We start from the raw sequence: 57,671 nt of genomic DNA on the forward strand, positions 1-57,671 counted from the left end.
TACAGTTCATCACATCCTGTGAGAACATCTGCATGACCTGCATCGTGCAGGCCCCTGACTACGCACATCGCTGTGCGATTTGTTTAAAACTGAATTAACAGGTACGTTTTGTCTTGTTTAGTTTTCAAAGATCATTTCCGCCTCTTGTTGAAGCGACTTTATTAATATAACATTTTGGATTTCTTTTGTCAAATGTTTTTATTTTATTTCTCCGCCGCTGTGAGCTTGTTTTTTCATAAGCGCATCAGCGACGTTTAATAATATATCATGGTCAGGAATCAGAGTCAACATCTTTTTCGAAAGAATATCCTCGGTGATAGACAGCCTGCCCTTTCGTTTCTATCTGGCAGACGTTGATAAGCCCTTTGTCTGTCAGGTAATCAAGCACAACGCCAAGGTCTTGGGTAAAATGCTTTAAATCCGGATGATGAAGAAGCTCACCGAATTGCCAAATATCTTTTTCTTTCATCACTTCGAAAAGATGAGCCGAACCAATCTCAGCTTTGGAATTGATCAGAAAATCATTTGCTAAGAATAATAATTCGAGTCTTTTTTCCAAGCTCTCGTGACTATCAATCAGCTCCGAATATAACTTATACACTTGAGGCTCTATTTGGCGCACTTGGCTCCATACCGTGGTTTCCGGATGAAATCCCCTGTCGATTACTTCAATGCGCGCTAAATGATGCAGCGCGTGAACAATCGCATTGTAGGCATCTAAAAATTGATTGGCTTCAAAAAAAGCTTTTCCTTCTATATATCTTCTTATTAATTTGCCGTATTCGAGTCCGATCTTCAGTTTGCGTTCAGCAAACGGAAATGTATTCAGCCTGTCACTCAGTCCAACTATGTATTCGTTACGGTCAAATAAAACTCTACCATTTACAACCCAATCTATGATTCTTCTATTGGTGCCGAGCAAAATCCATTCTTGAATCTGAGAATCTGTTACCACATGTAAAGAAGCTGTTTTTTGATCAAGTTCATAATGCTTTATAAAAACAGGCTCGTCAGCCTCCTTTACAATCACCAGCAAAGCAGCATCAAAGTTGTCTGTTAAAGAAGATGTTTTGTTTCTTCTCTCAATTATAATGACAGCCAATGTATTGGGATGACTAGCTCTTTCTTGGTAAATTGGACGGAGAAGATTATCCATCACTATTCCTCCAATGCAATTGTTCAAAATTTTTTATTCTCTATATTGATTCAATTCTATGATGAAAACGAAATTCCTTTTTTCTAAACATATTGAACTATTATAAACAATTTCGTAAAAAGTCTCCATATGTAAATTCAAGTTCAATCGAAAACATGAAGAAAATCCCATCAGGTTTGTGCTATAGTTACATCAAAGGGGGATGGACATGGCGAAATACTCCAGCAAAATTAATAAAATCAGAACATTCGCATTAAGTTTGGTTTTCGTTGGGTTTATCATTATGTACATCGGGATTTTTTTCAAAGAGTCAGTTTTGCTATCCAGCTTGTTTATGATACTTGGGCTTTTATCCATCGGTCTCAGCACGATTGTTTACTTTTGGATTGGAATGCTTTCGACCAAAGCGGTTCGTGTCATATGCCCGGCCTGTGAAAAGGAGACAAAGATTTTAGGGAGAGTAGATATGTGTATGCATTGCAGGGAGCCGCTGACTTTAGATAAAGGCTTAGAAGGAAAAGAATTTGATGAGTCTTATAATAAAAAGAAAATGTCAAAATAAAATAAGCTGACCGTTTCGACGGCCAGCTTATTTTTAATGGTTTTCTTTTTTCGAACACTCTTGGCAGACACCGTAAATTTCTAAACGGTGGTGGCTTACTTTGAAGCCCGTGACATGGGCAGCGAGCTGCTCCACTTCGTCAAGGCCCGGATAATGGAAGTCCACAATTTTACCGCAGTTTTCACATATCGCGTGATAGTGATCGGATGTGACAAAATCGAACCTGCTGGAAGCATCGCCGTATGTCAGCTCTTTTACCAAACCGGATTCCCGAAACACACGCAAATTGTTATATACCGTCGCTACGCTCATGTTAGGAAATTTCCCTTCCAGAGCTTTATATATATCGTCCGCTGTTGGATGAGCCATAGAGTTAACGAGATATTCCAGAATCGCATGACGTTGAGGAGTGATGCGAACTCCGGTTTCCTTCAACGTTTCTAAGGCTTCTTTTAGTTCATGTGCAGCCATCCGTCATGCACCTCTCTTCTAAAAAAAATTCTTACATTGTAATGTTTATAATTAGTGTAACTCTTTCTACGATAATTTGTCAATTGATATCAAGGCAAAAGTAATCATATCATTTGAGGATCATAAAAAAATTATTTTTCCGACATATCTTTGAGAGTTTGAAGCGCTTCGGCTACATGGTCTTTTACTTTTACCTTTCTCCATTCTTTTACGAGCCTGCCTTCTTTATCAATTAAAAAAGTGGAGCGCTCAATTTCCATATATTCTTTTCCGAAGTTCTTCTTCAGTTTCCAAACGTCAAACGCTTCCGCCAGCTTATGCTCGTCATCAACAAGAAGCAGAAAAGGAAGGTTATGCTTCTCTTTAAATTTTCCGTGTTTTTCCTGGCTGTCCGGGCTGACACCGATAATGACGGCATCAAGTTCTGCAAAGCTTTCGTGACTGTCCCGAAAATCGCATGCTTCAGTTGTGCATCCCGGTGTCATGTCTTTTGGATAAAAATAAAGCACAATATGTTTTCCTTTATAATCCGATAATTTCACTGTTTTTCCATGGTCGCCTTTCAACTCAAGGTCGGGCGCTTTTTGTCCGATTTCAATAGTCATTACATTACCTCCGATGTTTTTTTAATAAGCGTATCCAATTCTTGTCCAGATTACAACCATCGTTCCTTTCATCTTAAGCCTGATTCCATTGTTCTTGTATGGAAGCATGCTACAATAGAAAGGAGGCATGGAGATATAGGAGGTTTTTATTCTTGCATACAAAATCAATTGAACTTCACAACGAAGCATTAGAGCACATTGTCGGCGGTGTAAACAGCCCGTCTAGATCATATAAAGCAGTCGGCGGCGGTTCTCCCGTCGCAATGGAAAAAGCAAACGGCGCTTATTTTTGGGATCTGGACGGCAACAAATACATCGATTATTTGGCGGCGTACGGTCCGATCATTACCGGACATGCCCACCCGCACATTACAGAAGCGATTAAAAAAGCGGCAGAGAACGGTGTATTATATGGAACACCGACGAAACACGAGGTTACATTTGCAAAGATGCTCAAAGAAGCCATTCCCGCTATGGACAAAGTAAGATTCGTCAATTCGGGGACAGAAGCTGTTATGACGACGATCCGTGTGGCTCGCGCATATACAGGACGGACAAAAATCATTAAATTTGCAGGCTGTTATCACGGACATTCAGATCTTGTGCTTGTCGCTGCTGGTTCCGGGCCATCTACTCTCGGAACACCAGACTCAGCCGGTGTACCAAAAAGCATTGCAAATGAAGTCATCACAGTTCCATTTAATGATATCGAAAGCTATAAAGCGGCACTTGATAAATGGGGCAATGAAATCGCGGCGGTTCTCGTTGAACCGATTGTCGGCAACTTCGGAATTGTTGAGCCCAAAGAGGGCTTCTTAGAAAAAGTGAATGAACTGACACATGATGCAGGCGCCCTCGTTATTTACGATGAAGTCATTACGGCTTTTCGCTTTATGTATGGCGGCGCGCAGGATCTTCTGCAAGTGAAACCAGATTTAACAGCACTCGGAAAAATTATCGGCGGCGGACTTCCGATTGGCGCCTATGGCGGTAAAAAAGAAATTATGGAGCAGGTAGCTCCACTCGGACCGGCTTATCAGGCTGGAACAATGGCCGGGAACCCCGCTTCTATCCTAGCAGGCATCGCTTGTCTGGAAGTGCTCAAAGAGGAAGGCGTGTATGAAAAGCTCGATCATCTTGGCGCTATGCTTGAGGAAGGCATTTTACAACACGCGGAAACACACGGCATCACGATTACTGTCAACCGCTTAAAAGGTGCGCTCACGGTTTATTTCTCTGATGAGAAAGTCGAAAATTACGAGCAGGCTGAACGCAGTGATGGCGAAACATTTGCTACATTTTTCAAGCTGATGCTGGAACGCGGAGTTAATTTAGCTCCTTCTAAATATGAAGCCTGGTTTATTACTACCGCACATACAGAGCAGGATATTAAAGACACGCTTGCAGCAGTGGAGGATGCTTTTAAACATCTTAAGAACTAGAATCAGTCATCAAGGACAGGAGCATTATGCTCCTGTTTTTTTACGAATTCAAATTTCGTGTAAGATTTTGGTCCTTTTCTAGAAAAATAGCTTGAATATTTGGATTGATCCCTGTATATTACTTAATTGTTTAGCAAATAAACTAACCGGGAATTTTAAGGATTAGCCATTTGCTACGAATGTCATACAATTTACTATAGAAAGGAATGCACGCACAAACCAATGAAACTTGGTGCCCGCATTTTCAAAACAGGGATTGCGATTACACTTGCCCTTTATTTGGCTTCGTGGATCGGGCTTCCCGCGCCGATTTTTGCTGGGATTGCAGCGATATTTGCGATCCAACCGTCGATTTACCGCTCTTTTCTTATTATTATTGATCAGGTTCAAGCAAATATTATCGGAGCAGTGATTGCCACATTATTCGGCCTTATTTTCGGACCCAGCCCAATTATGATCGGGCTGACAGCTGTTATTGTCATTACAATCATGCTGAAGCTTAAAATTGAACACACTATTTCGATTGCTCTTGTAACAGTCATTGCGATTTTGGAATCTGCCGGTGACGACTTTTTGATGTTCGCACTGATCAGAACAAGCACAGTTATCTTAGGGGTGCTTTCTTCCTTTATCGTCAATCTTGTGTTTTTGCCTCCTAAGTACGAAACAAAGCTGATTCATAATACCGTCGAAAACACTGAAGAAATTTTGAAGTGGATCAGACTGTCTATGCGACAGTCAACAGAGCATTCGATTTTAAAAGAGGATATTGAAAAACTGAAAGAAAAAATGATCAAGCTTGATCAGACATATCTGCTATATAAAGAAGAAAGAAGCTATTTTAAGAAAACGACTTATGTGAAATCTAGAAAGCTTGTCCTGTTCAGGCAGGCTATTATCACAGCAAACCGGGCGCTTGATACATTGAAGAAGCTGCATCGTCTGGAAAACGACATCTATCATATGCCGGAAGAGTTTCAAGAAACACTGACTGAAGAGCTTGATTACCTGCTGTACTGGCATGAGCTGATTTTGATGCGGTTTGTCGGCAAAATTAAGCCGCATGATGACACAGATGGAGAAGGCATTCAATATAAACAGCTTTTAACAAAATCATTTTTAAAAAATCAGCAAAATACGGATGATGAGCTTATTGATTACAACATGCTTAATATTATGGCAAGTGCTGTAGAATATCGCGAGCAGCTTGAACATTTGGAAACACTCATCACGAGTTTTCAAACGTATCATCCGAAAGACTGTGAAATAGAAACAGAAGAGTAACCCGGCTATCAAGCCGGGTTTTTATATACAAAAAAATCTTATATCCTTTGTTAAAAGGATATAAGATTGAGGTTCAGCTCAAGTTTTGAATGGTAAATAAGTGCTTGTACTGGCTGTCATAGTCCATGAGTTCATCATGGCTTCCGATTTCGATGATTGTGCCGTTTTCCATAACGACAATCTTATCCGCATGTGTGATCGTCGATAGACGGTGGGCGACAACAAAAGTTGTTCTGTCCTTCGCCAGTTTGTCCATTGCTTCTTGAATGTAATGCTCACTTTCCAGGTCAAGAGCTGATGTCGCTTCATCTAAAATAAGGAGCGGCGGATTTTTCAGAAAGACCCGCGCGATTGAGATCCGCTGCTTTTGTCCGCCTGACAGCTTAACGCCTCTTTCTCCCACCCGGGTCTCATACCCTTCAGGAAAATTCATGATGAATTCATGGGCATTGGCAGCTTTGGCGGCTTCAATAATTTCGTCAAGAGTGGCATCAGGTTTGCCGATTGCGATATTTTCCCGAATCGTTTCGCTGAATAAAAAGGTATCCTGAAGCACCATGCCAACCTGGTTGCGAAGGCTTCTCGCTTCATAATCGCGAATATCAGTCCCGTCAATCATCAGTCTGCCGCTTGTGACATCATAAAATCTCGGGATCAGACTGACGAGTGTTGATTTGCCTCCTCCGCTCATGCCGACAAGGGCTACGGTTTCTCCTTTATTTACTTTTAAAGAGACATTATGAAGAATGTTGTCTTTTTCTTTTTCATATTGAAATGATACGTTTTGAAATTCCACTTCTCCGCGGATTTGGTCAGCTTTAATAGCATTTGGTTTATCAGTGAGTTCATATGGCTCGTCAATAAATTCAAACACCCTGTCCATTGATGCGATGGACTGTGTCAATGTTGTAGAAGAATTAATCAGCCTTCTCACAGGATTGTACATTCGGTCAATATATCCGACAAAAGCGACCATTGTTCCGACTGTCAGCGGTCCATTAATGACAAAATAGCCTGCGCATGCAATCACGATGAGCGGCGCCAAATCTGTAATGGTATTGACGACTGCAAAGGTTTTGGCATTCCAATTCGTGTGGCTGATGGCTTTATCTAAGAAATGGCTGTTTTTCTCATTAAAATTAGCTTGTTCATGATCCTCTATTGCAAAGCTTCTGATGACCGGCATGCCTTGAATGCGCTCGTGTAAATGCCCCTGCACTTGAGCAAGCGCCTGCGAGCGCTCCCTTGTCAGCTTTCTTAAACGGCCGTAAAAATACTTCACTGATATGCCGTATAATGGGAATAAAACGATTGAGATCAGTGTCAATTTAATGTCCAGTGTCAGCATGATAGAGATCACAATCAAAATCGTCAGCATATCAAGCCATATATTCATCAAACCTGTGATAACAAAATCTTTTGTTTGTTCCACATCATTGATCACTCGGGAAATAATTTCCCCTGTTCTTGTATTCGCATAAAAACGAAGACTTAGTTTCTGTATATGGCTGAACAGCTTGGCTCTTATATCGTAGAGCACCTTGCTGGCTGTCCACTGGGCAAAATATTGGCGATAATATTCAACAGGCGGGCGCAAAATTAAAAATAAGGCGAACATAATCGCCATAATGGTGAACAATGACGTTGTTTTGCCGCTGGCCGTTCCGCCTCCTTGGATAATATCGTCAACGACGTACTTAAGAAGCAATGGGAGAGCAAGCGGAATGGAGAATTTTACAATTCCGATTAATACTGTAATGAAAATTTGCTTCCTATAAGGTTTGACGAATTGCATATATCGTTTCATAACCCCCACGTTGAATCCCCCTCTCTTTCTCATGATGTAAGTGTGCGCCCATGTGAAAAACCTGTTGTACCCCGCAACAGGTTTTTACGTAACTATTATTTTGTATAGTGTAAATACCGTTCATACCACATATCGACAAACTCTGGCGCAAACGGTCCCTGACGCTGGTGAATCCAGTGAAGCAGCGTGTTTAAGTAGTCTCTTAAAATACTGTCGATTTCTTTCGGGTAGTTCATGGCTTTCCGATGATCGTCATATTCGTCTTCATCGAGAATATTGTACGTCATATCAGGAAAAACCTTAACATCTAAGTCATAATCAATATATTTAATTGCTTCGTCATCATAGGCAAACGGAGAACTGATATTGCAATAGTAATGAACCCCGTCTTCCCTCAACATCCCAATGACATTAAACCATTGTCTTGCATGAAAATAACAGATTGCGGGCTCTCTTGTTATCCATGTCCGGCCGTCTGATTCAGTTACCATCGTCCGGTCATTGGCTCCGATGACACACATTTCTGTACTTTTTAAAATTGTTGTTTCATTCCAAATTCTATGAATCAGCCCGTTATGCTTATAGCTGTGAATCTGAATGGTTTCTCCTTCCTTGGGATAGCCCATATTTCTCCCCTACTTTCTATAAAGCCCTACAAGGTAGTATGTCCAAATTTGCTTACCGACAACGTCTTTTACCTATTATAACGTTACAAATTAAAAAATGAAAATAAAAGAGCCATTCCGGCCGGGGAATGGCACATTCCTGTTCTACACAAAGGAAGATGGCTTTTCTGAGTTGCGATATGAACGAATTACCTGCTCTGTCTGCTTTTGAAACATATCCTGTATATCAGCAAGATGTTTCCGTTTTACCGCAATCTCAGCCTGAATTCCCCGCAGCCTTGCGTCCTTTTCCAAATGCCGAAGTTCTGCTTCAATTTGTTTGCAGCGGTCGAGCTCTGATTGGAGCTCGAGAAGCTTGTCCATCGTCTTCATTTGTTCACATACCAGCTTTTCAAATTCCGTCATCGGTTCCTCCTTCAGCCTGGTGAAAGTATAAACGTTCCTCCTTTAATCATTCGATTCCAACCAGGTAAACCCTTTGACACATTCTGTAGACCTTTCACAAGTTTTGTCGTTTTACAAACGAAAAAAGCACTTCATCTGAAGATGAAGTGCTTTTTTTGTTTCAGTGATTAGCTGTTTTGTTGTTTGTTTTGTTCAGCAGATTGGTTTTGCTGTCTAACCTGCTGAGCGTTCGTTTCGCTAGCGAATTCAGTGCCGAATTGACCTTGTTGGCCGGCAGCTGATTGCTGGTTTTGTTTTCTGACTTGCTGAGCGTTTGTTTCACTAGCAAATTCAGTGCCGAATTGACCTTGACCAGCAGCTGATTGTTGATTTTGTTTTTTGACTTGTTGTGCGTTTGTTTTGCTGAAATTATTTGAGTTAGCCATTGTTATCACCTCCACGGTCATTAGAATGTGCAGGTGATCGTACGGCTATTCCTCTTTTTTAAAATTTTTAAACGAGCAGTGAGCGTCCTCCGTCAACGATAATTGTCTGTCCGCGGATCATGTCAGCCTTGGAAGACACTAAAAATTCAACAGTATCAACCATGTCTTTAATTTCAACCATACGTCCCGCCGGCGTGTTTTGACGTGCATCCTCAAGCAGATCCTCTCTGTTCGGGAAGTGTTTGAGAGCATCTGTATCAATCGCTCCGCCTGATACGGCATTGACGATAATTTGTTTTGGTGAAAGCTCAACCGCAAGATAACGGGTTAAAGCTTCTAATGCCGCTTTTGATACGCCCACTGTCGTATAGTTTTCAAGATAGCGGATCGAACCTAGTGAACTGATACTGACAATATGCCCGCCTCCGTTCTTTTCCATTAGCTTGGCCGCTTCTTGAGCACAGAAAAGCAAAGCTTTCGCGTTAATGTTCATGGTCCAGTCCCAATGTGTTTCTTCTAGTTCCATGACAGGTCTCAGAACGCCTGAAGCCGCATTATTGACAAACACATCAAGTCTGCCGAATGTTTCATCAATTTGCTGAAACATTTCTTTGATTTTTGCCGGCTGGCCTACATTTGCTTTCACGACAAGCACTTTGACACCCAGCTTTTCGATTTCTTCCGCTGTTTCCAAAGCTGCTTTTTTGCTGCGGGCATAGTTAATGACAATGTTATAGCCGTTCTCAGCTAGTCTCATCGCGGCTGCTTTTCCGACACCGCGGCTGCTTCCTGTTATGAGTGCACATTTATTTTGTTCCATTTTTTCCTCATCTCCTTGTAGCGTATAGTTCTTTTATTTCCACAAACAATAATGGCAAGAACTGAAAAAGGGGGTCTTCTGTTATGTATGTCGGACGTGATATGAGCGAATTAAACATGGTTTCCAAAGAAGATTGGAAGAACAGTGAGCTCGCCTATTTTCATCATGCCTTTCAGCAAATTATGCCTTATTTGAACGAAGAAGGCCAATCAAAATATCGGGAATTAACGCAAGAAATTGAAGCGCGCGGCGGAATGAAGCGCAATGAAGCCGACTACACCCATGGCACGCGCGTTTCCTACGATTAAACATGTTTACGGAGCAGCCGAGTCCGCGGCTGCTTCCACTGCCATTTTCCAGATTTTTTGATGTGATACTGGGAACGCAAACTGTTCAAGCTCTTCTTTCGATACTTTTTTCAGCTCTTTGGCATCTGACACTTGTTTTACTTTACCGAAAAATACAGAAATATTCCATACAAGGTGGGTGAAAACGTGTTCGACAATACCTTGCAGATCACTGATATCAGCTTTTATCCCATGTTCATTTTCTAAAAATGCAGTGAGCTGTTCACGCTCGGTTTTGATTCCTTTTTGTGTTTCAAGATTAGGGAATTCCCATAGGTTGGCCAGCAAACCTTTTGACGGCCGCTTGTGTATATACACTTGTCCGTCTTCATCCGTCAGTACGATCGCGGCCATTGTTTTGACCCCGGGTTTTTTCTTTTTGCTTTTTACCGGAAGCTCCTGTTCAGTGCCTTCTTCAAATGCTGAGCAGTGTTGCTGAACCGGGCATAGAAGGCATGACGGCGATTTTGGCGTACAAATCAAGGCTCCTAGCTCCATTAGACCTTGATTGAATTCAGATGGTTTTTCTTTGGAAATGAATGCACGGATCGCGTCTTCAAAGACCGTTCTTGTTTTTGGTTTGGCAATATCATCCCAAATAGAAAGAATTCTGGACATGACACGCATCACATTTCCGTCAACCGCAGGAATAGGTTTATTGTAGGCGATACTGAGCACCGCTCCCTTTGTATAAGGGCCGACGCCTTTTAAGCCGCCAAACGCTTTCTCTTCTGAAGGGACAACGCCGCCATACTCCTGTTTCACTTCTTTTACAGCGCTTTGCAGATTTCTGACTCGTGAATAATAGCCGAGACCCTCCCATGCTTTCAGCACCTTTTCTTCATCAGCATCAGCGAGTGTTTCCACTGTCGGAAATTGCTCCACAAACCGCAGAAAGTATGGGATCACCGTCTCTACTCTCGTTTGCTGCAGCATGACTTCAGATACCCACACTTTATATGGATCTTGATCCTCTCTCCACGGCAAAACGCGCTGTTCCCGTTCGAACCATGAGATGAGATCATCGCGAAATTGCTGTATGTCTTTTTGTTTTAATTTGTCTTCAAGTACGTTCATATGTGTTTCTCTCCAGTCTTTCGCGCCCCGCTTTTCTTTAGACTGTTTTTTGTTGTACACTAAGGGCACAGTACGATAATATGTTACATTAAATAGAAGTAAAGAAAAAGCAGAAATATATGAGAACGATTGAATCGATTTGAAAATGGGGTATATGAAAACGGGGAATATCTTACAAAAGTGAATGTGCAGGACAATCCTGCAAGGAGGTCACCTATGGATACAGGCACACATGTCGTGATGGGCATTGCACTTGGCGGTATCGCTACACTGGACCCTGTTACCGGATCAAATCCCGCAATGGCTCACGCTGTTATGATCGCAACGATTGCAGGCTCTCAGGCTCCAGATATTGATACTGTGTTAAAGCTTAAAAACAATGCTGTTTATATAAGAAATCACAGAGGATTTACCCATTCCATTCCCGCCGTTTTGTTTTGGTCTGTCATTATTCCGGCGATTTTGCATGTGTTTTATCCGGAGGCCAATTTTCTGCACCTGTGGCTGTGGACGCTGCTGGCGGTCGTACTGCATGTCTTTGTTGATATTTTCAATGCGTACGGAACACAAGCGGTACGTCCATTTTCGAAAAAATGGGTTGCGCTCGGTCTGATTAATACGTTTGATCCGTTTATTTTTATCAGCCACCTGGCTGCTATCGCTGTTTGGTATGCAGGCGGCAATCCCGGCATTACGTTTCTCAGCTTATACATCATATTGGCAGGCTATTATTTAGTACGCCTGATTATGCAGCTGAGAATTAAACGGAAGCTTCGTGAGATGATTCATGATGAGATTGAAAATATTATTATTTCACCGACGATGAAATTCAGGCAATGGCGGATCGCCGTAACGACAGCCCATGCTTTTTATGTGGGAAGAAGCATGGAAGGGCACGTCGTAATTCTGGATACATTTAATCGGGTGCCTGTTCCTGAAACCGACGTGATGCATGCGGCAAAGCAGGATGATAACATTGCGGCGTTTCTGTCATTTTCTCCAGTTTACCGGTGGGAAGTCGATACGTTTAAAGATCATTACGAGGTAAGGTTTATAGACCTGCGTTATCGGAGCAAAGGCCATTACCCATTTGTCGCTATCGTTCATATCGGCCATGATCTCACGATTCGGTCGTCTTATACAGGATGGATATTTAGCGAAGAAAAGCTTCAGAAAAAATTAAAGCTCGGCTCTGTTTAGAGCCGGGCTTTAATTGTTGTCAAAATCCTAAAACTTTTCATTTTAGGATTTTGACATCCCTGCGCGTTGATGTTCGCGAATGATAACATTCGCTCCGCTCCAATGCTCATCCCTCCTAGACTTCAAGGGTTTTCAATCCCGCTGAGATAAACCTGACAACGAATGCGAGGGTTTGTCGACACGCTGAGCCAGGCTCTATTTAGAGCCTGGCTTTTTTCGTCTAATATATATAATAGCAATCAGCAGACTGACGAGAGTGAGCATCATTGATATTTTAAAATATGGCGGATAGTAAACCAGCTCAATGTGATTGTCTCCCTTTTGCGCCTTGAAACCTAGAAAAGCATAATCCACTTTTTCGAGCGTCTGTGGTTTCCCGTTAATCTTCAGCTCCCAGCCTTTTTCATAAGGAATCGGAAGCATGATGTACTGGTCTTTTGACAGATGATATGCAAATGTCAGCTTATTTTTATCCCATTTCAGATTGTCTGCTTTGTCTGTGTTGTTTTGCAGCACTGCGCTTTTCAGTGTGCTGTAGTTTTCTTCATAGAGTGCTATGTTTTTCAGCTCATACGCCCCTTTTGGAAGCTTGATTGAGATATGGTCTGATTTAGGCACTCTGACTGTGATATCGTTTACTCCTGTTTTATAAATTGATTGGTTCGATTTCCTCGTTGTGACATAATCATTGACCTTTAGTGTAAATCCTTTGTCTTTTGCTTTGCTTTTCAAATAAAAGCTGACATAGTAGTCTCCCGGAGCGGATGAAGCCTCTTCCGGAGTGATGATCAGTTCTCCTCCGTTTACTCCAGTTACAGTGAGCAGTCCGTTTTGATACTGAGCATGTTTTGCGGTGATATTCGACTTGCGAATCAAATTGGCCAGTTTTGGCACCTGCTCCGTTTTTTCTGACGGATTTGCTAACACAATTCCTTTCAGCATGGCCTGTTCTTTCGCAAGAGCGGGTCGTTTGTCCAGCTCGCTTTCGCTGTATAAGACATCAGCTGTTTTGACAAAAGGAAGCATGTATTGATTTTCATAAATGACATAACGCTCTGATTCCGCATGCTTTTTGAAGCCATACGGGACGTTGGCTTCATTTGTTTTTTCCGTCATGTAATATTTGCCGTAAAGCAGGCTGTATAAATTCGCCCTGTCTCCGAATGACGCATAACGGCTGACGCTTTCTCTCCCCATGTCGATGCTCAAATCATTCCAATAGAAGGTCAGCAGATGTTTGTTCAAAATGCTTGAATAGGCGCTGACTCCATTAAACCCGTAAATGATTGGCGTATTATTAAAGACACCATTCATCCAGTCAATTCTCATGAGCGGATCATCATCTTCCTTCTGTAAGCGCCTGATGAGCTCAGAAGCTTCTTGCCCTTTGTATTCCTCACCCGTGAGATATGCTTTTGTCACACTATCCAAACCGCCTCCTTCTGAGAGCGCGTATTTTTGATAGATGTTGGCGATAAACAGTGAAGAAAGAATAACTACACCGTATACAGCTGCTTTCGCCCATTTTTTCGTGAAGCCCGCAGCAAACAACGCTGCGATTGTCAGGAATAAGAGCAATAGAATGCTTTTATTCGCAGTCTCCCATATATCCAGTTCATACCTGTGGATATGATACATGTAAAGAAGCAGAACAACAGCTATGGCCGGGAGCAATTCTTTCCATTTCAATTTAGACAGCTGTGACAGGCCCGCTGCGGCTGCCCCCGCAATGGTAAATGCCAGAACATATTCAAACCGGTTTTGCGGGGCGGAAAAGCCGTTAAACACACTTGCCGCATACGGGCTGAAGTGAAAAAGAATAAATAACAGGCTCACCCCGGCAAAGAGTCGAAACACACGGTTTTTGTAAAAAGAAACAATAAACAAAAACAGCAGAAAGGCTGCCGGCAAAATGATAATCCGGCTCGAAAATAAGATATTATCATCGAAATTGAGCCACTCGATTTTCTGGCTGTACGGGGGACGCAGGTTGTTTAAATAACCATATACCACCGGCACAAATGCCGCCGTACTGATACCAAAGGAAATAAGGCCTGAAACCAAAAACATTCTGAATTGGATCCATCTTTTCTCTTCATGCTTTTCCAGTATGATCAGCCATCTGAATAGCACGTAGATTCCGATGAATATAAGGTTTATGTATGCAAAGTAAAAATTATTGATTAACGTTAGCGCGCACGCAATGATAAACCATGCCGGACGACGCTCTCTCATGATTTTTTCTGCTCCGAGCACAAGCAGCGGGAGCCAAATCATCGTATCGGTAAAGAATTCCCAATATGCTTCGTGGCGGAAATAAATGATCGAGACACCGTATAACACAGCCCCCGTAAACGAAGCCGCTCTATGTTTGAGAAGGTAGTGGAAAACAGATGCAGCTGTAAAGATGATCAAACTCAGTTTAAAAATACTGACAAAAACAGCTGACTCCGCCCAAAAAAGCGTATCCGCTTCTCCGATCAGCTGGATCGCTTGAAGAAGCCAGACGCCGGCGGATACAACAAGAAACAAAAAGGAAGCAGAAAAATAATAGCCGAGCTGACTGAATGTGCCGCCGCCGAGTCCGAATGAATATTGATAGAAAAAATTCAAGTGTGTGTATTGGTCAAATAATAATTTTTTAAATACAATCATTTGTGCAAGCCCGTCACCCGGGCCTGTCATATACCTGCCGTCTGCCCATTCTTTCACAAAAAAAGCGTGTGCCAGAATGGAAACAAGCAGACTGGCCGCATAAATCATGACATATTTTCTTTTCATATAAATTCTCCAGTCTTGCTTTTAGATAGTGGACATACAAAAAAGCACTGGCAATAGCGCTTACATATTCAGTGCATTTTTGTCAGACGCCGCATGCTTTTCAATTCTTTCGTTTCAGGCAGGTCTTTGTTCGTGATATTCGCTTCTTTAATCAAATAATGCGGGCGTTTTTTTGTTTCATAATAGATTCGGCCGATGTATTCGCCTATGATGCCGAGACTTAGCAGCTGTACTCCGCCGAGAAATAATACTGCTGAGATAATGGTGAAATAGCCAGGCACAGAAATGCCGTTTGTCAAAATTTTAACGAATGTGGCAATGATATAAATGACGGAAAGCAGCAAAATGAAAATGCCGGTATAAAAGCATATTCTCAGCGGCTTATGGTTAAATGAAACGACGCCGTCCATTCCATAGTTAAACAGACTGCTGAACGACCATTTGGATGTGCCGTTTTTTCGTTCGACATTTTCATAAAACACAATTTTTTGATCGAATCCAATCCAGCAAAATAAACCTTTGGAGAAGCGGTTGCCTTCGCTCAGTTTCAAAAGAGCGTCCACTGCTTGTCGGCTTAACAGCCGGAAGTCTCCGACACCGTCACGCAGATCCACCTCCACTGCTTTATTAATGAACTTGTAATACAGAGATGAGAGGAGTGAGCGGACAGGGTTGTCTCCTTTTCGATTTCTTTGGGCAATGACTTGATCATAGCCTTCTTCATAGCCTTTGATAAATTCTTTCAGCAAATAGGTTGGATGCTGCAGATCAGCGTCCATTACGATGACCGCCTCGCCTTGAACATGCTCAAAGCCGGCCAGAATTGCGGCTTCTTTGCCGAAGTTTCGAGAGAAGGATATGTATTTCACCTTGCTGCATACGGCTGCCAAATCTTTGATCTGCTGAAGCGTGTCATCAACACTTCCGTCGTTTATGAAGAAAATTTCATAGTCATAAGGAATGGTCTTAAATTCCTTTTGCAAAGATTCATGAATGAGTTTGACATTATCTCCTTCATTGTAAGACGGAATGATAATCGAGATTAATCCTTGCTTCATTAAGGCACCTTCTTCTTTTTATTCTATTTAAGTTTTGCCTTAGGGGGGTGCAGACAAATCTTCAATAAGGCTATTCCTTTTTTAAAAGTCGTTTAAACCTGCTTTTTGTTACATTTTATGGTGTCATTTTTAATGTTATTTTGTCATGTTTAAAACAGACTATGAAAAAAACGCACAGAAAAAGTCTGCCATTATGACAGACGAGCGGAGAGACATTCTGACTTATTATTTTTTTAGATAATCCAGAATAAGCTGATTGACGATGTCAGGTTTTTCGTGATTAATCCAATGGGATGCTTCATCAACAAAAATGAGATGTCCATTCGGGCAGTGTTTTTCCGTCTCTTTCGCAAGCTTTCTGCTTAAAAAGCGATCTTCCATTCCCCAGATCAACCGGTAAGGTACTGTTTCACAACTGGTTTTCTCTGCAAGGCTTCCTTTTCTGAGGGCTCTGTACCAGTTCAGCATAGCTGTCAGTGCACCAGGTTGTTTCCATGCTTCTTTGTATTTGCTGACATCCTCAGACGTAAACATCTCAGGGCGTGTCGATAACCCAATCGCTTTATCTAATGCTTCGTAATCATTGTCCTTTAGTGATGCCTCCGGTTTGTCGGACAGCTGAAAGAAGGCGATATACGAGCTTTTCAGCCATTGCGGCGGATACATCGGCGTGACGGTTTTCATAACGTGCGGATGCGGGATATTGATGGCGATCAGCTTTTCAAGATATTCTTGACGGGTGGACGCCAAATGCCATGCGACTGCCCCTCCCCAGTCATGCCCAATGACAATTGCTTTTTCATCTGTGAATTGTGTTATCAGTCCGATGATATCATCTCTTAACGTATCAATCCGGTACGAATCAATTCCCTCTGGTTTGTCACTGAGATTGTAGCCGCGCTGATCGGGCACGATAACTCGGTACCCCGCATCGGCAAGCGGTTTGATTTGGTTTTTCCAGCCGTACCAAAATTCTGGAAACCCATGGAGCAGAACAAGCAACTGCCCGTCCTCCGGTCCTGCGGTTGCAACGTGAAGCGTAATTCCGTTTGTTTTGACAAATTGGCATTTAACTCCGTCCACTTCTATCTCCTCCTTGACTGCGCGTCATATTTTTCAGCCTTTTTTCCGTAAGCACACATGTCATGACACAGGCGGAAAGCAGCAAAATCAGCTGAAGAATGATCAAGTTCGATTTCAACAGCAAACCCATCCCCGCAATCAAAAAGCCTGACAGGATCAGCAATGATGCGCTGTAACGGTTCGCTTCATCCCATAAACGTTGATCTGACATTGAGCGTCTCGTTCTGAATCCGTACACACTGTTGATGGTTTTGGGCGGAAACAGTTTAATCAGTATCCCCGCGATGATCATGCAGCCTCCGCTGACTAAACCAGCCATATCATCATCTCCTTTCTCATTGTTACGTGCAGAAAGAAGAAATGTTTCATACAAAGGCAAAAAGACAAGCTCTCTGCCTGCCTTATTTATCGTATTTGTAAGTCCTTTGTCTGAATATAGCCCTGATGCCTGCCATCATCAACAAACGCCCATTTGAAATCAAATCCGCCGTTTTCACTGAATCCCCAACCAAGCAATGTCACCTCTGTTCCGGTTGAAAGCTGTTTGGCTTTTCCATTTTCGGGTGTCGGTGAGTAGAAGGCTGTCTGATTCGCTGTTTTTGCTTGTCTTGCGGTTTTCATTAAGAAGTGTGTTGAAATATATGCTTTTTTCCCTTTGAACTGAATTTGAGCCCAATCGGCATTTGCGAAACCATTAACTGTAACTTTTTGTTCTGATGATAATGTGCCAAGAATTTTACCTTTATGATTTGGCTCAGTCCTGACATTCAGCTTTCCTGTTTTTATCATGTAAGAATCGGATGAAGGCATGCTGGCAGATATGTCGTGAAGCGGCGCAGCTTTTGCTGCGGGAGCGGAATAAAGTGCTGTCATACTAAGTCCTGCGGCAGCTGTTAAAGCGAGCATTACTTGTTTCTTTTTCATATAAAGCTCCTCCTCGCATTTGACAAGATATATGTGGTATTCCCTGATTAAACGGCGAGTGAAACACGTTTTGTTCATTTTTTCTAGCTGTTAAGGTAATTTTAAGGAAATAAAAAAACCTGCCGGATGATAGACGGCAGGTTTTTTCAATGCAAAAGGCCTCTGCTTTGGTTTAAGTAATCATTTACATCCTCACGGGAACTTTGGAAAAGGTGGAGCTGGCCGCCATAGTTTTCGATCCATTGTGTGACGATTTTTTCTGTCATTTTTTCACCTTGATAGGTGTGTCCGGCTTTTGCATAGGTCGCTTCGAAATCGCTCCATAACAATTCCACCCATGTTTTTGCCTGTATATAGCTGATCATATCGTTCTTTTCCAGAAGCAGATTTGTCAGTTTCTCAATGTACGTATCCATGTGTGCAGTTCTCCTTTCTTCAGGAAAAAAATAACGCTTTAAAACGTGGGGTTCTCCATATAATAACCTTACGTCTTCATGTGAAAAGACGCAACTTTTTGATCTCGAACCTAGGAGGAACTGATATGGTCCGGAATAAAGAAAAAGGATTTCCATACGAAAACGAAAATAAATTTCAGGGTGAACCGAGAGCAAAAGACGACTATGCTTCAAAGCGCGCTGACGGATCGATCAATCAGCATCCTCAAGAAAAAATGAGAGCCTCAGGCAAACGATAAAGAAAGCCGCTGCAGTGATTCATATAAAAAGAGGCTGAAATTCAGCCTCTTTTTTCCTGCAATACTGAGATTGGCAGCGCTTCTTCTTGCTGGGGGGACGAGGTTCTGTATCCCCATGCGAAAACGCCGTTTATATAACTGATGGTAAACTCGTCTTGAGAGTCTTCCACACGATATGTTTCCCCCGGTGAAAATTTTTCCGGGTTCAGCAAATATGCTTTTGCCATCGTAATTTTCCGTTCGAGCACTGCCAGTTCGTTTATGATTCCATGCTGTTCGGCTTTTCTTGCTTTTTCAGAAAGTGAGGCGATTTCGGTATTGAGTTCGTGCGGTGTCATTTGACTGTATCGTTTCTCCATTTTTTCAGCTACTCCTCTTCCTGCAGAAATTGCTCGATTAAATCGAGTGAGAATCCTTTGCGGAATAAAAATTGTTTGACCTTCATGGCGCTTTCATAGGAGCCGTCATAGCGGTATTTTCTTATCGCTTTTTCCGCATGCAGGCGCAGCGCTTCTTTTTCTGTGTCTTCATCATTTTCGTATTCAATCTGCTCTAGCGCCGCACTGATGACATCAAAAGAGAAGCCCTTGCGCTGAAGCTGCATCTGTGCGCGCTGTTTGAGCTCTTTCGTCGAAAGTTTTTTATCCTTTTTGAGAAGCTTTTCAACATGTTTGACCGCTTCCCTTGTCTGATCTTCAAAGGAAAAGGAGCTCAGCGCTTCCTTAATTGTATCGTCGTCGATCCCTTTCGCTCTCAGCTCTCTGAATAATACGTCAGGGCCTTTTCCGTTCGTTTTTTTGTGGGTGCTGACGTAGGCCGCGGCAAACTCCGCGTCGTTTAAGTACTTGTAGTCGTTGAGCTTATGAATCACTTCCGCAATGACGGGGGCAGAGGTTTCTTTTTTCTTTAAGTGGTCCTCCACCTCTTTCGTTGATCTCATTCGGTAGGATAAAAATTCAATTGCACGGTTGAAGCCTTTTTTCACTTCATCACCGTATTGAATCTCAATGATTTCAAGGTCATCGAGCTCTTTTCCCTTTGTGAGCTCAAATTTCACGAGCACGTCCGCATCCACACTGAAGGCGTATTTATCATCGAGAAAGATATTAAAACGTTCCGTATTCTTTTTTTGTGTTGATATTTTTGTAATAAATGGCATTTTAATCTCCCTTCTCAGGCCTGACACGCGTTTTCTTTTATGATAATGAGGTAAAGTATACTAATTAGAACGATGAGGAGAGATGTTCATGAATATTGCAATGACGGGCGGAACCGGTTTTCTCGGCCGGCATCTGACAGGCGTTTTTATCCGCCAAGGTCACCATGTTTATATTTTATCAAGAAACGCAAGGGAAACTGAACAAAAAAATATCACATATGTCCAATGGCTGACAGAAGGAGCCGCACCTGAGCAAGAACTTCCTCATATTGATGTCTGGGTAAACCTTGCTGGAAAATCGATTTTTGGCCGCTGGACAGAAAAAACGAAGCAGCTCATTCTCTCCAGCCGTATCAATGCGACTCGTGAAGTACAGCGGCTCATTCATAAACAGAAGGACAAACCGAAGGCGCTAATCCAGGCTAGTGCTGTCGGTATTTACGGCACAAGTCTTGAAAAAACCTTCACAGAGGATTCCCCAACGTCAGATGAGGATTTTCTCAGCCATACGGCGCATATGTGGGAAAAGGAAGGACAAAAAATTGAGGCGATGGGCATCCGGACGGTTTATGCGAGATTTGGTGTGATGCTTGGAGAAAAAGGCGCTCTCCCGCTCATGGTTCTTCCCTATAGATTGCTGGGCGGCGGCACGATCGGAACGGGCAGACAGTGGCTGTCATGGATTCATGTCGAAGACGCCGCCCAGATGATCCGGTATGCGATGGAAAACACCGGCATCTCAGGCCCTATGAATGTCACCGCGCCAAACCCGGTGGAAATGAAGCAATTCGGGAAAACGATTGCGCAGGTGAAGCATCGTCCCCACTGGCTTCCCGTTCCAGAGTTCATTTTGTCGAAAGCATTGGGTGAAATGAGTCTTCTCATTGTGAAAGGGCAGCGCGCGCTCCCCAAAAAAGCGCTGACTTCTGGTTTTCGTTTCACCTATTCAGATCTTACATTCGCACTCTCACAGCTGATAACAGACGGAAAGGCTGTATAAAAACGGAAGGAAACGTCAACCTTAAGAATAACATGGTTGAAGGAGGTCCTTTCTATGGAAAAGAAGAGGGAGAAGCATCAGCAAGGCGCTAATTTAAAGAAAATGCAGGAAGTTCTTTATTCAGGCGAATTTAAAAAAGCGGAAAAAGCTGCTAAACGAAAATAGGAATACATAGCCCCCTAAAGCCAAATACTATATTTGTTTGATATCACTTTTTAGGGGGAATTTGATATGGGCAGAAATCATATCCACAAAAACCGTGATAAAAACAAACAAAAGCTTCCTCAAGTTCCCGATGCATTAAAAAGGGAAACTGACGGCGTTTACGAGGAATATTCAAGCGAACTTGCCGATGCGGATGACCGTAAAGCGCAAGAGCGTGCGAAAGCAGCCGACAATAGAGCGAAAAAGAGAACCCGTTAACGAAAAACCCCTTGTCTCGGTTTGAGACAGGGGGTTTTTTTACAACTCGGTAAACCGCTCACGGATCGGTGTGCGTTTTTTCACTTCCGGCGCTTCATCAGGATAGCCCGTTTGTATAATGGCGGCAAATCGTTCATTATCCTGTAAATCAAAGGCCTGCTGGACTTCTTTGTCGTAAAGGATTTTTCCGCTTTTCCAAACCATGCCGATTCCTTTTTCCCAGGCAAGAAGCTGAAGGTTTTGGATCAATGAGCTGGTAGCCGCAAAATCATCATCTCTCGCTCTTTCGTTTTCATCTTGCCGGAACACGACGAGCAGGAATCCCGGTACGCGTCCGAGTGTGTTTTTGAAATTTTGCAGTTTTTCCTCTGTCATATCAGGTTTGGATTTCTTAGAGAATGCTGCAAATGTATTGATGAGATTTGCTTTTCCTGTCTCACTGGAAACGTAAATAAATCTCCATGGCTCTGTCACTCTGTGATTTGGCGCATATTTTGCCGTTTCAAGCATGTCAAGAATAACCGCTGAGGGCACTGGCTCTTGTTTAAATTTTCGAATTGATCTTCTGCTGCGTATGATGTCACGCAGTTCTGAATGTTGATCTATCTGTTCGGTTTGAGGCATACCGTCTCACCTCCTGCACAATTGAAAATGATTATCATTCATAATAATAACGGAAAGTGCCTCTTGTTGTAAACCATCATCGGTATTAAATTTACAGAATGCGGGTTCCTAAGTGTACAGCCGTTTCTGTGAAGTGATCCCTTCTTCTTTCCCATTTTCCGCCCTTGTTCAAGGATATTTTTTCAGCAATGTTCTCTATAGGCAGGAAAGAGTCCATTCCTGATATGGATGCCGATGTACTGTTTTATTTCACTTAAAACCTATTCCATAAAGACGAAAAAAAAGACTCCATCTGATTAGAAGGAGTCTTTTTTGCTTTTTCCGATCAGCCGCGTGACAAGGAACATGGTGACAGAAAGAGATCTGTTTTTCCGGTAGGCCAAGTATTTGCCGCGCCATTCCGGTTTGTATTTTTCTTTAAAGGCTCTTAGGCCGCTGAAGCTGTACATGTACCTGACATTATTAAAAATGACAGCGGCAAATCTTTCTGACCAGAAGGAGGTAAAGGCGGTGCCGACATTTGCCAATGGCGCCATTCCCATGTTAAACGACGTGCAGCCTTCCTCCTTCGCCCATAAAAACATACGGATGAATAATGCGTCCATAATGCCGTTCGGGGCGTCATCACGGTAGCGCATCAGATCAACCGATATCTCTCCTTCCTGATACATCGGCATGACATTTGCAAACGCAACGATCTCTCCTTCGGCATTTTTCATATAGGCGATCGGTGCTTTCTGTAAATAGGACGAATCAAAAAATCCGAGTGAAAATCCCTTCTCCTTTTTCGAGCCGAGCCATTCATCTGAGATTTGTTTCAGCTCCTCCAAAAACACATCAGAAAATGGGGGATGATCCACATGGAAGGTATACTCCTCCCGCTCAAATCGGTTATTGATGGCCCGAAGACCGGCTTTTTTCTTCCCGGTCAAGGTAAATGTATTCAAATCTACATAGGCTTCCTCGCCCAGCTTAAAGAAGTTATAGCCAAAATCGTGATACAGCGCCATGTCCTCTCGTTCAATTTGATAGAATAAAACGCTGAATCCCTTTTGATGCGCTTCGTTCAGAAATTCTTCCAGCACGAGCGGGAACGATTGTCGTTCACCGGATGGATCACCGAGCACAACCAGCCTTCTGGCGATTTTTCCAAACAGGAGAAGTGCATTCCCATCACTTGAAAAATAAAACCGCTTATCTCCAAGATAGCCGAGGTGGCTCAGCGCATTTCCGCCTTTTTCATTTAAAAACGAAGCAAAGCGTTCGGAATCAGCTTCTTCCCCGATCGGTTCTGTCTTCCTATGATACACCACTGTAAATATGAAGAAGAACAGCGGCACAATGATAATCGCCATGATCGTCGCATACGTGATATGAGAATCGCTGTGGACGAAATATTCATGGCGCATCACTTTCTTCATCCGATCCCAAATGAAGCCCGCGATCAGGTTGTAGTTAAAAAGGGCTACGGTAAACAGCGCCACAGCGAATATCATTTGCCCAAGCGTATAGGATGCCTGTTCCCGCTGGAATTGTTTTTTCAAAAGCACGAGCAATACGATAATCATCGGCAGTACAAATATCGCACTGATGTTGAGTCCTTTTAAAAAGCTGAACACAAAGCCGCCGACAAGTGCTGTAATTGCCATCTTATAGGAACGTTTTGTCCGTTTATAAAGCTCGATTGGCAAAATCAGCAGAATAAGTGCTGAGCTTAAAGACAGTCCGTTGAACAGCAAAAGGGCCGGGCGCGGAATGTGCGGAATAACCGTCAGCCTATCAATCGGCAGGGATACTGAAGCCAGAACGATCAGCCCGGCAACAAACACAATAAGCGAAAGTGAGCCTTGCAAAATTTTCACTAATACCGCCCGCTGGACAACAAGCAGAACGTTTGTCGTCTCAATTGCCGGTGCGATGCGCGGATTCGTTTCGAGCCGTTTCATTGTGTTTTCGGTCAGGTCACCCGCAGCAAAAAACAGTCCCAAAACAAATGGAATAAACGAATAGGCAAGCCTGTACAAAACAATAGAAGTAACAATGGCCTCCTGATGATAACCAAGCTGCTCCATCCCGAGCAAAAACAAAAGGTCAAACGATCCGAAACCGCCTGGCACAAGGCTGATCATCCCTCCGATCGCCGCAATGACGAAGACGCCGAATACATATCTGATATCAGCATGAATGCCCATAGCGAATAAAGCAAAATAGATGACGAATCCGGCCATAAGCCATTCGGCAACAGAAGCACCGATATAAGCGAAAATCGGATTTTTCACTTTGTCCGTATTTTCTTCATTTCCGTCTTTGCGGCCTTTTATTTTGGCCACCGCTAAAGATACCGGCAAAATCAGCGCGAAGCCGATAACGACAGCCCACAGCCACGGCTTCTCATGGATCACTTCATCCACTGGCAGCACCCGCGCAGCGACGAAAATACTGAAAACAGATAACCCGAGCAGCATAGAGGATGTAAGCCAGGCGATTCCTTTGACGAGGGTCTTTTGATCTTTCGTATGCTCTTTATAAAACATCATTCTTAGCCCGACTCCGGCTAATCCGCCGAATCCCAGAACGTTGTTAAATGAGTTGGCGATCCAAGAAACCCTGAATACCTTTCCGTTTGTGATCGACAGCCGCAGGGAGTATTTCAGAACGTAATCATACAGCGACATGGCTGAAACAGCCAGCAGGCCGATCAATACAAGGATGAATAAGTCTGTTCGTTCCAGCCCATTTATGACCATAAGCGTGCGTTTGAATGACAGATTTGTCAGTTCTTGTTTCGATTGATAAATAACAAATAATAAAACAGCAATAGGAAAAACAATTTTTAAAATAGATAAAGCATTTTTTTTAATCAGCAATGGTCTCTCCAATCATATTCTAGTTCGTTTTTCTTCCCCTAATAATCTCCAACTTATTATACACTACCATTATTTTTCGGACAAAGTCGGGCATGTGGTTTCTGCTCACTTTCTTTCAAGAGTGAAAATCGAGTAATATGGTAAGAGGAGTGAAAGATGAGGGTGATGAAATGGAATATAATCTGCATGATACCACTGTATTAAACGAAAACATTCTTTCTTCGGAGGAACGGGAAATATGGGTGCTCTATATGAAAGTCTTAACCTCTGCCGGGCTCGGTGATGTGTCTGAGTGGATGAAACTGGATATGAGCATGCCGCAAATGAAAGTGCTGATGCTATTAAACAACCATGGAACACTAAAGGTCAGCGACATTGCAGAAAAAATGGGAGCTTCTCTGTCTAATACAACAGGGCTGCTTGACCGTCTTGAGAAATCAGGATTTGTCAAACGCTCACATTCTGAAGAGGATCGCCGCTCAGTGGTTGTTCAATTGACGGAGAATGCTAAAAAAATTTTTCGGGGTCTTTACGAAAAAGGGCATTTGAAATTGAAGCGTTCCTTGGAGCTGCTGTCTCCTGAAGAAAAGCAAGCTGTTTCCTCAGGGCTATCTATTCTTTCTCAAGCATTGGAGAAAGCAAAAAAGGAATAAGTGTTTAAGTCTGTCATCCGTAAACTGCGGAAACAGGCTTTTTTTATTTGACATTTAATTCACTTAAAATGAATAATATATTCATAATGAATTAAAGAAAAGAGGTTTGATGAATATGTCTGAGGCATTCACAGAGCAAAAAAGCCAAAAGTGGGCGATCAGTCTGTTTACAATCGGTGTGTTTATGGCTGCGCTGGATAACGGTATTATTTCGGCGGCTTTAACAACGATAAACGAGTCGTTTGCCGTTTCTCCTTCATGGGGATCGTGGGGCATTACCCTTTATACGCTCGGTCTTAGCGTCAGTGTGCCGATCGTCGGAAAGCTCTCAGACCGCTACGGCAGAAAGAAACTTTTTCTCATTGAGGTTTGCCTGTTCGGGCTTGGTTCTTTGCTTGTTGCTTTGAGTCAAAACTTCCCGCTCTTTCTGATCTCACGGCTGATTCAGGCACTTGGAGGCGGCGGGATCTTCATTATCGGCAGCTCGCACATTCTCGCTACCTTTCCAAAGGAAAAGCAGGGAAAAGCGCTTGGGCTGCTTGGCGCGATGAACGGGATGGCGGCAGTGCTCGGACCGAATATAGGAAGCTTTCTGCTTGATTGGACCGGGTCTTGGCATTGGCTGTTTTTGATTAATTTGCCGATTGCCTTGCTGTTGGTCGTTTTCGGTGCATATTTTATGGCGGAAACAACAGCGCCTGAGGCTAAACGCCTTGATACAGCCGGGATCTTCCTTCTGTCCCTGTCGATTTTAGCTGTGATGTACGGAATGACAAATCTTGACGGTGCAAACCTTTTAAACAGCTTGGGGAATCCGGAGGTTTATGGATGTATTGTGTTGGGCATCATCTGCTTTGCAGCGCTTATCTCGTTTGAAAAAAGGGTTGAAATGCGCGGGGGCGATCCGATTTTGGCGTATTCTTTGCTGCGGAACCACATGTTTCAGCGTACGCTTGTCATCGGTTTGTTATCCGGAGGGCTCTTGGCTGCGGTTATTTTTATCCCGTCATATGTTGAGCAGTATTTGGGTGTCCCTGCCGCAAAATCAGGTTATTGGATGACTCCGCTTGCACTAGCTTCTGGAATCGGAGCTTGGCTTGGCGGAGTGCTTACCGACAAAAAAGGACCGGTGACAACTGTTGTTCTTTCTGGAATCATTTCGTGTGCGGGATTTGCGTTATTTCCGCTCTGGGTAACGGAGAAATGGGAGTTTGTGATCGCAAGTATGGCGGCCGGGATCGGGTTTGGCTTTCTGTTAGGCGCTCCGCTGAACGTCCTTGTATCAGAGGCGGCTAAAACGAATAAAGGAACAGCGCTTGGCACACTTTCATTAGTAAGGCAAATTGGACTGACATTGGCGCCTACGCTTTATGCCGGGTTTATCACAGCCGGGTTTGACCAAGTCGGCGCTGAAATCAAAAGCCGCTTATCAGAAAGCGGACATTCAGAAAAGGCGATGCAAATGATTCCGGAGATCGGCAGCTCTGATGTTTCTTCATTACAAGAACAAATTGAACACATTCCCGTGCCTGAAGTCAAAACAGCGATCAGCGACGCCATTCATGCGAGTGTCGCTAGCGGCTACGATCATTTATATGCGGCGGCGGCTGTGATCTCATTGCTGGTGATTGCGGCGATCAGTCTGCCGGCTTTCCGCCGGAAAAAGCCTTAAGACCACCCCATCCGTTTGGTAAGCTCCGTAATATGGGCGATATGGTGATGTGAGTGCCAGACATACAGCCCGAGCGCGTTCTCCAAGGTCATGATCTCCTTTGTATCGGGATGATAAAAACCGCGTTGAAATTGCTGGTCCGTCAGAGTGCGGAGAAGAGCCGTCCATCTCCCGTGAAGCGCCTGCAAAAGCGCGAGTGAACCGCTCGGATCCGCTGTTTTCGGGTCCTTTAGCTCTGACCACGCCTTTTCATCATACGGACGGATGGCCGGCGTCTCTTCCGTCAAACACAATTTAAATCGAATATAGCTGTTCATATGACTGTCAGCCAAGTGATGGACAACTTGCCGAACGGTCCATCCCCCGTCTCGATACGGTGTATCAAGCTGGCTGTCCGTCATGCCTTCTACGGCTTGCTTCAGCTTGGCCGGCACTTCTTCGAGCGCTTGAATCCATTTTACTTTTTGCTCCTTTGATACGGATTCCCTTGGTTTGTATTCCCCTATCGGGTAGCTTAGATTGGATGTTGTCATGTCTGTTCTCCCTTCTGATTCTTCTTCTCCTTTATTTTACATAAAAAAGATTGTATCTTGCGATTATTTCTCATACAATAAAAACGACACAGTTGTCGTTTTTATTGTACAGGAGGATGAATCATGGAAAAATCATTGTTTCGCAAAGAGCTGATGACACTGTTGGCCTCACAAACTATTTCTTCACTTGGAGACTGGCTTCACATTTTGGCCGTGCTGACATTGTCCGCTTTTCAGCTCCACGCTTCATCGTTAGATATGTCATTTTTGATGATGTCATTTGCTATGCCTGTCATTATACTCGGTCCGGTATCGGGGGTGTTAGCCGACCGCTTTGACAGAAAAACAATCATGTTTCTATCGGAAATCGGGCGGGCCCTCACCGTTGTCAGCTGCGTTTATGTCAGTGAGCTTTGGCAGCTTTACGTATTGCTAAGCCTCCAGAGCAGTTTTTCTTCCCTTTTTTCACCCGCTAAAAACGGAAAGCTTAAGGAATTGGCCCCGGAAGCTCACATTCAGCAGGCCGTCTCCGTCAGCAGCATGATTGATAACAGCGCAAAAGTCTTCGGCCCCGCCCTCGGCGGCATGCTGATCGCCGCTGTCTCTATCCATTCTGTTTTCTATATCAACGCCGGGGCCTTTCTTCTTTCCGCTGTCATTTTGTTTTTCCTCCCGAGAGATGCTTTTTTACAAAAAACCCTTACACCTCAAGAAAAAACGCCGGCACTCGCTTCGATGAAAGAAGGCTTTCAGTTATTGAAACGGATGCCGCTTCTTTTAACAGGCTTGCTCACTGCTTGTGTTGTTCTCTTTGTATTGCAGATTGGTGATTCGCAGGCAATCATTCTCATCCGTTCCTTTTCTGGCGCTCCTCCCGAGCTTGCTGGCTGGTGCATGGCCGTAAGCGGGGCCGGTATGCTCCTTACGGCGGCAATGATCGGCAAACGGAGTATCACTTCTTATTTGCTTTATTTCTCAGCTGGGGCCTTTCTGCTTGGAATATCGACTGGAAGTACGCCATTTCTGAGCGGCATGGGAATCGCCGGCATCGCTCTTTTTATTTTCGCTTTTTTCATCATGGGAGCGGCTTTCGGCCTCGTCCATATACCTTTTCAAATCCTCGTGCAGACAACGGTGCCTGTCAATTACAGCGGCAGGGTGTTTGGCGCCATTCAAAGCGCGACGACCCTCGCCTCCATCCTCGGCATGGCGGGCGGGGGTGTGCTGGCGGAATGGATCGGTGTATCACTTGCTTTTCTTGTCTGCGGCTGCTTGCTGATCATGGTTGGGTTGATTACACTTGTAGGTAAGAAAGTTGCAGAAAGCGGGCGATATCTTGTCACCGAAAGTAACAAAGGAGCACAAAGATAAACGGCAGGCAGAGATTTTAGAGGCTGCCAAAACCGTTTTTAAACGAAAAGGATTCGAATTAACGACAATGAAAGACGTCGTGGAAGAGTCAGGCTTCAGCCGAGGCGGTGTCTATCTTTATTTTTCAAGCACTGAGGAGATGTTTCGCCGCATTATTGAAGCCGGGCTTGATGAAGGGCTCCAAAAGCTTGATGACTCTGCGGAACATCGAAGTGTTTGGGACACCATTTCAAGCTATTTGGATGAACTTGCTGAAGGTCTTAGTGATGCAGCAGATACGCTGGCACCGGTTCAATTTGAATATTTAGTGACAGCTTGGCGGAATGAAGAACGGCGGCTGTACTTGGAGAAAAGGTACGATCTTTTTATAGAAAGGTTTTCAAAGCTATTGCAAAAAGGAATCGAGCAAGGGGAATTTCAGCCTCTGCAGCCTCTCGCGACGATTGCGAAGTTTTTCCTAAATATGAATGACGGCATCATTCAAAGCGCCCTTTATTTTGATGAAGAAAAAGCTGATGTATCTGGACTTGCTGAATCTGCAAAACTGTATTTAAAAACGGTGCTGCAAACGGATAGGAAATAAAACAAACGGCAGGAGCCTCTCTCCTGCCGCTTCTTTTCACCCTGCTTGATCCCGCACTTCTGCTGTTGCTTTCTTCTGTTTTGGCTGATAAATCTTTCCCACAAATAAATAACCGTATTTGAATTTATTCAGTGCCCACGAGGTCAGGATCGGGCCGGCTGTGCACACGGCGAACAACAGGAGAACTGCCGGTACGGCGGGGATGTCGGGCACATTTAAAAGCAACACGTAGCCTATAATCATAAAATAAGCATGAAGCAGATAAATTGAAAAAGAATAGTTGCTGATAAACATCATGATTTTCGGCACATGTTTTATTTTAGAAAACACGTGAAAGCACAGGAAAATCATGCTTGTCGAATACAGCATGATATCAGGCCGTTTCGAGCTGATCATGCCGATTTCCCCGACATAAGAAACAGTGACAACAAGCGCCGCAGATGCCAGCGCAGTCCCGTATATCCCCCACCGGTATTGATTTAACAGTGCTAAAAAACGCTTATATTCTTTTCCGCAATAATAGGCCAGACAGAAGTAAAAAAGCCAGCCTGCGAACGGCACCCAGAAGAACGGAAACGCTCCGCCCTCTTCAGAAGCAGGAGCCGGACTGGCTGCTGAGTAATAGCTTAAATAAGCGGCTGTCAACACAAATGAGATGGACAGAACCCATTTTGGCGATGCTTTTTTCAAATACTCATGAAACAGCATATGCAGAATGTAAAATTGAAAGATGACGAGAATGAAGTATCCAACAAAGTTGCCTAACAATACGTTCGCCAAAAATTTTTGCACAATCGCGAGAAAGGTGACCTCTCCCCCCATCGCACTGGTCATCAGCAAAGCATCGATGGCTGCGATAAATAAAAAAGGAATGAAAATCACTTTTCCCCGCTTCTTTAAAAAACCGTCCGGCACTCCGTCAGGATAAGAACGGGCCAGCAAAAATTCAGAGATGAAAATGAAAGCGGGCGTGCTGAACATGAGGAGTGTGCGAAAAGAATCTACGGTGTGAGAGATATTTGCGAGAGCTTCTGCCTGAAGCATCAGAACCATTGAAATGATATGGAGCAAAACGACACTTAAGCACGAAATACAGCGGATCATAAAAATTTCTTTAATTTGCATCACAGCGCTCCTTTTATTTCAAATTTTTAGAAATCAATGGTTGTACCTTAACATGTCTGTTCGGTTTGAAAAAGTGGCGGATGTCTTAAATTGGCGGATGTCTTATAGACTATCGAGAACAACTGAATACTGTGCAGACAAGAACTTTTGGGCTATGCAGAGGATGTGATCATAAATCCTTTATTCAAGTTCACCTTTCCTCTTATACATAAATCATCAATCTGAGTGCGGGACATAAAGTAGTCAGGTTGTGTTCCCTTCCTCCCTTTTCTATAATAAGGGGAATAGGCAGTTAGGATTACGAAACAGCCATAGACACGGAGGATCGCATGAGAGTATTAAAATACGCCATATTAGGGCTTTTGCGCAAAGGCGAATTGAGCGGATACGATATTACGAGTTATTTTAAAGAGGAGCTCGGCCAATTTTGGAGCGCCAAGCACAGCCAGATTTACCCCGAGCTCAAAAAGCTCACGGATGAAGGATTTATCACGTTCCGAACAACGATTCAAGGCACGAAGCTGGAGAAAAAGATGTACACCCTGACAGACAGCGGAAAGCAGGAGCTGCATGACTGGCTGATCCGACACCAGCCGATACCGGAGACTGTGAAGGATGAATTTATGCTGAAGGCTTATTTCATTTCTTGTCTATCGCAGCAGGAGGCTTCCGACTTGTTCACAGATCAGCTGCTGAAACGCAAGGCAAAGCTGTCTGATCTGCAGGGAAGCTATGACAAGCTGATGGCTTCAGCAGAACCAATGTCATTTTCTTCACCAGACTTCGGCCACTATCTCGTGCTGACGAAAGCGCTGGAGCGGGAGAAAAATTACGTTTCCTGGCTGGAGTCGATTTTGTCCATGATTAACAAAGGTTGACTGTGGGCGGAGATTTACCCGCATGCAAAAAGCATCTGCCTCAGGGGGCAGATGCTTTTTTAGGCTCGGAGCGCTTTCAGCCCCGCTGCGAAAGTAATTGCCGTAAAAGCAAGCAAAATGCCGCAGATGCCGAGAATATCTATAACATGTGCACCGTTAGCGATAATCTCAGTCAGCCCACTCATCGCCCACTTTTGCGGAAGAAGTTCCGCGACGGACTGCATCCATTTCGGTTCAATATCTATCGGCCAATACATTCCGCTTACCATACATGTTGCGATGACGAGTAAATTGCCGAACGCAAGCTGCTGTTCCGGCGTTCTGACATTGGCGGCTATCACCAATCCGATACCCACAACGGTCAGCAGAAAAAATGAGACTAACACAATAACCGCCGCCGTATTTCCCCAGTTGATGCCAAACAGCCAATGGGACGCGAGCAGTAAAATACCAAATTGAATCCAGCCTATGATAAAGAAGGACAGCACATATCCAGCACCGATTTCTGCTCGGCTTACAGAAGCTGTAAGCAATCTGTGCCAGACGCCGTTTTTTCTCGCTTCTAAAATGGTTCCCGCTGCTCCCATCATAGTCAGCATGACAAATAGAATCGAAAAACCTGCTGCTCTGGAGGCTGTATCGCTTACGTTCGCACTTTCTTCTTTATCGCTTAGTGTCTTACGTTTCACGGGTGGTGCTGCCTCTTTAGGATCTTTGGCGAAAACCAATTTATAAGCCGCCTTCCAATTCTCCCCGGCTGCTTGAGCTGCCGTTTTCGCTGCGGTAACTTGAATATTGAGTTTTGCCAATGTGCTTTCTGCATATTGTTTGGCCATCGGCGCTTCCGACAAGTCTGGACCGTGCCGGAAGACCAGCTTAGGATGTTTTCCCTTTTCGAGCTGTGTTTGGAACGAATGGGAAATTGTGATGATCCCGGCAATCTTCTTTTGTTCCAGCTTTTCTGATGCTTTGCTTTCAGACATGGTTTCAAATGTATACATATCATCATGTGTCTTCAACTGCCGAATATAATGTTGCGACAGAATCGTGTCATCCTGATCAATGACTGCAAACTGCAGCTTGTCATCATTGCTGCCTAACATCCCTCCAAATACAAAGGTCAGCAAAAGCGGGGCGGCGAACATCATCAAATAATTCTGCCGCTTTTTGAAAATGAGAGAAAGCTCAATGCCGCAAATGGCTAAGATTTTTTTCACTTCGTGTGTACCTCCTTATCTTGTTGTATGAAGCCGTCTGATACCAAGCACGAGTGAACAAAGGCTGATCGCTGCAAAAAGAAGCACAGGCTTTTGAATATCAGCCCAGCCTCCTCCTTCCATTAAAGAAAGAAAGCCGTCAAGCGCCCATCGATTCGGTACGACCTTGGATATAGACTGCAAGAAGTCCGGAAATTGGTACAGCGGCAGCATAGACCCGCCAAGAACCGCAAGCACTTGAACGCCGAAGCCGCCGATCGCATCCGCCGATTTCATATCGCTAATGCAGGACGCAAGCAGCATTGAAATGCCCGATACAGCGGCAGCGTACGAAAGCCCTAGTACACTTACAAACATCAGATTACCGCCCCAGTCCACACCAAATACATTGATCGTGACAATCAGAAATATGATAAATTGTATGATCGCAAATATATAGGTCCCGAGGCATTTTCCGAAAAGAATGACGAATTTTTGCGCAGGCGTCATCAGCATTCTGGCAAGTGTTTCCGTCTCCTTTTCCTGTAAAAATGATTTCGCTCCGACTGTCATATGAAACAGCATAAACATGCAAAGCATTGCAGCCGAATAGTATTGAAAGCTGGTAACAGCCTTGCTGCCGACTGATTTTTCCGCAATTGTCAGCTTGTTACCCGTTTCCTTTTCAAGCGTCTTTACTAGGTTGTTTGCAAAGTGTGCAGGATCAATCTTTCCTTGTTGGACAGCTGACGTTTTGCTGATGTAGTCCATTGAAGCGGACGCAGCATCTTTTACCGCCTTATATTGGTCTATGAAAGATGCGGCTGCTGTTTCGATGATGGAGCTTTTTATGGTTTGATCTGGATCGGCATAAACAAATGCTGACGTTTTGCCGGCTTCCCAATGTTTCGGAATGACGATGCCGACATCGATTTTCTTTTCATCGAGCAGTTTCTTCATCTCATCTTCGCTGCTGGCTTGTGTCATGTTTACCGGCTTCATTTTATTGAGGACGTCTGTTTTAAACATGTTCGCTGCATCTGATCGGTCTGATTGGACATACCCGACTTTGATGCCGTCAATCCGGCTGCCTCCGTCAACAATTGATCCGAGTGCCGCACCTAAAATACAGGTCAGGATCAGCGGCATTAAAATAAGCATCATAAACCCTTTTCTGTCCGTGATTCTGATGTTGACATCTTTCCATGCAATCCATAAGCTTTTTTTCATTACCGTCCCTCCTAATCCCGCAACGTGCGGCCGGTCAGATTCAGAAACAGACGCTCCAGGTTTGGTTCCTGCACCTGAAGAGACAGCAGGTTGATTTGATGGGCGGTTGCTTCCGCAAGCAAACTTGTGACAACTTTTTCATGATGGGCCGCAGAAATGTTAATTTTGAGTCCTGTTTCATGTACGGTTACATCATTTACATGAGCCAGGGAACGGATCGCAAAAAGAAACGCTTCATTGACCCTGCTAACTGTGACCTGAATGATGGTATCGCCTCCAAGACGGCTGCATAAATCGCCTTTTGTGCCGATCGCAATCATTTCTCCCATATCCATAATCCCGATTCGGTCGCATAAATACTCAACCTCTTCCATGTAATGACTCGTATAGATCACTGTCATACCTGTTTCATTGAGCTGCTTCACCGTCTCTAAAATATGATTTCTTGATTGCGGATCAATGCCGACAGTCGGTTCATCCATGATCAACAGCTCAGGCTTGTGCATTAATGCCGCACCGATGTTGATTCTCCGTTTCATACCGCCTGAGAATGTTTCAATTTTATCTTTGGCCCGCTCACTCAGGCCGACATATTCAAGGACTTCTGCCGACCTCTTTTTGGCCTCGCTATGGGTAAGTCCGTACATTTTTCCCCAAAATATTAGATTCTCTCGTGCCGTCAGTGTTGGATATAAAGCAATTTCCTGCGGGACGACACCGATTTTTTGTTTCGCTTTAGCTGTTTCTTTTCCGATAACATACCCGCCTACTGTGATGTGCCCGCTGTCATGAGGCGCGAGGCCGGAAATCATCGAGATGGTTGTGGACTTTCCCGCACCGTTTGGCCCGAGAAGCCCGAACGACTCCCCCTTTTGCAGAGAAAAAGAAATGCCTTTCACGATTGTTTTTTTCCCATATGCCTTTTTGATGTTTTCTGCTTTAAGCACGCCGTTCCACTCCTTTTTTGAATCATTGCTATTGTAGAAAAAAGAAAAGCATTCGGCATGTAGCGCCAGATAGAATGTAAGGCATGAAAAAAAGACCTTTTACAGGCCTTTTCAAAGTAACAAATATGCTCGACGACATATGTCAAAAGATAGATACACCATATCTGACTGAATAGATGGCGGCTTGGGTTCTGTCTCTGACAGACAGTTTGCTGATAATGTTGGACACGTGATTTTTCACTGTGCCTTCTGTAATGAACAGCTTTTCGGCAATTTCTTTGTTGTTCAGCCCGTACCCCAGTTCAGCCAAAACTTCGATTTCACGCTCGGTCAAATCGAGCAGCTCCTTCGGTTTTTCTATCTCGTTTATTCCTTTCAGCTGTTTTTCACGCTTCCACTCATTCAGCATTTGAGCAGTCAGGTCCGGAGGGAGCACCATTCCGCCAGATTGAACCGTCATCACTGCTTTTACAATCGTATCGGCTGACATGTCCTTCAGCAGGTATCCGCTCGCTCCTTCTTCAAGCGCTTCCGCAATCAGCTCTGAATCCTTGAAGGTTGTCAGCATTAAAACCTTTACGCCGGGCAAAGAACTTGTAATCAATTTTGTTCCTTCAACTCCGTTGGAAACAGGCATTCTGATGTCCATTAACACGATATCCGGCTCAAGTTCTTTCGCCTTTTCGAAGGCCTCCTGCCCGTTTCGCGCTGTAGCGATCACGTCAAGCTCTTCTCTGAGCTGAAGCAGTGACGCCAGCCCTTCTCTGACGATATCCTGATCGTCGGTAATGATGATCTTAATCATGATAAACTCTCCTTTTGCTGCACAGGCCCGAAGCTCCATTTTTTATTAGCCATTGAAAATTCAGCGATGACAGTAAACCCTTGATCCCGTTCGCTCTCAAAGCGGATCATTCCGCCATGCTCCGCTGCCCGTTTTTTCATATTCAAGAGGCCAAACCCGAGTGCCGCCTCAGGATTTCCTTTTCCATCATCCTTAATGACAAGGCTGATGCCGTCCGTTGTACAGGCAAGCCGTATCGAACAGGCGGTGGCGCCGCCGTGCCGTTTGGCATTGGTCAGTCCTTCCTGCACCGTTCTGACCAAAGTCGGATGAAGAGACAGCGGGATTATCGCAGGATCGCCGCTGACCGTAAATTCTGTTGTGACTCCTGCATTTTTGTAAAAGTCCTCTGTCAACTGTTTTAGCGATTCGATGACCGAAGGATCGTTTTCCGTTTGCAGGGTCCGCACTGATAAGCGGACATCGTCAAGCGCTTCACGGGCAAGCGTTTCACATATTCCGACTGTCTCCTCCGCTTGTTGGCTGTCTCTTTTTTGCCATTCACGCAAAAGCTGCAGCTGGACGAGAAGGGCCGTCATTTTGTGCCCGACTATATCATGGATTTCCCTTGCCATTCTGTTCCTCTCATGAATGGCGGTCAGCTCTTCAACCTGCTTCGCATATAAATGCAGCTCCTCGTGTGCAGCAGACAGCGCCAGGTGGGATTCCGTCAATTCCTGAAACTGCTGTTTTGCCGTATCCTGCGCCTCTAGCAGCTTGCGGATTAATTTGCCGACGACACCGCAGAAGACAACGAATGTCATGCTGGTCAAATGATCGATGACAAATTCAGTGCCGAACATCATATATGTACGGATGAGGACGATCAAAAACAAAATCAAGCATAGACATAAAACAGACCGAGCAGTTTTCTTTTGAAATCCTCGCAGAAAAAAGGCGACTGCAACCGGACAGAGCATGATAATGAACAAGCCTGTGCCGGGAAAGATGAATCCGAACGAAAAGCCGACCGCAATATCAATCAGACAAAACCAGAAGGCATTTGTCTCTTTTGTCAGTAAAACATGATTGGCTGCATACACGGCAGCACCTGCTGCAATACATGCATATTCAAACCAGTTATCCTCTTTCACAATGGACAAATACATTAAACAGCTCACCATCAAGGTAAACATTCTCGTAAAAAACAGAGCCTTCACGCTCATCACTCCCGTTACCCAATTCCCTTCTTATCATACCTGCCTCAAGACATTTTTGACAGACGTTTCCGGAAAATAAAAATCCCCCTGCCAAATTTGCGGCAAAGGGATTACAGTCAAATCACAAATACAATATCGACTCCGGAAACAGGGTCTTGCACCCGGAAGCTGGTTTCCATTTCTACAATTATATATCCGGCCTGTTTGACCCGGTCTGCGACTTGATCGAGTTCGTCTTGATGAGGCAGGACAACCGTGTAATAGTCTAATCCGCTGGCATTTGTCGGTTTAGGCGGCGCGTTTCTTCCCGCCCAAATGTTTAATCCGATATGATGATGATAGCCCCCGGCTGACACGAAGAGAGCGGACATGCCCGCATAGTTTCCGACAATGTCAAAGCCCAGCACATCTGTATAAAACGCTCTCGCTTCTTTCAAATCACTGACATGCAAATGAATGTGTCCGATGATGGTGTCGTTCGGAAGCGCGGTTTTCCGCTCATCTCCTGCCTCTTCCAGAACCCCCTCAATATCAACAGATGTTGTCGTCATGACGTAGTTTCCTTCACGATCACGCTGCCACGTGCTCCGAGGGCGGTCAGCGTATATTTCAATGCCGTTTCCATCCGGATCAGACAGATAGAGTGCTTCGCTCACAGTATGATCGCCATGCCCGATGGCAATGCCGTGTTCAATCAAGCGGGCAAGCGCGATCCCAAGTTCCTTCCTGTTCGGAAGAAGAATCGCAAAGTGATAAAGGCCTGTCACAGATCGTTCAGGCAAGACGACAGCGCTTGGATTTTCTTCAAGAATAAGCAGTGCGCGTTTCCCGTCAGCTGTTAATTCAGCTTGGCGATCCGTCTTTTTTAAGACTTTGAAGCCAATGGCGTTACAGTAGAACTGAAGGGAACGCTCCAAACTGCGAATTGTCAGTTTGACATAGCCAATGTTTGTATTCTTATGAATGCTGGTCATGCTGTATGCCTCTTTTCTTAGACTGATACGTTTCCGCTCTTTTTTTCTTTAAACACAAGTGAGTCCAGCGCCAGAAAACGACTTCCAGAAAGAGCTAGATGGATTGATGTCAAAAGCAGAAGGTAATCAAATTCTGCATTGCCTATGAACGGCGCTTTCAGTTTAACTGTAATAATAGCGCCGATCAGCGTGAGAGCAAACAGAACACCGACAATACGTGTAGCCAAGCCGAAAACGACAAGCACTCCGCCCGCCAATTCAATTGTTGCAATGACATACGCCATAAAGCTTGGAAGACCTAAACTCCCGAAAAATTGGATGGTGCCGTCCATTTCCTGAAACTTAGATAAACCGTGAACAAAAAAGATGATACCTGTCATCACTCGTAAAAGTAATGTGCCAGTTTCAAAAGACCTATTCATGTGAACCTCCTTGATAAAGATATTTATTCACTTACTTATTGTAAGCTAGTATATATACATAACTTATTTACGTCAAGTAATTTCGTTACATTTTCCGAAAATGAAATATTAGTACTATAAAACTGTAACAAAAAAAGACCTTTGTGCAGGACAAAGGCCTATTTCTCAAATTGACTTTCATATAAATCACTGTAAAATCCTTTTTGCTTGATCAGCTCATGATGGCTGCCTTTTTCAATCATTTCGCCGTCTTTTAGCACCACAATCTGGTCCGCTCTTTGAATGGTGTTCAGCCTGTGGGCTATGATGACGCTTGTTCTCCCCTTCATTAAACGGGCTAATGCCTCTTGAATGTTGACTTCTGTGACGGTATCAATGTTGCTCGTCGCTTCATCCAATATGAGCAGCACCGGATCGGCAAGCACTGCCCGCGCTATAGAAAGCAATTGTTTCTGTCCTTGGCTGATGCCTGATCCGTTTTGCGTCAATACAGTATCGTACCCTTTTGGCAGCTTTTCGATAAAGCTGTGGGCATTCGCTGTTTTTGCAGCGGCTTCGACTTCCTGATCAGAAGCATCGAGCCTGCCATAGCGAATATTTTCTCTGATCGTTCCGTGAAACAAAAATGAATCTTGAAGAACAAACCCCATGTTTTTCCGCAAGCTTGCTCTCGTGAGCGTTTTTATATCTGTACCGTCTATTAAAATCTCTCCTTCATTTGGTTCGTAAAAACGGGCGAGAAGATTTGTGACAGTTGTTTTTCCCGCTCCCGTCGGTCCCACAAATGCGATAGACTGTCCGGCAGGTACGGTAAATTGCAAATGCTTCAGTGTTTGCTGTCCTTCATCGTAACCGAAGGACACATTGCGGAATTCAATACTGCCTGTTTGGATCGGCTGATGCACAGCGTTCTTTTCATCCTCGCGCTCTTCTTTTTCGTCAAGCACGTCAAACACTCGTTCAGCGCCGGCAATCGCCGACAGCATCGTATTAAACTGGTTCGCCAAATCGTTTAAAGGGCGTGTGAATTGTCTTGAATACTCAGCAAAGACGACGATAGAACCGATCGAGATCCAGCCTTTCAGCGCAAACAAACCGCCGATTGCAGCAATCATCGTAAAGCTTACGTTATTCAAAGAGTTCATGACTTTCGGAATAAACCCCGAAATCGTCTGGGCCCAGAAACCCGAAGTTTTAAGCGCAGCGTTTTTTTCGAGAAATTCGTCTGTGATCTGCTTTTCACGCGAATAGGCTTTGATGACCTTAGCGCCGGATACAGCTTCCTCAATATACCCATTCAGCTCGCCAAGGTTTTTCTGCTGTAATTTAAATAGCTTACCCGTTCGGTTGGTGATCCATTTCAAGCTCACTGCCATCACCGGAATAATGGTCAGTGTAATCAATGTAAGGAGCGGACTCATATACAGCATCACCGTAATTGTGCCGACAAAAGTAATCACACTCGATAAAATTTGAATGACCGATGTGTTTAAGGTCGAGCTGACATTTTCGATGTCATTCGTCACCCGGCTCATCAGCTCGCCGTGCCGCTGTTTATCAAAAAATGGAATCGGCAGCTCATGCAGGTGTGTGAATAACTCGCTTCTCATTCGGAAAACCGTGCCCTGTGAGATCGTAATCATCCAATAGTTTTGAAACCAGAGCGACAGGGCCTGAATGATATAGATAACGAGCAGAAGCAGCAAAACAGGAATCAAGCCGCTGACCGTTTTCCCGACGATAAAATGGTCGATGGCCTTTCCAATCACAAAGGGCCCGAGGAGCCCAAATATCGCGCTGATGACAACCATCAGCATGACAAGGATGAGCAGTCCTTTTCGTTCAGCCAAGTAAGACCAAATTCGTCTCAGTGTGCCTGTTGTATCCTTTGCTTTCGCCCGTTTTTTCACGCCTTCTTTTTTGTCGATCGGCAGTTTGGGGTATTGGAAAGGCTTGCGGATGTCTTTTAGCATGGCTCGCCTTCCTCCCTTCCAAATTGCGACTCATAAATGCGTTTGTATAACGGTGATTCAGAAAGCAGCTCGTTGTGCGTGCCTTTTTCAATTAGTTCGCCATCATCAAGCAGCAAAATTTGATCTGCTTTCATCGCTGTAGTCATTTTTTGCGTAATGATCAACGTTGTGCACTCATATGTGCTGATCGCCTCAAGCAGCTTCGCCTCTGTTTGCAGGTCAAGCGCGCTTGTGCTGTCATCCAAAAGAAGAATGGCCGGTTGTCGGATCAGCGCCCTCGCAATGGAAATCCGCTGCTTCTGGCCGCCGGAGAGGTTGACGCCTCGCTGCCCTAACACGGTGTCATATCCATTTGGGAGCTTCTTAATTGTTTCATGAATTTGCGCATGTTTGGCTGCTTCCATTATTTCATCAAGTGAAGCATGTTCTTTGCCCCAAGCGATATTTTCTTTGATTGTGCCGGAAAACAGGAGCACTTCCTGAGGCACATACCCAATTTGCTTGCGAAGCCCTTCAGCCGGAACATCATGAACCGGCTTTTCATCTATGTAAATGCTTCCTGAATCCGGCTGATAAAGCCGCGGAATGAGCTGAAAGAGCGTTGACTTGCCCGAACCCGTCGCACCGAGAATCGCGACCGTTTCCCTCGGCTTTGCAGAAAACGAGACATTCCGCAAAGCGTCTCTATCCATTTCAGGATAACGGAAGGAAACATGCTGAAACGCAATCCGTCCTGACAAACGATCAGATATGACGCCTTCCTGCTGCTCATCACCTTCTGTTTCAAGCACCTCGCCGATTCTATCTCCTGAAGCCTTTGCCCGGGTGAAAATCATAATCAAAAACGGAAACATCGAAAGCGCGCCCGTCATTCGTGTGGCGTAGTTAATAATCGCGACAACATCACCGACCTGTGTGCCGCCGCTCGTAATACTGTAGGACCCTGTCCACAAAATCAACAGGATGCAAAGGTTCATCAGCAACATCAGCACAGGCATCGTGAACTCCACAAGCTGAAAAGCTGAGACCGTTTTTTCCATCAGTCTCGTGTTCGCTTTGATAAACCTTTTAACCTCGTGGCTGCCGCGAAGCAGTGCTTTGATCAGCTTGATTGCGATTAAATTTTCCTGCATGACGGTGTTCACCTGATCGAGCCGTTTCTGCACAGAGCGAAACAGCGCCCCGCCTTTCTTTAAGACCCATAACAAAAACAAGATCAGGATCGGAATGGTCACAAGCAGAAAAAAGCCGAGCTTCACATTAATGGCAAGCGACAGCACAATGCCGCCTGCAATCATCAACGGGGCCCGCAGCATAAACCGCAAACTCATAAAAATCATGTTTTGAACCTGTGTGACATCGTTTGTCAGCCTTGTGATATAAGAAGAAGACGAAAATTGTCCAAATGCGGAATAGGAGAAGGACTGGATTTTTTGAAAAAGCCCTTTTCTCGTATCATAGGAAAAGCTTTGGCTGACATGGGCGGCATAAAAGGAATTCAGCATTCCCGCCGCAAATGATAATACCGTCAGTCCGACCATGACCGCGCCCCATGTCCACACATGCTGAAGATCTTGCTTCAAAATCCCACCGTCGATAATTTTTGCGATCAATAAAGGCTGCATCAATTCAACCGCAAGCTCCGTCAACATGAACAACAGTGCAACTCCCGCCGCCATTGAGTATGGTTTTAAAAACGATAAAGCCTTTTGCATATAAAAGCCCCCAAACCCCTTTTTACTCGATTATCGCTTTCTTTACTTTACTATGGCGGTCTTTTTGACGGCAAACGAAAACCCTCCCGAAAAGGAGGGCCGGCTTTATGAATTCAATATTTTTTCCACGCGCTCCCGCATCTGCGGTACGCTCAATCCGATAATCACCTGAAACGCCTTCCCATTCCTGACGACGCCGTGTGCGCCAAGCGCGCGGAAGACGCTGTCAGGCTCAACCTTTGTTTCATCCTTGACGCTGACTCTGAGTCGGGTGGCGCAGTTTGTGACTTCGGTAATGTTGTCTTGTCCGCCCAGCGCTTCAATATAAAGAAAAGCGGTGTCATCCGCCGTTTCCGTAGCGGAGGCTGTTTCATCCTTGGTTTTTCTTTCTCTGTATTCCTTTTTTGAATATAGCTTGGTTTCCTGCTGTTCATCCTTTTCCCGTCCCGGTGTGGCGATATTGAATTTAAGGATTAAAAATCGGAAGACGAAAAAATAAACAGCTGTAAAAGAAAGCCCGATCAACACTTGATACACATATGTCATACCGTGGCTGCCAAAGAGCGGAATCCAGTTCAATGTCAACGCTTCGATCAGACCGCCCCCTATATTTCCGACGACACCAGCCATATACATGACGGTCGACATTGTTGCAGCAAGCACGGCGTGAACCGCAAATAAGAAAGGAGAAATAAATAAGAAAGTGAACTCAATCGGCTCTGTAATACCGGCGACAATCGCCGTCAGCGTAACAGGAATCAAAAGCCCTGCGACTAGTTTTTTCTTTTCCTTTTTGGCTGTGACATAAAACGCCAAAGCGATTCCCGGAATGCCGAAGATTTTCGAGTTGCCGTGAAGCGCAAATCCGCCTTGCGGGAAAAGCTCCTTCAGCGGTTTGGCGCTTTGCGAATATTCGCTGAGATGCTGCGCCCAATACGTGACAATTCCGCCTTCCGCTACAGCAGGCCCATAAATAAACGGCGTATAAATAAAGTGATGAAGACCGGTCGGAATCAAAATCCGTTCCAAAAATGTGTAAATCCAAACGCCTACCGCCCCCGAAGCAACCAGAAAGCTTTGCAGCGAGGCGATGCCTGATTGAATCATCGGCCAAATGTAAGACACGGCCAAAGCAATCGGGATCATAATGAAGAAGGAAATCATCACGATATACGTTGAGCCTTGAAAAATACCGAGAAAATCAGGCAGTTTTTTATCAAAATAACGGTTATGCAAAAAGACGACAATCGAAGAAATTAAAATAGCGCCGATAATATTGGTATCAAGAGTCTTAATGCCCGCAATCATCGTTAATCCGCTCGTTCCGCCGACCTCTTGGTTCATGTCGACTCCGAATGCGCCTCCCCATACCGTCAAGATCGAGTTGATAAAGTAATTGAACGTCAAGTAAACCGTAAGCGCTTCCAAGCAAGCTCGCGCCTGTGCTTTCTTCGCCAAAGCAACCGGGATGCCGATAGCGAATAAAAGCGGCATTTGATTAAATACGGTCCAGCCGCCCTGCTCAATGATATACCAGCACTGGTACCATAACCCATCAGAATCGGCAAGCGGTCCCATGAGGGTTTTATTTTTAAAGAGCGTGCTGACACCAACGATTATACCGGCAAACGCAAATAATAGAACAGGCACAAACATCGCGCTTCCAAAGCGCTGAATTTTTTGCATCATACCAGAACCCCCTGCTATTGAATATCATTTTTTTCCGCCTCTTTGTAATCAACATATGCGCGAAACAATGCTTCGCCAACGAGAAAAAAAGGTGCAAAAGTGACAATTTCCGTTTTATCGCTTAATGTCACAGGTTTGCTTGTCGCATAAAGATTATGCGGAGTCAGCTGGGCGAGGACATTGTTTTTTAAATTCGTAATGGAAATAAAGGGTATACCCTTTGCAGAAAGCATTCTTGCCTGAGGAATCAGCTCCGGTGTCTCTCCGGAAAGAGAAATGATGATAAACAGATCGTTTACTTTAAAGTCGTCGCGCATCAGATTAAATTCATTTGTGTCTTCAATCAAAATGAGATACCGATGGCGCGGAATAAACATTCTTTGCAGATCGCGGGCGCATATTTTTTGCGCATTTCCTGATCCGTATACGAAAATGCGGTCAGCTTCATCAATCAGCTGGCACATATCCGTCATATCCTTTGTCCTCAAGAACTTTAGATTTGATGCAACATCATCAAGCAGCTTTTGAAATGTCATACTCTCGCCTTCTTCCGGCTGATCTTCCCACTTTAAATAGACGCGAAATTCACTGTAGCCGCTGAAACCGATCTTTTGGGCCAGCCGTAAAATCGAGGAACGCGATACGCTGCAAGCTTTGGCCAGCGCATCGATTCCAAGGTGATAGCATGTGTGCTTGTGATTCAATATATATTTTAAAATATGAAAATCGTTGTCATTTAATTTGCTGTAATGCTGATTAATCAGTTCTTCGAGCTTCACATCAGATCCCCCCATTTTCTTCTATTATATACAATTACAGATTCGAAAATGGGGGAATTTCATTTATGAAATGCGGGTTGGGCTTTGATCAAGCTCTGGCCAATAGTTTTTGTTGACCTCTATGAAATCTTCAAGAATGAGCCTTGCCACACGCGCGTTCGGCATCGTTTTTGACAGGATCAGCGCCTGCCACAGCTTTTGGAACGATTTCTCCGCCCACGCTTCAACCGTCAGTTTCTCAACGGATACTTGCTGCTCCATCAGTCCTTTTTGGAATTGCGGAATAGTGCCCATCGTGATCGGTTCAGGCCCGTTCGAGCCGACGATACATGGCACCTCAACCATTGCAGTCGGATCAAAGTTGGCAATCGCCCCGTTATTTTCAACAATCAACAGCATTCTTTCGCCAGTATTGTAGGCAATCGCCCGGGCAAGATCCACAATATATGAGGCGTGATCATCAATTTTGATTTCGCTGTTTTCTGTGGATTGCTCGCGTGTGATCATGTCACATTGGCTGAAAATAAAGGCTTCGCGCCCTTCCATTACTTCATTTGCCCGCGTATGATTTGGATTTGATTTTTTCACCATATCATCCGGGAACAAGTAATATTGCAAATACGTATTCGGCAATGTGTCAGGATCTGCGGCCTGCACATCACGCGCTTTGGCGAACGTGTCATTCCAGCTCGCTTCCACAGCCTCAGCTTCTGCCTTCGGAATATACCCATATTGAGAGACATGCTCCTTCAGCTTCGGCATTAAATCATTGCCCTCTTGGTCCTGAATCGATGTCCACCAGCCGAAATGATTTAATCCGTAATAGCGGACTTTCATTTCTTTTCTTGAAGACAGGCCGAGAATTTGTGCCATCCGGTCTTCAATTCCCACTGGCATATCACAGATATTGAGGATTTTAGAATCCGGTCTGAGGCGTCTCGTTGCTTCGGCAACAATGGCCGCCGGGTTGGAATAATTGAGCATCCATGCATCAGGTGAATACTTTTCCATGTAATCTACTATTTCAATCACGCCACCGATCGAGCGCATGCCGTACGCGATACCGCCCGGACCGCATGTCTCTTGGCCGACAACCCCGTATTTCAGCGGAATTTGCTCATCCAGCGCCCGCATCGCGTATTTCCCTACCCTAATGTGCGCCATGACAAAATCGACATCTGTAAAAGCTTCTTCCGGATCAGTCGTCGCTGTAAATTCAATTTCCGGCGCTCTTTCCCTGATAAAAACGTCACAGGCGCCTGCAATCCGCTCCTGTCTTTCCCTATCATTATCATACAGCTTCAGCTTTCTGATCGGAAACTCCTCCAAATGGTCCAAGAGCATCAGTACGATTCCCGGAGTGAACGTGCTTCCTCCGCCCGCTATTACGATTGAAAATGATTTCTTCATTTGACGACCCCCTTGATAACGTTTACATTTTTATTTATACCATGAGTGGACCAGTCCTGTAACACCTTTGGCGCACTTAGGTCATTTGATCAATTTTAGTGTTTTTTCCCACAGAGCGGGAAATTTCTCAAGCTGCCATGAATCCTTTCGAATAGGTAAAAACAACTAATCTAATAGGCCTGCATACACTTAGATTCCCTACTCATATAAAGACCAACATACCAAATAGATCGTTATATAATCTATATTTCCTATTTATCCATTACATTCCATCATGTAACATTAGGAAAGTCTCTCATTTACATTTTATAACGATTCAAAAGAATCATGAGGTGCGCATGATGGAATTGTTCTTTGTAAAAACACAATTTCTTATCCAGAAGGTGATAGAAGAAGTTCTTTTTGAGGGATATCAATCACTAGAAGAAAAAGCTTTTCAAGAAACTTTTAAGGGCTGATATAACATGAGATACTTATTGGTACAATTTTGGAAAAGATATAAAAAACGATTCATTTTACTATACTATCTCTTTTTCATGATTTGCATGACCTTCATTACTTTTATGCTCCCTGACATCCCAGTCGGTATCAGGATCATTTTACTTTTTTTATTGTATTTGATCACTACTGCAGCAATCTATACAGGCTACAAAGTTACAAATAAGATGCTTTTGAAAAAACAAGGAGAAAGATAATGAAAAACACTTGGAATACATATAAGAAAAAAATCTTTTTCATCCTCTATTTGCTTCCTATGATCAGCATGACACTCGGGGTCTCAGCCTTTCCTGACATGACGATAAAACAAAAATTGATTTTACTGGGTATTATGTACGTTATGGTCGGTTTCTTTATATTCCTTGTTTATTTAGCAATAAATAAGATAATAAACTCTCTTTTTCATGATTAGTAACAGTGCCGCTTTATTTTACAATTTGTTTAGAGCCTAAAAACAGGCTCTTTTTTACATACAATTGTCATAGTCTCCCCCCCATGAATAAATCCCTACTATTAAGTTGTGACTCTCTCCTCCATATTCATTTATTTACCTTTTTTGTAATCTTAAAGTCTCGAAAATTGTGAAATCCAAGTGAATATCCGCCCTGCCAATTTCTATGAAAAGGTTCTTTTGTACGATTCGAATACATGCCGAATTATTTATAATCAATTATATAAAACATCCATTTGTGCGTGAATTTAGAAAAGGCAGGGGACAAAAGTTGGACTCATATAAAGTCATTGAGCTGGCAAACAAGTACAGTGCGGCTGCAGAAGAGGTCAGAAGCTCTAAAATGCTGCTTGAATCCCGGTTATCCGCATTAGGGGATGCATGGCAAGGAGAAGCGAGAGATTCGTTTGACCAGGATTTCGAGGAAACGAAAGCCGCCTACGACCAATTTGAACAGGAGCTGCTTGAAACAAGCCAGGAGCTAAAAGAAGCAGCCGTTAAAATAGAAGAACGAAAAGCTGAAATTTCCAGTATGGAAGAACTCGAACGTAAAGCAAGAGAGGAAAGACATAAACTCAAGGGGTGAACGGATTGTCAGGAAACATTGCAGTTGATCCGGATAAGCTTGAACAGCTCGCAAATGATGTAGTTACTGAATTAACCGAGATAGAAACCAAATGTAAGGTCCTGCATGTGGAGCTGGGGCAGCTGATGTTGCAATGTGATCCCCGCTACAGCAGCTGTTTTTCCGGAGTCGGTGATGCGTGGAGCTCAGGGAATGCGCTCATCACCAAACTGAGTGACAATGAGATTTCTATCAGAAAAACAGGCGCTCAATTTGTTGAACAAGATGATATTTTGCGAAAGCTCTATCAAGCTTATGGCAAATACGGAACGATGACAAGCTTAACTGCCCTTATGCTGACGCAAGGAAAATACTACGGATTAGGGCTTACGAAATTTGTGAAACAGCCAAGCGGCTTGCATACCGCCAGACACTCAAAGCTTCTATGGGATATTTCCAGAGCCGTTGACAAGTCACGCTATCAAAAAGCGGCCAGAGTATTTTTGAATCCTAAATATTTGTTTAAAAAGACAAATCGGCCGTTTTCAGATTTGGTACATAAAAAGGTTACAAAGTACTTTCCCCAGGATACGGTGAATTTTTCGAACAGTGTCAGAAGCTACACAAAAGGATTTCTTAATGAAGCCGGCGTACGCTCAACCTTAAAGGATGTCGGTAAAACGGGTTTGAAATTCGCAAAAGGAAATGCCATTACCGCCACACTGATTACTGGTGCGACTGAAACGTTCGGAGCAGGATTAAAAATTGCTGAAAATTATGCGAAATACCAAGACAAACCGGAAGTTCTGAAACGTGAAAATGCAAAGGCCGTCGGGAATGCAGTGAATAATACGATTTTCATTGCGGGCGGTGCGACAGCAGGCGCAGTTGCGGGCGGTACTTTGGGAAGTGTGTTAGGCCCTGTCGGCACAGTAATTGGAGGCACAATTGGATCAGCTATAGGAGGATTGGCTGGAGAAAAAATCGCAAAATTCACCTCAGGCTTTGCTGAAAAAGCAGCTGTAAATATGAAAGAGCCGATTCACGTTGTCGTTGATACTGCCAATAAAGGATTAGAATCAGCCGGCAAAGTCATCAAATCAGTAAATGACGGGATAGATGAAGCGAATCAAACGATACATCAAGGGATGGAAAAAGCAAAGAAAACAGCGGATTCGCTTATACACGGCGCAACCCATTTTCTCAAGGGGCCATTTTCATTTGGATAGGAGAATAATCAATGAAGCAGTTTACAATTAGCATAGAAGAACTCTTATTTTGTTTTTACAGTGAAGGGTTTTTTGAACAGGGCATGGCCTTGAAGCAGGCCTATTTTCCGGAGATAGAAGATGAACAGCTCGGCACTTTGTTTGAAGCGGCGTGCCGTTCACTCTTAGCTAAGGATGCGGCGGAATTTCGGAATCATCAATATCGGTTAAAAGACGAATACTGTCCGTTTATCCATGTATTAAACGATGCCGATTATACAGTGAAGCTGTCCAAATTTAATGAACAAGCAAAAGAACAGAATGTGTCCTGCCATATATCAAAATTCGGCACTTACTCTCATGAACTCCTTTTTGATGAGCAAATACACCGCATTACAAAACTAGAGTCCAATGAAGGTCTGCTTACGAAGACAAATGAATTTTTACATCTAGTAGAGACAGAGAATAAGGGAGAATCGCTTCTGAGCTTGACATCAAATGAATTTGAAAAGCTCTTGGAGGGCGCTTCAGACAGTCCTTCATACTTAAAGGAATTCCTTGAAAAACATGATCATCAAGAGGACGTTACCCGATTTATAAATGATCTGGCATTGCGAAAAGGGAAAATGGATACATTGATGCGCCTTGTGTATGACAAAGACAACTCGCCGGAAGTGGCCGACATGGCTTTCGTCTTGCCTGGCAGCCGCCATACTTGGCTTGTAACAGGTATCACCCAAAATGAATTTTCTATCGTACCAGCAAATAAAGATGTGATAAAAGGAATACTTTTTTGCTAAAGAGCGATAAAGGAGAATCACAATTGAAAAACAATGAAGTCATTCAGGTCAAAAGCAGAATGTTTTTTAGAATATGGCTGTTCCTCGCCACAGGGGGCGCCTTTATTGCAGGAGTGTGGCTGGTGTCTGAAGCTCTCACATTTGAGTCTACATATGCCCTGGTTTATTTGGGCATCGGATTGCTGGCGATCATTTATGGCTTGATTACATTTCTTATGGCTTTTCCTGCATTCACAAGCCGGGGAAATGTCATTTTCAGTGTAAAAACCGGGCCGGATGGCAGGATTTTCTCGAAGAAGCGCAGCGTGCTGTTTTCTGAAGTGAAACGGATTTACATGGGACGGCATCGTTTCAGTTTGAAAGGGGTTTTTTTTGAGGATATCATCATTGAGAAAACAGACGGCAAAGTCGTTCGCATCCCTACCTGGAACATTATCGCAAATCCGCTGTTTTTCGAAGCAGTTGAACGCTATATCCTCCCCTATATGAATAAAGAAGCAAAAAGCAATTGGATTGGCCAGTTTACAGATCTACAGCGCAATGCGTATTTGAAGGAATTTGAGAATAACCCGAAGCTTTAACAGCACTCACCCTTTATAATTAAAAGAATAGCAAGTTAAGGAGTGCCGGTCATGCTGATTACGATTCTTTTATTTCTCGCGGCGGGACTTGCCGAAATTGGCGGCGGGTATTTGGTATGGCTGTGGCTGAGAGAAGCAAAACCAGTCGGCTATGGGATCGCCGGGGCGCTGATCTTGATTGTTTACGGCATTTTACCGACGTTTCAGCCCTTCCCTTCCTTCGGCCGCGTATACGCAGCTTATGGCGGAGTATTCATTGTGCTAGCGGTCCTTTGGGGATGGCTTGTCGATCGGAAAACACCTGATTTATATGACTGGATCGGTGCATCAATTTGTCTCATCGGCGTCTGTGTCATCCTATTTGCGCCGCGCGGATAACAAAATGGCCTGCTTATGAAGCGGGCCATTTTTGTTTACTCTTCTTTTAAGTTAGAAAGCTGCACTTCATGCTCTTGCTGCGGTTCATCCAGCGGATAAATTCTCGCTGTACCGTTTTCTTCATTCACGTGCTGAATATAAATAGAAACGCCATTATATGTTACTTTTTTCATGTCGGGAGATTCTACAATTTCTTTCGCCCTTTGACTATTCATTCAAACACCCTCCTTCATACATAATGTTTCCATTTTCCAAAGGAAGTATGCTTTATGATTCGGAGGACACGCTGAATCTTTTCAGCCGTTTGTAGAAAGTGCTTCGTGGGATCCCGCTGATTTTGGCAGCTTGAGAGATGTTTCCTTTTGCTGATTCAAGCGCTTTGATGATGATGTCCTTTTGGATTTGCTCACGAAGGCTCAGTGCGCCGGCAGCGGCCGGCTTTTTTTCTGCCGGGCTGAATTGCAGTCCCGCAGCTTCCAGTAAAGCGGTAAGCGGCTCATCTCTCAGCTGGCCATCTGGGTATCTGATGGCAAGACGTTCAAAGACATTAAACAGTTCGCGAATATTTCCAGGCCACTTCCATTGCTTCATCGCCTCCAAAAAAGCATGGGGGAGCTCGCCAGGCCAATGGTTTTTCTGTTTGTAGTACTGAAAGAGAGCCGGAATATCTTCGGGGCGGTCGCGTAAAGGGGGAAGCTCGATCGGATAGACATGGAGCCGATAAAACAAGTCCTCTCTGATTTTCCCGCTGTCAGCCAGCTCGCGCAAATCACAGTGTGTAGCGGCGATGACTCTAATATTAACCGGAATTTCTTTCGTTCCGCCAACCGGCGTAATCCTGCGTTCCTGAAGCACCCGTAAAAGCGCAACCTGCATGGAGTGAGAAATTTCTCCGATTTCATCTAAAAATAAGGTTCCTTGATTCGCTTGTTGAAAGGCGCCTTTATAGCCGTTTCGTTTCGCTCCTGTAAAAGCACCCTCCGCATAGCCGAACAGCTCACTTTCAATCAAGTCCGATGGGATCGCTCCGCAATTGACAGCCACAAACGGGCCGTGCCTCCGCTCACTGTTTTCATGAAGCGCGCGGGCCGCGACTTCTTTCCCCGTGCCAGTTTCCCCTGACAGACAGACCGTTGCATCTGCCGCAGCCGCTCGTTTCAGGCTCTTCAGCATTGCTTGCGATCTGTCGCTTTGCCCGATGACTCCATTCAATTGAAAAGCCGTCTTTTTCTTTTGTTCGGAGAGATAAAAACAAGTACCGCCATCTCCTATGGTGACAGCTTTTTCGATAGAAAAGCCTCGTTCCTTCAACTCATACAAGTGCCGGTTCTGCCAATCCGGCATTAAGGTTCGAATCGGCATGCTCGCGCTGATGATGTGCTGTTTCGTATTGCAGAGCACCATCGGCACACGGGATGCTGCCCTGTCCCCAAAACGGCTGATCAGCTCCAGCTCTTTTTCGCGGCTCTTCGCTGCCAGCTCTCGTTCCGCGGCATAGGCAATCGCCGTAGCAATACCGAGCATATGAGGATGTGTGCCTCCTGCCGAACACGATATGTCGATTACACCCGCAAGGCTGCCATCCTCATGGCGAATTGGTGCGGCTGAACAGTTCCACTGATGGGAAGCGATGGAGTAATGTTCTGAGCCTTGTATCGCAACCGGCTCACTGATGTGTAGCGACGTGCCAATCGCATTGGTTCCGACAGCCGTTTCCGTCCAGCGCGCTCCCTCGACAAAGTTGATGCGCTTGGCTTCATAGAGCGCGCGGGGATGGCCGTCCAGAGCCAAAACAACGCCGTCTGAATCAATTAACAGCGCCAGCATTTCCATTTCTTTCACGGCAGGCAGCAATTTGTCGAGATAAGGCTTTGCGGTCAATAGGAAGAATGAATGCTTTTTTACCTGCTGATCCAGCTCGGTTTGCTGTAACACCTTTGGTCCTTTTTCTAAAAAAGGATTCACCTCAGCTTTTTTGCAGCGATGCCATGACTCGGCGATCCGTTTTCTTAATCGCGCTTCGTCAAGCACACCGTCTTTCACAAAACGTTTCCAGGTTTGCAAATCGTTTGGGATCGAATTCATTTCCTTGATCGCTCCTCCCTCACACGCCGTTTTCATCTATTGTAGGGGAAAAATAAAGCGCTTTCAATAATAAAAAAGCAGACGCCTTGTATTCCTGCGTCTGCTTTTTCCATGTTAGGCATGCACTGCAAGCCCGATCGTGCTTAACAGCGCCTCGTGCAGTGTTTCTGACAGTGTCGGATGGGCAGCGATAAAATGCTCCGCCATATCTGCCGTCATCTCACCATTCATAATCGCAGCTGCCTGGCCGATGAGTTCGGTCACATCAGGACCAATCATCGAGACACCGACGATTTCTCCGAATTCCGGTTCTGCCACAATTTTGACCTTTCCTTCCGCTTGCTGCTTAATGAGCGCCTTGCCATTTGCGGAAAACGGAAATTCACCAATTTTCACATCACCATATACGGTTCTTGCCTCTTTTTCTGTCATCCCGATGCACGCGATTTCCGGAGATGTATAGATGCAGCGCGGTACATGTTTCTCATTGATTTTGACATCTCTTCCGGAAGCATGTGAAGCAGCGATGATGCCTTCATGGAAAGCCGCATGCGCCAGCTGAATGCCTCCGATTGCGTCTCCGCACGCATAAATATGAGACATATTGGTTTGCATGTGGTCGTTCACTGGAATGCCTGTTGAAGAAAAATCAACGCCGGCCTGCTCCAGCTGTAATCCGTCAAGACGAGGTTTTCTGCCGATCGCCACCAGGACATAATCGGTCTTTGTTTTAAGCTCTCTCTGCCCGCTTTTCCATATAGCCGTTTTGGCCGTTTGATCTACTCTCTCTAACTTGGATGACGTATGCACTTCCACACCGTCTTCTTCGAGCTTCTCCTGAAAGAGGCGGGCAATATCTTCATCTTCAGTCGGAATCAGCTGGCCGGCTGTTTCAATGATGGTCACCTTCGACCCCAATCTGGCAAACAAGCCGGCATATTCACAGCCGATGACACCGCCGCCGACAATGACAAGCGAAGACGGAATCTCAGAAAGAGAAAGCGCATCCTTGCTGTCGATGATCCATTCACCGTCAAATGGGGCGAATGGCAGCTCGATTGGCTCTGATCCGGTTGCAATCAATATGTGGTCCGCCTCTCTGATTTCTTTTCCATTCTCTCCTTCAATCAAGAGCTTTCTGTCAGAAAGAAAGGAGGCTTCCCCTTTCACAACCTGTATTTGATTTTTCTTCATTAAATACTGAACGCCTTGGACAAGCTGTCTGACAACCTGCAGTTTTCGATTCTGCATTTTGCTCCAATCAACCGATATCTCACCAGTTGGAAGCTCGATTCCAAAGCGGTCAGCATGCTTGATTTTATCAAGAACATTTGCGCTTTCTAACAAAGACTTCGTCGGGATGCAGCCTTCATTCAGACATGTTCCTCCAAGCGGGCCTTTGTCAATCAGCAGTACGTTTCTGCCCTGCTGTGCCGCGGAGACTGCAGCCGCATAGCCTGCAGGCCCGCCGCCGATAATGGCTAATGTCATGTCGATTCACCTGCTTTTTCTATAAAATTAATGCTGCCGGTTCTTCTATATAGGTTTGAATGGCCTTCAGAAACGCAGCGGCCGGGGCGCCGTCACAGGTTCTATGATCAAATGTCAGGCTGAGCGGCAGAATCGTGCTTCTGACAATTTCCTCCCCATCATACACTGGCGTGTCATAGCTTGCTCCGATGCCGAGAATGCCTGTTTCCGGCGGATTTAATATCGGGGTGAAATGCTCGACTCCGAAAGCTCCTAGGTTTGTAATGGAGAAGGTTGAGCCTTGCAGTTCTTCGCTCTCAGCACGTCCCTCCCGCGCTTTTTTGGCATGTTCTGTGATGGATTGAGCCAGTTCGATCAGTGATTTCTGTTCAGCATGACGGATCACAGGCACAACCAAGCCATTTTCCAAGGCCACAGCCATTCCAAGGTGTACGTGCGGATGTGTGATGATGCGCTCGTTTTGATAAAAGCTGTTCAGCACAGGATGAGCTTGCAGAGCGAGAACGGCTGCTCTTGAGACAAAATGAGTGATCGTCAGCTTTGTGCCGTACCGCTCTTCGGCCGTTGGCGAAAACTGTTTTTGAAGGGCGGTCAGCCTGGTGATATCAGCCTTCATCGTAATCGTCAGTTGCGCGCTGTTTGCCAAGCTTTCCTGCATCCGGGCAGCGATGACTTTTCTCATGCCCGTCACTGGCGTTTCTTGCGCCTTCTGCTCAAAAAACGGCTCTGCCTGCTTATTTTTCTGTTCAGCAAGCGCCTTTGTGACATCATCTTTCACGATTCGTCCGCCTGGCCCGCTGCCTTTCAGTTGTTTCACGTCTAATCCTGCTTTTTCAGCGATTTTTTTGGCGACTGGGGATATTTTGATACGTTCTTTTTTGACTTTTGCAGGTTTGTTTTCTTGTTTTGCGGGCTGAACGGCTGGCAGTTCGCTGTCTTTTGCAGCAGGCTCTTTCGCCTCCTCCTGCACCGATTCATTGGCATTCCCGATGTAGCAGATCGCTGTGCCAGGCGGGACCTCTTCTCCTTCTTTTACCTTAATATCGATCAGCGTTCCTTTTTCAGGCGCCTCGATATCCATTTCAATTTTCTCCGATTGAATGCTGGCAATGCTTTCTCCTTTTTCAACCAGATCGCCTACTTTTTTATTCCATATCGATACTTCTCCTTGCTTCATCGCCATTCCCAATTTTGGCATCACTACTTTAACCGCCATTTGTATCCCCCCTTTAATTCATTGCCGGTTCGCCAAGCAATTCAAGCGTGACGCTGACAATTTGATCTGGTGTCGGCATATATTGATCTTCGAGCACTGGCGAAAACGGCACTGGTGTATGCGGCGCTGTAATCCGTTTAATCGGCGCATCAAGCAAATCGAAGCCTTTGTCGGCGACAATCGCAGCAATATCCGTGGCAATGCTGCAGCGTGGATTGGCTTCATCAATGATGACCAGCCGGTTTGTTTTTTCCAACGAAGTGAAAATCGCTTCCTCATCCAAAGGAGACAGACTGCGGGGATCAAGCACCTCGGCTTCAATGCCTTTTTCGGAAAGCTGTGCTGCCGCTTCAAGTGCTGTATTGACCTGTTTGCCGACCGCAAATAGCGTGATATCACCGCCTTCTCGTTTAATATCCGCCTTCCCAAGCGGGATCGTATAATACTCTTCCGGCACCTCACCCTTCATGTTGTAGGACGTTTTGTCTTCAAAAAAGAAAACCGGGTCATTGTCTTCGATTGCTGCCAGCAGCAGGCCTTTCGCGTCATACGGATTGGACGGAACCACCGTCTTCAGCCCCGGGATACTGGTGAAAAGGCCATACAGCGCCTGTGAATGCTGGGCAGCGGCTCTGAACCCCGCCCCGTATGTGGTGCGGACGGTGATCGGCACTTGGGCTTTTCCGCCGAACATATAGCGGAATTTCGCGCCTTGATTCATTACCTGATCAAAGCATGTGCCGATAAAGTCGTTGAACATCAGCTCAGCAATTGGTCTCAAGCCGGTTGATGCCGCAGCCATAGCCGCTCCCATATAACCCGCCTCAGAAATCGGTGTATCCAGCACTCTTGCTCGCCCGAATTCCTGTACGAGCCCCTTTGTCACGCCTAATACGCCGCCCCAGGCTTCATCATCCTGCAAATGATCGACCGCCGCTCCCCCGGCGACATCCTCGCCGATCAAAAGTACATTTTCATCTCTTCTCATCGCAAGCTTCATCGCTTCATTAATCGCGTTAGACATGCTTATGACTCTCGCCATCTCACATTCCCCCTTTTTCATATGACACATACACGTCCGTCAGCAGCTCTGATTCCTTCGGATATGGACTGTCTTCGCCGAACGAGACAGCTTTTTCAATTGATTCGCTGACACGCTGTTCGATTTCAGACAGTTTATTAGCATCTGTTTCTTTCAATAGATAGTTTTTAAAGCCTTGAATAGCGTCCTTTTCTTCAAGATGCTCAGTTCTTTCATCCTTTGTTTTATAGGTTTGGGCATCTCCTTCGAAATGACCATAGTTTCTGTAGGTTATACATTCAATCAAAGATGGGCCACCGCCATTTCTTGCACGTTCTACCGCTTCCTCGGCAGCCTGGTAAACTGCTAAAATATCTTTTCCGTCAACAGTGATCCCTGGCATGTTATAGGCAGCCGCCCGATCGGCGATTGAATCACAGGCAGACGCATACTCAAATGGTGTGGCTTCGCCGTAGCCATTGTTTTCAGCGATAAACACAACAGGAAGATTCCATACCGCTGCTAAGTTCATCCCTTCATGGAAGGAGCCTTGATTGTTTGCGCCATCCCCAAAAAAGCAAACGCTTACATTTTTAGTCTGTTTATATTTAGCGGTGAGCGCTGAACCGCATGCGAGCGTAAATCCGCCTCCGACAATTCCATTTGCTCCTAACATGCCTTTATCGAGATCCGCAATGTGCATAGAGCCTCCCTTGCCTTTGCACAGTCCAGTCGCTTTTCCGAATATTTCCGCCATCATGCCGTCCAGATCACAGCCTTTGGCAATACAATGCCCATGCCCCCTGTGCGTGCTTGTAATGCTGTCGCCATCATGTAAATGAGCGCACACACCTACAGCTACCGCTTCCTCACCGGCATACAAATGGACGAATCCGGGAAGCACCCCCTGTGCGAACAGTTCATGCACTTTGTCTTCAAAGCCCCTGATTTCCAGCATCTTCTGGTACATCCAGAGCGATTTTTCCTCAGTTAATGATAAGCCTTCTCGTTTTAACAATTCCATTTTGTGTGCCTCCTTCTATTTAGGGTTCACCTTAACAAAAGCAAAAAGCGTGCCAGTCTTTTGAGTCCGTAAAATCAATGTTTTTGTTTTTACACTTGAGACAGTTCGAGACAGGTGTCTCATTTTGTCTCGATCTGATCTATTTGTCTCGTTTTATGGCATACAAAAAAGACCGAGGATGAAGCGGTCTTTGACAATATTCGACTATTTATTTCCTCGGAAATGTTTCGACTGTTTCATTTTTTTCCTTGTTTGGCTGAATCATTTTTTGCGGAAGAAGATCAATTGGATCAATACCGCCATTCCCATCCTACTGCATACAATCTATCATGCTGGTTGTTTGCCATATATATGTGCTA

59 protein-coding genes and 1 pseudogene (1 of these 60 running past the window's edge) are annotated in these 57,671 nt (G+C 44.7%); 20 read left to right on the forward strand and 40 right to left on the reverse strand.

Annotation, left to right across the window (positions count from 1 at the left end; translation table 11 throughout):
- Positions 1–271: 271 nt before the first annotated feature.
- The gene (locus BTW01_RS10290; RefSeq protein WP_162102891.1) at positions 272–1,156 is read right to left on the reverse strand and encodes a nucleotidyltransferase-like protein; all 885 of its coding nucleotides are present in this window, start codon (positions 1,154–1,156) and stop codon (positions 272–274) included.
- Between the two features lie 208 nt (positions 1,157–1,364).
- On the opposite strand from BTW01_RS10290, the gene BTW01_RS10295 reads away from it, so the two are divergent.
- On the forward strand, positions 1,365–1,718 hold the full coding sequence (locus BTW01_RS10295) for a YgzB family protein (RefSeq protein ID WP_162102892.1): 354 nt from the start codon (positions 1,365–1,367) through the stop codon (positions 1,716–1,718).
- Between the two features lie 33 nt (positions 1,719–1,751).
- Here BTW01_RS10295 and perR read toward each other — a convergent pair whose 3' ends face one another.
- A complete protein-coding gene (perR, locus tag BTW01_RS10300; protein ID WP_003223285.1) occupies positions 1,752–2,189 on the reverse strand; it encodes a peroxide-responsive transcriptional repressor PerR in 438 nt (145 codons plus the stop codon).
- A gap of 131 nt (positions 2,190–2,320) precedes the next feature.
- Positions 2,321–2,794 (reverse strand): thioredoxin-dependent thiol peroxidase, encoded by a 474-nt coding sequence (gene bcp / locus BTW01_RS10305; protein ID WP_162102893.1) that lies wholly within the window; start codon positions 2,792–2,794, stop codon positions 2,321–2,323.
- 152 nt (positions 2,795–2,946) lie between these two features.
- Between bcp and BTW01_RS10310 the strand changes: the two genes are divergently transcribed.
- Entirely contained in the window at positions 2,947–4,236 is a 1,290-nt protein-coding gene (locus tag BTW01_RS10310; RefSeq protein WP_162102894.1) for a glutamate-1-semialdehyde 2,1-aminomutase, read from the forward strand.
- A 222-nt stretch (positions 4,237–4,458) separates the two neighbouring features.
- Positions 4,459–5,520: an aromatic acid exporter family protein gene (locus BTW01_RS10315; protein ID WP_162102895.1), complete on the forward strand. Its 1,062-nt coding sequence runs from the start codon at positions 4,459–4,461 to the stop codon at positions 5,518–5,520.
- A 73-nt stretch (positions 5,521–5,593) separates the two neighbouring features.
- Here BTW01_RS10315 and BTW01_RS10320 read toward each other — a convergent pair whose 3' ends face one another.
- From BTW01_RS10320 to fabL, 5 genes are all read right to left on the reverse strand, one after another.
- Entirely contained in the window at positions 5,594–7,336 is a 1,743-nt protein-coding gene (locus tag BTW01_RS10320; RefSeq protein WP_162102896.1) for an ABC transporter ATP-binding protein, read from the reverse strand.
- Positions 7,337–7,422: 86 nt separating this feature from the next.
- Entirely contained in the window at positions 7,423–7,953 is a 531-nt protein-coding gene (locus tag BTW01_RS10325; protein WP_162102897.1) for a DUF402 domain-containing protein, read from the reverse strand.
- Between the two features lie 144 nt (positions 7,954–8,097).
- Positions 8,098–8,358: a YgaB family protein gene (locus BTW01_RS10330; protein WP_162102898.1), complete on the reverse strand. Its 261-nt coding sequence runs from the start codon at positions 8,356–8,358 to the stop codon at positions 8,098–8,100.
- A gap of 167 nt (positions 8,359–8,525) precedes the next feature.
- Positions 8,526–8,783, reverse strand: a complete 258-nt coding sequence (gene sspE, locus BTW01_RS10335; RefSeq protein WP_162102899.1) for a gamma type acid-soluble spore protein SspE — start codon at positions 8,781–8,783, stop codon at positions 8,526–8,528.
- A 67-nt stretch (positions 8,784–8,850) separates the two neighbouring features.
- Positions 8,851–9,603, reverse strand: coding sequence for an enoyl-[acyl-carrier-protein] reductase FabL (fabL, locus tag BTW01_RS10340; protein ID WP_162102900.1), 753 nt, complete (start codon positions 9,601–9,603; stop codon positions 8,851–8,853).
- An 83-nt stretch (positions 9,604–9,686) separates the two neighbouring features.
- Between fabL and BTW01_RS10345 the strand changes: the two genes are divergently transcribed.
- Positions 9,687–9,911: a hypothetical protein gene (locus BTW01_RS10345; protein ID WP_162102901.1), complete on the forward strand. Its 225-nt coding sequence runs from the start codon at positions 9,687–9,689 to the stop codon at positions 9,909–9,911.
- 6 nt (positions 9,912–9,917) lie between these two features.
- On the opposite strand, the gene mutY is transcribed toward BTW01_RS10345, so the two are convergent.
- Complete coding sequence (gene mutY / locus BTW01_RS10350; RefSeq protein WP_162102902.1) at positions 9,918–11,027, reverse strand: A/G-specific adenine glycosylase; 1,110 nt, start codon at positions 11,025–11,027, stop codon at positions 9,918–9,920.
- A 216-nt stretch (positions 11,028–11,243) separates the two neighbouring features.
- Between mutY and BTW01_RS10355 the strand changes: the two genes are divergently transcribed.
- Positions 11,244–12,227, forward strand: a complete 984-nt coding sequence (locus tag BTW01_RS10355; RefSeq protein ID WP_162102903.1) for a metal-dependent hydrolase — start codon at positions 11,244–11,246, stop codon at positions 12,225–12,227.
- A gap of 195 nt (positions 12,228–12,422) precedes the next feature.
- Here BTW01_RS10355 and BTW01_RS10360 read toward each other — a convergent pair whose 3' ends face one another.
- From BTW01_RS10360 to BTW01_RS10385, 6 genes are all read right to left on the reverse strand, one after another.
- Positions 12,423–15,008, reverse strand: coding sequence for a YfhO family protein (locus BTW01_RS10360; protein WP_162102904.1), 2,586 nt, complete (start codon positions 15,006–15,008; stop codon positions 12,423–12,425).
- A gap of 68 nt (positions 15,009–15,076) precedes the next feature.
- Positions 15,077–16,066: a glycosyltransferase family 2 protein gene (locus BTW01_RS10365; protein ID WP_162102905.1), complete on the reverse strand. Its 990-nt coding sequence runs from the start codon at positions 16,064–16,066 to the stop codon at positions 15,077–15,079.
- 225 nt (positions 16,067–16,291) lie between these two features.
- Positions 16,292–17,149, reverse strand: a complete 858-nt coding sequence (locus BTW01_RS10370) for an alpha/beta fold hydrolase (RefSeq protein ID WP_162102906.1) — start codon at positions 17,147–17,149, stop codon at positions 16,292–16,294.
- The gene (locus BTW01_RS10375; protein ID WP_162102907.1) at positions 17,136–17,468 is read right to left on the reverse strand and encodes an SdpI family protein; all 333 of its coding nucleotides are present in this window, start codon (positions 17,466–17,468) and stop codon (positions 17,136–17,138) included. The genes BTW01_RS10370 and BTW01_RS10375 overlap by 14 nt, the downstream gene beginning before the upstream one ends.
- A gap of 86 nt (positions 17,469–17,554) precedes the next feature.
- The gene (locus tag BTW01_RS10380; RefSeq protein ID WP_162102908.1) at positions 17,555–18,073 is read right to left on the reverse strand and encodes an SH3 domain-containing protein; all 519 of its coding nucleotides are present in this window, start codon (positions 18,071–18,073) and stop codon (positions 17,555–17,557) included.
- Between the two features lie 146 nt (positions 18,074–18,219).
- Entirely contained in the window at positions 18,220–18,489 is a 270-nt protein-coding gene (locus tag BTW01_RS10385; RefSeq protein WP_162102909.1) for a YfhJ family protein, read from the reverse strand.
- A 125-nt stretch (positions 18,490–18,614) separates the two neighbouring features.
- Between BTW01_RS10385 and BTW01_RS10390 the strand changes: the two genes are divergently transcribed.
- Positions 18,615–18,767, forward strand: coding sequence for a small, acid-soluble spore protein K (locus tag BTW01_RS10390; RefSeq protein ID WP_010330867.1), 153 nt, complete (start codon positions 18,615–18,617; stop codon positions 18,765–18,767).
- A gap of 41 nt (positions 18,768–18,808) precedes the next feature.
- On the opposite strand, the gene BTW01_RS10395 is transcribed toward BTW01_RS10390, so the two are convergent.
- Positions 18,809–19,126, reverse strand: coding sequence for a YfhH family protein (locus BTW01_RS10395; protein ID WP_162102910.1), 318 nt, complete (start codon positions 19,124–19,126; stop codon positions 18,809–18,811).
- A gap of 8 nt (positions 19,127–19,134) precedes the next feature.
- The gene (gene recX, locus BTW01_RS10400; RefSeq protein WP_162102911.1) at positions 19,135–19,926 is read right to left on the reverse strand and encodes a recombination regulator RecX; all 792 of its coding nucleotides are present in this window, start codon (positions 19,924–19,926) and stop codon (positions 19,135–19,137) included.
- 88 nt (positions 19,927–20,014) lie between these two features.
- Here recX and BTW01_RS10405 point away from each other — a divergent pair, with 88 nt between their 5' ends.
- The 3 genes from BTW01_RS10405 (at position 20,015) to BTW01_RS10415 (ending at position 21,349) form a co-directional block, all read left to right on the forward strand.
- Positions 20,015–20,926 carry a TIGR01777 family oxidoreductase gene (locus BTW01_RS10405; RefSeq protein WP_162102912.1) on the forward strand — a complete coding sequence of 304 codons (912 nt, stop codon included), beginning with the start codon at positions 20,015–20,017 and terminating at the stop codon, positions 20,924–20,926.
- Between the two features lie 54 nt (positions 20,927–20,980).
- Positions 20,981–21,091: a YfhE family protein gene (locus BTW01_RS10410; RefSeq protein WP_003223230.1), complete on the forward strand. Its 111-nt coding sequence runs from the start codon at positions 20,981–20,983 to the stop codon at positions 21,089–21,091.
- Positions 21,092–21,157: 66 nt separating this feature from the next.
- Complete coding sequence (locus tag BTW01_RS10415) at positions 21,158–21,349, forward strand: YfhD family protein (RefSeq protein ID WP_162102913.1); 192 nt, start codon at positions 21,158–21,160, stop codon at positions 21,347–21,349.
- 39 nt (positions 21,350–21,388) lie between these two features.
- Here the strand turns inward: BTW01_RS10415 and BTW01_RS10420 are convergent, their stop codons facing one another.
- Entirely contained in the window at positions 21,389–21,973 is a 585-nt protein-coding gene (locus BTW01_RS10420; RefSeq protein WP_162102914.1) for a nitroreductase family protein, read from the reverse strand.
- A 170-nt stretch (positions 21,974–22,143) separates the two neighbouring features.
- Here BTW01_RS10420 and BTW01_RS18470 point away from each other — a divergent pair.
- Positions 22,144–22,227 (forward strand): annotated as a pseudogene (locus tag BTW01_RS18470) (hypothetical protein); the annotation flags it as partial.
- A gap of 42 nt (positions 22,228–22,269) precedes the next feature.
- Here BTW01_RS18470 and mprF read toward each other — a convergent pair.
- Positions 22,270–24,840, reverse strand: a complete 2,571-nt coding sequence (gene mprF / locus BTW01_RS10425) for a bifunctional lysylphosphatidylglycerol flippase/synthetase MprF (RefSeq protein WP_162102915.1) — start codon at positions 24,838–24,840, stop codon at positions 22,270–22,272.
- A gap of 170 nt (positions 24,841–25,010) precedes the next feature.
- On the opposite strand from mprF, the gene BTW01_RS10430 reads away from it, so the two are divergent.
- Complete coding sequence (locus tag BTW01_RS10430; RefSeq protein WP_162102916.1) at positions 25,011–25,493, forward strand: MarR family transcriptional regulator; 483 nt, start codon at positions 25,011–25,013, stop codon at positions 25,491–25,493.
- A gap of 115 nt (positions 25,494–25,608) precedes the next feature.
- Positions 25,609–27,165, forward strand: coding sequence for an MFS transporter (locus tag BTW01_RS10435; protein ID WP_162102917.1), 1,557 nt, complete (start codon positions 25,609–25,611; stop codon positions 27,163–27,165).
- Here BTW01_RS10435 and bstA read toward each other — a convergent pair.
- Complete coding sequence (gene bstA / locus BTW01_RS10440) at positions 27,162–27,698, reverse strand: bacillithiol transferase BstA (RefSeq protein ID WP_162102918.1); 537 nt, start codon at positions 27,696–27,698, stop codon at positions 27,162–27,164. The two genes, BTW01_RS10435 and bstA, sit on opposite strands and share 4 nt — an antisense overlap.
- Before the next feature lie 123 nt (positions 27,699–27,821).
- Between bstA and BTW01_RS10445 the strand changes: the two genes are divergently transcribed.
- On the forward strand, positions 27,822–29,069 hold the full coding sequence (locus BTW01_RS10445) for an MFS transporter (RefSeq protein ID WP_162102919.1): 1,248 nt from the start codon (positions 27,822–27,824) through the stop codon (positions 29,067–29,069).
- Positions 29,035–29,652: a TetR/AcrR family transcriptional regulator gene (locus BTW01_RS10450; RefSeq protein WP_162102920.1), complete on the forward strand. Its 618-nt coding sequence runs from the start codon at positions 29,035–29,037 to the stop codon at positions 29,650–29,652. Before BTW01_RS10445 ends, BTW01_RS10450 begins: the two co-directional genes overlap by 35 nt.
- A gap of 36 nt (positions 29,653–29,688) precedes the next feature.
- Here BTW01_RS10450 and BTW01_RS10455 read toward each other — a convergent pair whose 3' ends face one another.
- Positions 29,689–30,777 carry an acyltransferase family protein gene (locus BTW01_RS10455; RefSeq protein WP_162102921.1) on the reverse strand — a complete coding sequence of 363 codons (1,089 nt, stop codon included), beginning with the start codon at positions 30,775–30,777 and terminating at the stop codon, positions 29,689–29,691.
- Between the two features lie 329 nt (positions 30,778–31,106).
- Here BTW01_RS10455 and padR point away from each other — a divergent pair, with 329 nt between their 5' ends.
- Complete coding sequence (gene padR, locus BTW01_RS10460; protein WP_162102922.1) at positions 31,107–31,655, forward strand: transcriptional regulator PadR; 549 nt, start codon at positions 31,107–31,109, stop codon at positions 31,653–31,655.
- Positions 31,656–31,714: 59 nt separating this feature from the next.
- On the opposite strand, the gene BTW01_RS10465 is transcribed toward padR, so the two are convergent.
- From BTW01_RS10465 to glvA, 12 genes are all read right to left on the reverse strand, one after another.
- The gene (locus BTW01_RS10465) at positions 31,715–32,872 is read right to left on the reverse strand and encodes an ABC transporter permease (RefSeq protein WP_162102923.1); all 1,158 of its coding nucleotides are present in this window, start codon (positions 32,870–32,872) and stop codon (positions 31,715–31,717) included.
- Positions 32,873–32,887: 15 nt separating this feature from the next.
- Positions 32,888–34,081 (reverse strand): ABC transporter permease, encoded by a 1,194-nt coding sequence (locus BTW01_RS10470; protein ID WP_162102924.1) that lies wholly within the window; start codon positions 34,079–34,081, stop codon positions 32,888–32,890.
- Between the two features lie 11 nt (positions 34,082–34,092).
- Positions 34,093–35,028 carry an ABC transporter ATP-binding protein gene (locus tag BTW01_RS10475; RefSeq protein ID WP_162102925.1) on the reverse strand — a complete coding sequence of 312 codons (936 nt, stop codon included), beginning with the start codon at positions 35,026–35,028 and terminating at the stop codon, positions 34,093–34,095.
- A gap of 142 nt (positions 35,029–35,170) precedes the next feature.
- Positions 35,171–35,833 (reverse strand): two-component system response regulator LnrK, encoded by a 663-nt coding sequence (gene lnrK / locus BTW01_RS10480; protein WP_162102926.1) that lies wholly within the window; start codon positions 35,831–35,833, stop codon positions 35,171–35,173.
- Entirely contained in the window at positions 35,830–37,032 is a 1,203-nt protein-coding gene (locus BTW01_RS10485) for a sensor histidine kinase (protein ID WP_162102927.1), read from the reverse strand. The genes lnrK and BTW01_RS10485 overlap by 4 nt, the downstream gene beginning before the upstream one ends.
- Before the next feature lie 116 nt (positions 37,033–37,148).
- Positions 37,149–38,006, reverse strand: a complete 858-nt coding sequence (locus BTW01_RS10490; protein ID WP_162102928.1) for a VOC family protein — start codon at positions 38,004–38,006, stop codon at positions 37,149–37,151.
- Positions 38,007–38,023: 17 nt separating this feature from the next.
- Positions 38,024–38,428 carry a DoxX family protein gene (locus tag BTW01_RS10495; protein ID WP_162102929.1) on the reverse strand — a complete coding sequence of 135 codons (405 nt, stop codon included), beginning with the start codon at positions 38,426–38,428 and terminating at the stop codon, positions 38,024–38,026.
- A 158-nt stretch (positions 38,429–38,586) separates the two neighbouring features.
- On the reverse strand, positions 38,587–40,401 hold the full coding sequence (locus tag BTW01_RS10500) for an ABC transporter ATP-binding protein (RefSeq protein ID WP_162102930.1): 1,815 nt from the start codon (positions 40,399–40,401) through the stop codon (positions 38,587–38,589).
- Positions 40,395–42,116 carry an ABC transporter ATP-binding protein gene (locus tag BTW01_RS10505; RefSeq protein WP_162102931.1) on the reverse strand — a complete coding sequence of 574 codons (1,722 nt, stop codon included), beginning with the start codon at positions 42,114–42,116 and terminating at the stop codon, positions 40,395–40,397. The genes BTW01_RS10500 and BTW01_RS10505 overlap by 7 nt, the downstream gene beginning before the upstream one ends.
- Positions 42,117–42,221: 105 nt before the next feature.
- A complete protein-coding gene (gene malP, locus BTW01_RS10510; RefSeq protein WP_162102932.1) occupies positions 42,222–43,805 on the reverse strand; it encodes a PTS maltose transporter subunit IIBC in 1,584 nt (527 codons plus the stop codon).
- A gap of 14 nt (positions 43,806–43,819) precedes the next feature.
- The gene (glvR, locus tag BTW01_RS10515; RefSeq protein WP_162102933.1) at positions 43,820–44,584 is read right to left on the reverse strand and encodes a MurR/RpiR family transcriptional regulator GlvR; all 765 of its coding nucleotides are present in this window, start codon (positions 44,582–44,584) and stop codon (positions 43,820–43,822) included.
- Positions 44,585–44,647: 63 nt separating this feature from the next.
- Entirely contained in the window at positions 44,648–45,994 is a 1,347-nt protein-coding gene (gene glvA / locus BTW01_RS10520; protein WP_162102934.1) for a maltose-6'-phosphate glucosidase, read from the reverse strand.
- A 1,220-nt stretch (positions 45,995–47,214) separates the two neighbouring features.
- On the opposite strand from glvA, the gene BTW01_RS10525 reads away from it, so the two are divergent.
- The 5 genes from BTW01_RS10525 to BTW01_RS10545 are packed head-to-tail and all read left to right on the forward strand — an operon-like array spanning position 47,215 to position 50,475.
- Positions 47,215–47,529 (forward strand): WXG100 family type VII secretion target, encoded by a 315-nt coding sequence (locus BTW01_RS10525; protein WP_162102935.1) that lies wholly within the window; start codon positions 47,215–47,217, stop codon positions 47,527–47,529.
- 5 nt (positions 47,530–47,534) lie between these two features.
- Positions 47,535–48,737, forward strand: coding sequence for a hypothetical protein (locus tag BTW01_RS10530; protein WP_162102936.1), 1,203 nt, complete (start codon positions 47,535–47,537; stop codon positions 48,735–48,737).
- An 11-nt stretch (positions 48,738–48,748) separates the two neighbouring features.
- Positions 48,749–49,516 carry a hypothetical protein gene (locus tag BTW01_RS10535; protein ID WP_162102937.1) on the forward strand — a complete coding sequence of 256 codons (768 nt, stop codon included), beginning with the start codon at positions 48,749–48,751 and terminating at the stop codon, positions 49,514–49,516.
- A gap of 23 nt (positions 49,517–49,539) precedes the next feature.
- On the forward strand, positions 49,540–50,097 hold the full coding sequence (locus tag BTW01_RS10540) for a YfjD family protein (RefSeq protein ID WP_162102938.1): 558 nt from the start codon (positions 49,540–49,542) through the stop codon (positions 50,095–50,097).
- A 51-nt stretch (positions 50,098–50,148) separates the two neighbouring features.
- Positions 50,149–50,475, forward strand: coding sequence for a YnfA family protein (locus tag BTW01_RS10545; RefSeq protein ID WP_162102939.1), 327 nt, complete (start codon positions 50,149–50,151; stop codon positions 50,473–50,475).
- A gap of 35 nt (positions 50,476–50,510) precedes the next feature.
- Here the strand turns inward: BTW01_RS10545 and BTW01_RS10550 are convergent, their stop codons facing one another.
- The 7 genes from BTW01_RS10550 to BTW01_RS10580 all read right to left on the reverse strand — a co-directional run.
- Positions 50,511–50,690, reverse strand: a complete 180-nt coding sequence (locus BTW01_RS10550; RefSeq protein WP_162102940.1) for a small acid-soluble spore protein H — start codon at positions 50,688–50,690, stop codon at positions 50,511–50,513.
- Positions 50,691–50,742: 52 nt separating this feature from the next.
- Entirely contained in the window at positions 50,743–52,560 is a 1,818-nt protein-coding gene (locus BTW01_RS10555) for a sigma-54-dependent Fis family transcriptional regulator (RefSeq protein WP_162102941.1), read from the reverse strand.
- Between the two features lie 114 nt (positions 52,561–52,674).
- Complete coding sequence (gene lpdA, locus BTW01_RS10560) at positions 52,675–54,051, reverse strand: dihydrolipoyl dehydrogenase (protein ID WP_162102942.1); 1,377 nt, start codon at positions 54,049–54,051, stop codon at positions 52,675–52,677.
- A gap of 19 nt (positions 54,052–54,070) precedes the next feature.
- A complete protein-coding gene (locus BTW01_RS10565; RefSeq protein WP_162102943.1) occupies positions 54,071–55,267 on the reverse strand; it encodes a dihydrolipoamide acetyltransferase family protein in 1,197 nt (398 codons plus the stop codon).
- A 13-nt stretch (positions 55,268–55,280) separates the two neighbouring features.
- A complete protein-coding gene (gene acoB / locus BTW01_RS10570; RefSeq protein ID WP_162102944.1) occupies positions 55,281–56,309 on the reverse strand; it encodes an acetoin:2,6-dichlorophenolindophenol oxidoreductase subunit beta in 1,029 nt (342 codons plus the stop codon).
- Between the two features lies 1 nt (position 56,310).
- Positions 56,311–57,312, reverse strand: coding sequence for an acetoin:2,6-dichlorophenolindophenol oxidoreductase subunit alpha (gene acoA / locus BTW01_RS10575; protein WP_162102945.1), 1,002 nt, complete (start codon positions 57,310–57,312; stop codon positions 56,311–56,313).
- Positions 57,313–57,668: 356 nt separating this feature from the next.
- On the reverse strand, positions 57,669–57,671 hold the 3' end of the coding sequence (locus BTW01_RS10580) for a DUF6884 domain-containing protein (RefSeq protein ID WP_162102946.1). Its footprint extends 450 nt past the window's final position; 3 of the gene's 453 nt are visible here — the last part of the coding sequence; its start codon lies off the right edge, out of view; it ends in the stop codon at positions 57,669–57,671.

The sequence above is a fragment of the Bacillus sp. SKDU12 genome, assembly GCF_010093085.1.
Lineage (GTDB): Bacteria > Bacillota > Bacilli > Bacillales > Bacillaceae > Bacillus > Bacillus mexicanus.

Bases quoted from the DNA above. Each gene is read 5' to 3' on its own strand.
- BTW01_RS10490 (WP_162102928.1), bottom strand. From the start codon at position 38,006: ATGACCAGCATTCATAAGAATACAAACATTGGCTATGTCAAACTGACA.
- lnrK (WP_162102926.1), bottom strand. From the start codon at position 35,833: ATGATTAAGATCATCATTACCGACGATCAGGATATCGTCAGAGAAGGG.
- BTW01_RS10470 (WP_162102924.1), bottom strand. From the start codon at position 34,081: ATGAAAAAAAGCTTATGGATTGCATGGAAAGATGTCAACATCAGAATC.
- BTW01_RS10535 (WP_162102937.1), top strand. From the start codon at position 48,749: ATGAAGCAGTTTACAATTAGCATAGAAGAACTCTTATTTTGTTTTTAC.
- BTW01_RS10385 (WP_162102909.1), bottom strand. From the start codon at position 18,489: ATGGATACGTACATTGAGAAACTGACAAATCTGCTTCTGGAAAAGAAC.
- BTW01_RS10360 (WP_162102904.1), bottom strand. From the start codon at position 15,008: ATGAAAAGAAAATATGTCATGATTTATGCGGCCAGTCTGCTTGTTTCC.
- padR (WP_162102922.1), top strand. From the start codon at position 31,107: ATGAGAGTATTAAAATACGCCATATTAGGGCTTTTGCGCAAAGGCGAA.
- fabL (WP_162102900.1), bottom strand. From the start codon at position 9,603: ATGGAACAAAATAAATGTGCACTCATAACAGGAAGCAGCCGCGGTGTC.
- BTW01_RS10455 (WP_162102921.1), bottom strand. From the start codon at position 30,777: ATGCAAATTAAAGAAATTTTTATGATCCGCTGTATTTCGTGCTTAAGT.
- BTW01_RS10505 (WP_162102931.1), bottom strand. From the start codon at position 42,116: ATGCAAAAGGCTTTATCGTTTTTAAAACCATACTCAATGGCGGCGGGA.
- BTW01_RS10375 (WP_162102907.1), bottom strand. From the start codon at position 17,468: ATGGCTGGTTTAGTCAGCGGAGGCTGCATGATCATCGCGGGGATACTG.
- BTW01_RS10295 (WP_162102892.1), top strand. From the start codon at position 1,365: ATGGCGAAATACTCCAGCAAAATTAATAAAATCAGAACATTCGCATTA.
- BTW01_RS10415 (WP_162102913.1), top strand. From the start codon at position 21,158: ATGGGCAGAAATCATATCCACAAAAACCGTGATAAAAACAAACAAAAG.
- BTW01_RS10330 (WP_162102898.1), bottom strand. From the start codon at position 8,358: ATGACGGAATTTGAAAAGCTGGTATGTGAACAAATGAAGACGATGGAC.
- lpdA (WP_162102942.1), bottom strand. From the start codon at position 54,051: ATGACATTAGCCATTATCGGCGGCGGGCCTGCAGGCTATGCGGCTGCA.
- BTW01_RS10500 (WP_162102930.1), bottom strand. From the start codon at position 40,401: ATGCTAAAAGACATCCGCAAGCCTTTCCAATACCCCAAACTGCCGATC.
- acoB (WP_162102944.1), bottom strand. From the start codon at position 56,309: ATGGCGAGAGTCATAAGCATGTCTAACGCGATTAATGAAGCGATGAAG.
- BTW01_RS10390 (WP_010330867.1), top strand. From the start codon at position 18,615: ATGGTCCGGAATAAAGAAAAAGGATTTCCATACGAAAACGAAAATAAA.
- BTW01_RS10345 (WP_162102901.1), top strand. From the start codon at position 9,687: ATGTATGTCGGACGTGATATGAGCGAATTAAACATGGTTTCCAAAGAA.
- BTW01_RS10435 (WP_162102917.1), top strand. From the start codon at position 25,609: ATGTCTGAGGCATTCACAGAGCAAAAAAGCCAAAAGTGGGCGATCAGT.
- BTW01_RS10395 (WP_162102910.1), bottom strand. From the start codon at position 19,126: ATGGAGAAACGATACAGTCAAATGACACCGCACGAACTCAATACCGAA.
- BTW01_RS10290 (WP_162102891.1), bottom strand. From the start codon at position 1,156: ATGGATAATCTTCTCCGTCCAATTTACCAAGAAAGAGCTAGTCATCCC.
- BTW01_RS10565 (WP_162102943.1), bottom strand. From the start codon at position 55,267: ATGGCGGTTAAAGTAGTGATGCCAAAATTGGGAATGGCGATGAAGCAA.
- mutY (WP_162102902.1), bottom strand. From the start codon at position 11,027: ATGAACGTACTTGAAGACAAATTAAAACAAAAAGACATACAGCAATTT.
- bcp (WP_162102893.1), bottom strand. From the start codon at position 2,794: ATGACTATTGAAATCGGACAAAAAGCGCCCGACCTTGAGTTGAAAGGC.
- BTW01_RS10430 (WP_162102916.1), top strand. From the start codon at position 25,011: ATGGAATATAATCTGCATGATACCACTGTATTAAACGAAAACATTCTT.
- BTW01_RS10545 (WP_162102939.1), top strand. From the start codon at position 50,149: ATGCTGATTACGATTCTTTTATTTCTCGCGGCGGGACTTGCCGAAATT.
- bstA (WP_162102918.1), bottom strand. From the start codon at position 27,698: ATGACAACATCCAATCTAAGCTACCCGATAGGGGAATACAAACCAAGG.
- BTW01_RS10315 (WP_162102895.1), top strand. From the start codon at position 4,459: ATGAAACTTGGTGCCCGCATTTTCAAAACAGGGATTGCGATTACACTT.
- BTW01_RS10365 (WP_162102905.1), bottom strand. From the start codon at position 16,066: ATGAAGCAAGGATTAATCTCGATTATCATTCCGTCTTACAATGAAGGA.
- BTW01_RS10555 (WP_162102941.1), bottom strand. From the start codon at position 52,560: ATGAATTCGATCCCAAACGATTTGCAAACCTGGAAACGTTTTGTGAAA.
- sspE (WP_162102899.1), bottom strand. From the start codon at position 8,783: ATGGCTAACTCAAATAATTTCAGCAAAACAAACGCACAACAAGTCAAA.
- malP (WP_162102932.1), bottom strand. From the start codon at position 43,805: ATGATGCAAAAAATTCAGCGCTTTGGAAGCGCGATGTTTGTGCCTGTT.
- acoA (WP_162102945.1), bottom strand. From the start codon at position 57,312: ATGGAATTGTTAAAACGAGAAGGCTTATCATTAACTGAGGAAAAATCG.
- glvA (WP_162102934.1), bottom strand. From the start codon at position 45,994: ATGAAGAAATCATTTTCAATCGTAATAGCGGGCGGAGGAAGCACGTTC.
- BTW01_RS10405 (WP_162102912.1), top strand. From the start codon at position 20,015: ATGAATATTGCAATGACGGGCGGAACCGGTTTTCTCGGCCGGCATCTG.
- BTW01_RS10445 (WP_162102919.1), top strand. From the start codon at position 27,822: ATGGAAAAATCATTGTTTCGCAAAGAGCTGATGACACTGTTGGCCTCA.
- perR (WP_003223285.1), bottom strand. From the start codon at position 2,189: ATGGCTGCACATGAACTAAAAGAAGCCTTAGAAACGTTGAAGGAAACC.
- BTW01_RS10380 (WP_162102908.1), bottom strand. From the start codon at position 18,073: ATGAAAAAGAAACAAGTAATGCTCGCTTTAACAGCTGCCGCAGGACTT.
- BTW01_RS10410 (WP_003223230.1), top strand. From the start codon at position 20,981: ATGGAAAAGAAGAGGGAGAAGCATCAGCAAGGCGCTAATTTAAAGAAA.
- BTW01_RS10495 (WP_162102929.1), bottom strand. From the start codon at position 38,428: ATGAATAGGTCTTTTGAAACTGGCACATTACTTTTACGAGTGATGACA.
- BTW01_RS10550 (WP_162102940.1), bottom strand. From the start codon at position 50,690: ATGAATAGTCAAAGGGCGAAAGAAATTGTAGAATCTCCCGACATGAAA.
- BTW01_RS10420 (WP_162102914.1), bottom strand. From the start codon at position 21,973: ATGCCTCAAACCGAACAGATAGATCAACATTCAGAACTGCGTGACATC.
- BTW01_RS10325 (WP_162102897.1), bottom strand. From the start codon at position 7,953: ATGGGCTATCCCAAGGAAGGAGAAACCATTCAGATTCACAGCTATAAG.
- recX (WP_162102911.1), bottom strand. From the start codon at position 19,926: ATGCCATTTATTACAAAAATATCAACACAAAAAAAGAATACGGAACGT.
- BTW01_RS10355 (WP_162102903.1), top strand. From the start codon at position 11,244: ATGGATACAGGCACACATGTCGTGATGGGCATTGCACTTGGCGGTATC.